This window comes from Streptomyces coeruleorubidus, from assembly GCF_008705135.1.
GTDB classification, from domain to species: domain Bacteria; phylum Actinomycetota; class Actinomycetes; order Streptomycetales; family Streptomycetaceae; genus Streptomyces; species Streptomyces coeruleofuscus.
The window spans coordinates 6,723,296-6,780,966 of the sequence record NZ_CP023694.1 but is presented as its reverse complement, the minus strand read 5'-3'; the positions used below and the strand labels follow the sequence as shown (position 1 = coordinate 6,780,966).

Sequence of the window (57,671 nt, the reverse complement as noted above, 5' to 3'; positions counted from 1 at the left end):
GTCTGCCGGAGGGCCTGCTGCCGTGCCCCGGCTTCCCGTGGGGTTCGAGCCGCAGGCGCAGTCCCCGGGGGCTCAGCCGCAGGAGCGGACCGAGGCGCCCGCGGCGGACCCGGCCTCTCCTACGGCCGTGCCGAACATCCCCGTAGGCGGGTATCAGGCGCAGTGGGCGCCGGCCGCTCCGACGGATGCTCCGGCCACTCCCGATGCTTCGGCCGCTCCGGCCACGCCCCCGGCTGCTCCCGTTACCGATGACGCGGAGCCGGAGAACGGCGGCGATCTGGAGAGCGGCGCCACGATGCGGTTCTCCGCCGTTGCCCTGAAGCGGGAGATCGCGGAGCGTGCCGCCGAGGCCGAGGCCCGGCTGGAGTCGGCCGACGAGAACCAGGACGAAGACAAGGGCAGGGACGAAGACAGCGCGGTCGCTTCCGGCGCGGCTGACGGGGGCGAGCCGGGCGAGGAGTCCGGCGGTGACGTCGAGGGCGCTCCGACCGACGCCGAGGAGGACGTCTCCTCCGGCACGGCGGCCGCGGTCGATGTGGCTGACGTGTCCGGTGCGGACGGTCCTGCTTCCGGTGATGCCGACAGCGGGGACATGGATCCCGCTGTGACCGCACAGGAGGAGGAAGCCCCCGAGGACGCCGCTCCGGAGGCGGAGACGGAGGTGGAGACGGACGGGGCCGTGGCGCAGGATGCCGAGCCTGAGGACTCCGTGCCTGCGGACTCCGTGCCTGCGGATGTGGACTCGGTGGATGCCGTGCCCGTGGACGAGGTCGCGGCGGACGCGGTGACTGCCGATGAGGGCCCGGCCGACGCAGTGCCCGCGGACGAGGTCCCGGCCGCTCCCGAGCCGGCCGACGCACAGCCCGACGACGCTCCGCCCGCTGCCGCACAGCCTGCCGACGCCCCGCCTGCCGATGCCCGGCCCGTGGGCTCCGAGCCCGCCGACGCGGTGCCCGCCGACGCCGCTCCCGAGGACAGCGTTCCGCAGGACGCCGCCGTGCCGGATGGGTCCGCCGCACAGCCCGCCTGGACTCCCCCGGTCCCGCAGGCCATGCCGCCGCTGCCGCCGTCGTATCAGCCGGCCGCCCCCGCTCCGGCCAGTCAGTGGCCCGCGCAGCCGCAGGCCCAGCCTCAGCCGCAGGCCCAGCCCACGGACCCGAACGCGCCCGCCCAGCCGCAGCCGACGGCCGCGCAGGAGCAGCCGCCTGTGCCGCCGCAGCCCTCGGTTCCGGCTCAGCAGCCGCCGTTCCAGCCGCAGGCGCCGCAGCCCGCGCCCGCCGCCTGGAACCCGCCGGCCGCGCCGACGCCGCCGAACCAGCCGCCCGCCCAGCCCGGACCGCAGCCCGGCGCCTACGGCTTCCCGCACCCGGGAGCTCCCGCCCCGGCCGCACCCGACGCCCAGGGCGGATACGGCTTCCCCCACCCCGGCGTGCCGCCGCAGGCCCAGGCCCAGCCGCAGCCCGAAGTGCAGCAGCCCAACACCCCGCCCGTCCCCGCCCCGAACCCGCAGGACGGCTACGGATTCCCGCAGCCCGGCCCCGGCAACCCGTCAGCCGCCGCACCCGACGCGCAAGGCGGCTACGGTTTCCCCCACCCCGGCGCCCAGGCCCCAGCCCCGGGTCCGGCCCCGGCCGCCCAGCAACCCCCGGCCCAGCACCCCGACACCCCGCCCGCCCCCGCGCCCAACCCGCAGGACGGCTACGGATTCCCGCACCCCGGCGCGCCCGCCCCGGCCGCTCCCAACCCCCAGGCCGGATACGGCTTCCCCCAGCCCGGCGTGCCCCCGCAGGCCCAGGCCCAGCCGCAGCCCGAAGTGCAGCAGCCCGCGCAGCCCGTGGACCCGCGGACCGGGGCCGCCTGGCCGCAGCCCATGCAGCACGACCAGCGGCAGCCGACCAACCCGGGGGCCGCGCCGCTCGGTTACACCGCTGCCGTGGAGTTGTCGTCCGACCGGCTGCTCAACAGCAAGAAGCAGAAGGCGAAGAGCAGCCGCCCGGTGGCCGGCGGCGGTCGGTTCAAGATCGGTGGGAAGAAGGAGGAGGCCGAGCGGCAGCGGAAGCTGGAGCTGATCCGCACGCCCGTGCTCTCCTGCTACCGGATCGCCGTGATCAGCCTCAAGGGCGGTGTCGGCAAGACGACCACGACCACCGCGCTCGGCTCCACGCTCGCCACCGAGCGGCAGGACAAGATCCTCGCGATCGACGCCAACCCGGACGCGGGAACCCTCGGACGCCGTGTGCGCCGCGAGACCGGGGCCACCATCCGTGACCTCGTCCAGGCGATCCCGCACCTCAACTCGTACATGGACATCCGGCGGTTCACGTCCCAGGCGCCGTCCGGCCTGGAGATCATCGCCAACGACGTCGACCCGGCCGTGTCCACGACGTTCAACGACGAGGACTACCGGCGCGCGATCGACGTGCTGGGCAAGCAGTACCCGGTCATCCTCACCGACTCCGGTACCGGTCTGCTCTACAGCGCCATGCGCGGTGTGCTGGACCTCGCCGACCAGCTCATCATCATCTCGACGCCGTCGGTGGACGGTGCGAGCAGCGCGAGTACGACGCTGGACTGGCTGTCGGCGCACGGGTACGCCGACCTCGTCGCCCGGTCCATCACCGTCATCTCCGGTGTGCGCGAGACCGGCAAGATGATCAAGGTCGACGACATCGTGTCGCACTTCGAGACGCGCTGCCGTGGCGTCATCGTCGTGCCGTTCGACGAGCATCTCGCCGCCGGTGCCGAGGTCGACCTCGACATGATGCGGCCGAAGGTGCGGGAGGCGTACTTCAACCTCGCGGCGATGGTCGCCGAGGACTTCACCCGACACCAGCAGGCGCACGGTCTGTGGACCTCCGACGGCAACCCGCCGCCGGTGGCCGCCCCGCCTCTGCCCGGCCAGCAGGTCCCGGGCCAGCCCCAGCCTCCGTATCCCGGCCAGCAGCCGGTTCCCGGCCAGCAGGTCCCGGGCCAGCCGGGCCCGTACCCCCAGCAGCCGCAGCCCGGACAGCAGTATCCCCAGCCCGGGCAGCCGTACCCCCATCCCGGGCAGCCGTACCCCCAGCCGGGCCAGCCCCCGGCCCAGCCGGGGCAGCCGTACCCGCAGGCCGCAGGTCAGCCGCCCTACCCGCAACCCGGGCAGCCGGGACAGCCGGCCGCGCAGCCCGGACAGCCGTACCCCCAGCCCGGACAGCCCCCGGCAGCGCCCCCGCAGCCGGGCTACGGTTACCCGCAGCACGGTCAGCCAGGCCAGCCCGGATACGGCTACCCGCAGCCCGGGCAGCCGGGTCACCCGGCGCAGCCCGACGGGCAGACCCCGCCGCCTCCGCCGCCGTCGCAGTAATCTCCTCACCCGATCGGCCCCTTTCGAGGGGCCGATCGGCTTCGTGGCCCGCGCCGTTCCCACTCGGCGCGGGCCACGGTGCGTTCCGGGGCGAAATCCGTTGCCAGGCCCTGGCCAGGGGCGCGTCAGTGGTCTCGACCAATGGCCGTGAAAAGCTCGCCAATTCGTTATTTCCGCAGGCCACAAGGGGTGAACGTGCCGTTGACGGGTGGAGACGGCCGCTGATACACACTCAGCATCCACTGACAGCTGATCAACCCGTCCTTCCCGTCCGAGCGATGACGCGAGGTCCGACCATGGGCACGAAAGATCAGACACGCAGCCTCCCGCGCGGCCTCAGGCTCGTCGCCATGGCCGGAGCGGCGGCGCTCACCCTCACCGCCGGTCTCGCCACCCCGCTCGATCCGGCGCCCCGGCAGGCCCGGGCGGCCGACGACGGCAAGAAGGTGCTGACCGTGGCGGTGGCGCAGAGCGTGGACTCGCTCAGCCCGTTCCTGGCGGTCCGGCTGCTCAGTACGAGCATTCACCGGCTCATGTACGAGTACCTGACGAACTACGACCCCAAGGACAACCACGCCATCGCAGGCCTGGCCACCAAGTGGGAGCCGTCGCCGGACAAGCTGACCTGGACGTACACGATCCGCTCGAACTCCAAGTGGTCGGACGGCAAGCAGGCCACGGCCGAGGACGCGGCGTGGACGTTCAACAAGATGATGACCGACTCCGGCGCGGCCACGGCGAACGGCAGTTACGTCGGCAACTTCCGGAAGGTGACGGCGCCCAGCCCGACCAAGCTGGTCATCGAGCTGAAGAAGCCGCAGGCCACGATGACCGCGCTCGATGTGCCGATCGTGCCGAAGCACGTGTGGGAGAAGGTCTCGGACTTCTCCGAGTTCAACAACGACAAGAGCTTCCCGGTGGTGGGCAACGGGCCGTTCGTGCTGACCGGGTACAAGGCCGACAGCTACGTCCGGCTCAAGGCCAACAAGAGCTTCTGGCGCGGATCGCCGAAGTTCGACGAGCTGGTCTTCCGCTACTACAAGGACCAGGACGCGGCGGTGTCGGCGCTGCGCAAGGGTGAGGTGTCGTTCGTCGCCGGCTCGCCGTCCCTGACGCCCGCTCAGGCGGCGTCCCTGGAGGGCGCGGAGAACATCAAGGTCAACGACGCCCCCGGCCGTCGTTTCTACGCCCTCGCCACCAACCCGGGCGCGAAGGCGAAGAACGGCAGGAAGTTCGGTGACGGCCACCCGTCCCTGCTGGACCAGCGGGTACGGAACGCGCTGTTCAAGGCCGTCGACCGCAAGGCCGTCATCGACAAGGTGTTCCAGGGACACGCCGTCGAGGGCGAGGGCTACATCCCGCCGCGCTTCTCGCAGTACTTCTGGAAGCCGTCGAGCGACCGGAAGCTGACGTACGACCCGGCCGAGGCGGCCCGGATGCTCGACCAGGCGGGTTACAAGAAGAACGGCGACGGCAAGCGCGTCGGCAAGGACGGCAAGCCCATCACCTACCGCGTCCTGTGCCACGCCACCGACCCGAACGACAAGGCGGTCGGCAAGTACCTCCAGGAGTGGTGGGGCGAGCTCGGCATCGGCGTCCAGCTCAACTGCCTGGACAACGTGACCGACCCCTGGCTCGCCGGCAAGTACGACCTGGCCTTCGACGGCTGGTCGGTCAACCCGGACCCGGACTTCGTGCTGTCCATCCACACCTGCGGGGCGCTCCCGGCCACCCCGGAGGAGACGGGCGCCACCGACAACTTCATCTGCGACAAGAAGTACGACGAGCTCTACGCCCGGCAGCTCACCGAGTACGACCCCGCCAAACGGGCGGACATCGTCAAGCAGATGGAGTCGCGGCTGTACGACCTCGGGTACATGAACGTCATGGCGTATCCGAACGCGGTCGAGGCCTACCGGACGGACCAGATCGAGTCCATCACGACCATGCCGGCGAAGGCGGGGAACATCTACGGCCAGGACGGCTACTGGAGCTGGTGGTCGGCGGTCCCGGCGGAGTCGAGCGGCTCGTCGGACAACGCGTCGTCGACGGGGGTCGTGGCCGGGATCGTCGGAGGCGTCGTGGTCCTCGCCGGACTCGGCGTCTTCGCGGCGATGCGGCGGCGCTCCACCGCCGAGGACCGCGAGTAGAGCGGGTGAACGGACACTCATGACCGCTGACGCGACACCCGCGCTGGTCGAGGACAAACACACGGCGGCCGGGCCGCGGGTACGCAAGAGCTCCGCGTATCCGCGGTACCTCGCGAGCAAGGTGGCGGGCGCCGCCGTATCGCTGCTGGCCGTGCTCGTCACCAGCTTCTTCCTCTTCCGGCTGATCCCCGGCGACCCGGTGAAGACCATGACGGGCGGCCGCCAGGTCTCGGCCGAGCAACTGGCCGCCTATCGCGAGGAGTTCGGGCTCGACCTGCCGCTGTGGCGGCAGTTCACGGACTACTGCGGCAAGGCGCTCACCGGCGACTTCGGGACGTCGTACCAGTTCCGTGCCCCGGTCGCCGACAAGATCACCGAGGCGCTGCCGAACACCCTGCTGCTGACCGGGACCGCCTTCGTCCTCTACACCGCGCTGGGCATCTTCCTCGGCACCCGCTCGGCGTGGCGGCGCGGCGGGCTCGGCGACCGGATCAACACCGGCCTGGCGCTCACGCTGTACTCCATCCCGTCCTTCTGGCTCGGGCTGCTGCTGATCATCGTGCTGGCGGTGGGCGTCGGCCCGGTCCCGGGCATGTTCCCGACCGGCGGCATGGAGTCGGGCGGCGAGGAGGGCTTCGCGTACGTCCTCGACGTGGCGCACCATCTGGTACTGCCGGTGGTGACGCTGGTGGCCGTGGAGTACGGGCAGACGCTGCTGGTCACCCGGTCGGCGCTGCTGGACGAGATGGGCAGTGACTATCTGACGACCGCGCGGGCCAAGGGGCTGCGCGACGACCTGGTGCGGCGCCGGCACGCCGTGCCGAACGCCCTGCTGCCGACCGTGACGCTGATCTTCATCAACCTCGGCCGGACGGTGGCGGGCGTGATCCTCGTGGAGACGGTGTTCTCCTGGCCGGGCCTCGGCGGGCTGTTCTACCAGGCGCTGAGCGTGCCCGACCTGCCGCTGGTGCAGGGGCTGTTCTTCGTGTTCGCCGCCGCGGTGATCGTGATGAACACCCTCGCCGACCTGGTCTATCCACTGCTGGACCCCCGGGTGGCCCGATGACGACGACGACCGGCACCGGCACGAGCCCGCGCGCCCTGGCCCGGCAGCGGCGCCGGGCCTCCGTCGCGCGCTTCTGGCGGCAGTACCGCGCCGAGCGGGCGGGGCTGTACGGCCTGGCCGCGCTCGCCCTGTGCGCGCTGCTGGCGCTGTTCGCACCGCTGTTCGTCGGCTCCGACGTGAGCAGTGTGACCACCGCGCCGGGGCGCCCGATGCAGAGCCCGAGCGCCGAGTTCCCGCTCGGCACGGACCAGTTCGGGCGGGACCTGCTGGGCCTGGTGGTCTGGGGCTCGCGGGTGTCGCTGCTGGTCGGGCTGCTCGCGGCGGTGCTGTCGGTGGCGATCGGCACCCTGATCGGGGTCACGGCGGGCCACTTCAAGGGCTGGTACGCGACGGTGATGATGCGGGTCACCGACTGGTTCCTGGTCATGCCGACGCTGGTGCTGGCGATCGCCCTGGCCACCGTGATGTCCCGCTCGATGACCACGACCGTGGTCGCGATCGGCGTCACCACCTGGCCGACCACGGCCCGGCTGGTGCGTGCGCAGACCCTCGCCGTGGAGACGCGGCCGTACATCGAGCGGGCGAAGGCGCTCGGCGGCGGGCACTGGCACATCATGTCCCGGCACGTACTGCCCAACGTGATGCCGCTGGTGCTGGCGCAGACGACTCTGATCATCTCCACCGCCATCCTCGCCGAGGCGACGCTGGCCTTCCTCGGTCTCGGTGACCCGACGGTCGTGTCGTGGGGCGGGCTGCTCCAGGACGCGCGCGAGGCGGGTGCGGTCAGTGCCGGGGACTGGTGGTACCTGGTGCCGCCGGGCATCGCCATCGCCGTGGTGGCGCTGGCGTTCACGCTGTGCGGGCGGGCCGTGGAGTCCGTCCTCAACCCCAGGCTGGGGGTGTCGCGGTGACCCTGCTCGAGGTCAGGGACCTGACGGTGACGTACACGGGCGGGGCGGCCGCCGTGCGCGGGGTGGACCTGCCCCTGGACGCCGGCCAGAAGCTCGGCCTCGCCGGGGAGTCCGGCTGCGGCAAGTCCACGCTGGCGCTGGCCCTGCTGCGGCTGCTGCCCGCCGGGACCCGCGTCACGGGTGAGGTCCTGCTCGACGGCGAGGACGTGCTGACGATGAAGTGGGGCCGGGTGCGGGCGGTCCGCTGGGCCGGGGCCTCGGTCGTGTTCCAGGGCGCGATGCACTCCCTGAACGCCGTGCACCGCATCGGCGACCAGATCGCCGAGCCGATCCTGCTGCACAAGAAGGCGACCCCGGCCGGGGCGAAGAAGAAGACCGGGGAGCTGCTGGAGCACGTCGGCCTGCCGGCCGCCCGCGCGGACGCCTATCCGCACGAGCTGTCCGGCGGGCAGCGGCAGCGCGTCATGATCGCCATGGCGCTGGCCTGCGATCCACGGCTGATCATCGCCGACGAGCCGACCACCGCGCTCGACGTGATGATCCAGGCGCAGATCCTCCGGCTCATCGAACAACTGGTCGCGGACCAGGACCTGGGCCTGATCATGATCAGCCATGACCTGGCGGTCCTCGCCGACACCTGCGACCGGCTCGCGGTGATGTACGCGGGCCGGGTGGTCGAGGAGGGCCCGGCCCGGCAGGTCTACGAGGACGCCCGGCACCCGTATGCCAGGGCCCTGTCGGCCGCGTTCCCGCGCATCGGCGACCCGGCCTCCCGGTTCGCGCCGCAGGGGCTGGCGGGCGACCCGCCCGACCCGGCGGCGCTGCCGTCCGGCTGTACGTTCCATCCGCGCTGCCCGGTGGCGCTGGAGTCCTGCCCCGAGCAGGACCCGGTGCTGCGCGAGGCGGGGCCGGAGCGGCGGGCGGCGTGCGTCCTGGTCGGGCCGCCGCCGGAGGAGCCCCGCGCGGAGCCTCAGGATCCGGAAGCCCTGGAGGAAGCGAGGCCCAGCACGCCATGACCACGTCCCCCACGGCCCCCGAGGTCACCACGGCACCTCTGCTGAGCGCCCAGGACCTGCACGTCACCTTCCCCGGCCGGCACGGCGGCCCCCGGGCCCGGGCGGTGGACGGGGTCGACCTCGACATCCGGCCCGGCGAGATCGTCGCGCTGGTCGGCGAGTCCGGCTGCGGCAAGACGACCCTGGCCCGCTGTCTGCTGGGCCTGGTCGAGCCGACCTCGGGCCGGGTCACCTTCGACGGCCGCCCGCTGGAGTACTCCGGCCGGTCCCTCAAGGCGTACCGCAAGCGCGTCCAGCTGGTCCTCCAGGACCCGAGCGGCTCGCTCAACCCGCGGCACACGGTGTACGACGCGGTCGCCGAGGGCCTGCGCATCCACGGCTACGGCGGTGACGAACGGACGGCGGTCGCCGAGGCCCTGTCCCGGGCCGGGCTGCGGCCCCCGGAGCGCTTCTTCCTGCGCTATCCGCACGAACTGTCGGGCGGGCAGCGCCAGCGGGTCGTCATCGCGGGCGCGCTCGTCCTGGAACCCGAACTCCTCGTCGCCGACGAGCCGGTGGCGTCCCTCGACGCCTCCGTGCGCGGTGAGATCCTCGCCCTGCTGCTGCGGCTGCGCACCGGGCTTGGCCTGTCCGCGCTGGTCGTCACGCACGACCTGGGACTGGCCTGGAACATCGCCGACCGGGTCGCCGTGATGTATCTGGGCCGGATCGTGGAGACGGGCGCGGTGGAGCAGGTCCTGACCGCGCCCCGCCACCCGTACACCCAGGCCCTGCTGTCGGTGCTCCCCGAGGCACCCGGCGACCCGGTGGTCCTCACCGGCGAGCCCCCGGACCCGTCGCGGGTGCCGTCCGGCTGCCGCTTCCACGCCCGCTGCCAGATCCTCGCGAGCGGTGAGGCGGAACGGGCGGGTGTCGCGGACGCGTGCCGCAGCCAGGACCCTGAGATCCTCGACGGGAGCGGCACGGCCCAGGTGGCATGCCACTGGGCTGCGCGCTGAGGGCGAGGCCGGGACCGTCTGCTCACCGCGTCGCCCGGCTAGCTGCGAGACCCCTCGGCGTGGGCGAGGGCGCTGGGTGTCCGGCAGCCGACGATCGCCGGGGCCTCCTGGACGAGCGTGTCGTCGGTGAGCGCTGCCACCATGAACAGCGCGAAGTCCACGCGGCGCGTCAGGTTGCCGGCCAGTACCGGGTCGCCCACGTGCCGGCTCCACACGGGCATGCCCTGGCTCTCGCCCTCCTCCAGGGAGCTGCCGCGCACCACGGTCCACCGGGTGTCGCTGGCGAACACCCGCCGGCAGGCCTCGACCTGGTCGTCGAGTTCGACGGCGCGGACGAGCTTGGCCAGCACGGTGGCGATCCGGACGCCCAGGAGGAACAGCCGTGAGTACGTGTCCTTGCCGTCGCGTGTGATGTGCCAGCCGCAGGAGAAGACCAGGCGCGCGCCCGGCCGTGCGTGGTCGAGCACCGCCTGCGCCGTGCCCGACGCGTACTGCCGCACACCCCACGGCACCAGCACCGTCAGCACGCCGTCGCACCCGGCGACCGCCCGCCGGATCACCTCCGGGTCGTTCGTGTCTCCGGGGACGACGGTCATCCGGCCTTCGAATGCGGCCAGCTTCGGCACGCTGCGCTCCCGGCACACCCCGACCACCTCGTAGCCGCGCTCCAGCGCGTGCCCGACCATGTACTGCCCGAGCTTCCCCGAGGCCCCGATGATGCAGACCCTCTTCACGCGATCCGTGTCCATGGCGCGGCCCCTTTCACCGGGATGCCTACCTTATGTTGTAAGGCAAGCTAGCCTTATGCTGTAAGGCGGTCAAGGGAGCGCACGAGGAAGTCAGAAGGAGGGCCCTGGGTGGGCGGCGGAAACAAGGGCAGGCGGGGGGCGTCGGCGCGCACGCCGCTCAGTCGCGAGCGTGTGATCCGCACGGCGATGGCAGTGGCGGACGAGAAGGGAGCGGCCGCGCTCACCATGCGGGCCATCGCCGAACCGCTGGGCGTCGAGGCGATGTCGCTCTACCACCACGTCGCGGGCCGGGAGGACATCCTCGACGGCATGGTGGACGCGGTGTTCGGCGAGATCGACCTACCGCCGCGCGAGATGGACTGGAAGAGCGCCCTGCGCCACCGCGCGGACTCCGCCCGTGCCGTCCTGCTGCGCCACCCCTGGGCCGTCGGCCTCATGGACTCCCGCTCCCAGCCCGGCCCGGCGACCCTGCGCCATCACGACGCCGTCATCGGAACGCTGCGCGCCGGAGGATTCTCCGTCCCCATGGCCGCGCACGCCGTCTCGCTGATCGACAGCTACCTGTACGGGTTCGTGCTCCAGGAGCTGAGCTTGCCGTTCAGGGGCGCGGCGGAACTGGACGAGGTCGCGGGCGCCGTCCTGCGCGACATGCCCGCCGACACCTACCCCCACCTCACCGAACTGGCCACCGAGCACGTCCTCAAGCCCGGCTACGACTACGCCGGCGAGTTCGCCTTCGGCCTCGCCCTCATCCTCGACGCCCTCCACCCGGACGAGGCCGCAAGCGCATGACGAGTGCGCGGGGTGTGTCCGGACGCTAGGCGGACCGCTCGGCCGCCGCCACCAGTTCCCGGCAGCGCTTGACGTCCTCGGCGATCTGCACCAGCAGCGCGTCCAGCGTGTCGAACCTGGCCTGCCCCCGTACGAACGCCAGGAAGTCGACGGCGACATGGAGGCCGTACAGGTCGAGGCCCACGCGGTCGATGGCGTACGCCTCCACCGTGCGCTCGGTGCCGTCGAACTGCGGGTTCGTGCCGACGGAGATCGCGGCCGGCATCGCCTCGCCCTGGGCGTGCAGCCAGCCGGCGTAGACACCGTCGGCGGGGATGGCGGTGTGCGGCAGGGTCTCGACGTTGGCGGTCGGGAAGCCCATCTCGCGGCCGCGCTGGGCGCCCCGGACGACGACGCCCTCCACCCGGTGCGGGCGGCCCAGGATCTCGGCGGCGCCCTCGACGTCGCCCTCGGCGACCAGACGCCGGGTCAGCGTCGAGGAGAACGGCTCGCCGCCGCCCGCCTCGCCGGTGACGTACAGGTCGACGACCTCGACCTCGAAGTCGTAGGTCTTGCCCTGCGTGGCCAGGAACTCCACGTTGCCGGCGGCCTTGTGGCCGAAGCGGAAGTTGGGGCCCTCGACGACGGCCTTGGCGTGCAGCTTGTCGACGAGGACCTTGACGACGAAGTCAGCCGGGGACAGCTTCGAGAACTCGGTCGTGAAGGGCAGGATGAGCACCGCGTCCACGCCCAGGTCGGCCATGAGTTCGGCGCGGCGGTGGTGCGGGGCGAGCAGCGGCGGGTGGCTGCCGGGGCGGACGACCTCGCTGGGATGCGGGTCGAAGGTGACGACGACGGCTGGGACGCCCAGTTCGCGGGCGCGGTTCACGGCATGCCGGATGATCAGCTGGTGTCCGCGGTGGACTCCGTCGTAGGAGCCGATGGTGACGACGCTGCGCCCCCAGTCCTGGGGGATGTCCTCCAAGCCACGCCAGCGCTGCACTGTGCCTGCTCCTTGTCGAAAGCTCGTCGAACCCGTGTCCGTGGTTGTAGCTGGTTGCCTCGTACGCAGGTCTAAGGGTGCCATGCCGGGTGTCTCCGGCCCGCATCGGCATGGGGGCTGTGACGGGGCGCACGACGCTGCGTCCTCTCCGGCCTGCGCGGGATCCCCCTCATACGGGCACGCTCACACCCGCCAGGTTCTCGATCGTCCGGTGGGCGCTCGGCCCGACCAGCACCGCCCAGTCCCCGGGCGCGTCGGCCAGCCAGCGGACCATGCGCGCGGCGAAGCCCGGCACGTGCCGGCCGAGGTCGACCAGGGCCCGGTCGAAGCGGGCCGCGCCCTCCGGGGTCCGCACGAGGAGCAGTCCGACGCGGCGGATGAGGTCGCGCAGTTCGTCACCGCCGTTCCGGGCGGCGGCGTGCAGCAGAGCGTCCAGGACGTCGGTGTCGTGCTCGCGGGCCAGGAGAACGTCGCGCAGCTCGCGGCGCAGCGGGCGGGAGGCGGGGATGCCGGGCGGGGCGAGGACCGCGGCCAGGGCACACCGCAGCCGCACCGGGCCGCCCTCCAGCAGGCAGGTGACCAGCGGCAGGAGCACGGCCCGGGCGGCAGCACCCCGGTCGAGCCGCTGGTCCACGTACGCGGCCACGTGCCCGGCGAGTTCCGGCCGCTGCTCCGCCGCCCGCCCCACCAGCGCGGCGACCCGCCGGGCCAGGCCGGGCGGGGTGGCGTCGGCGAGCGCCCGCAGCGCCTCCTCCGGATCCGGCCGCTCCAGCCGCACCGCGAAGGCGGCGAGGACCGGCTCGGGGTGGGCCGGGAGAGCGGCGGCGGGGGCGTCCGGCGGGAGGTGCGGGTCGCCCGCCGCGAAGTGCTCCAGCGCCCGCGGGAGATACCGGGCCCGGGTGTGCGAATCCTGGACGAGGAGGGCCAGCGCGCCGCCGTGCAGGGCCCGGTCGGCGGGGCGGGCGAGCAGGGTGAGGGCCGCGTAGCGCAGGAGGGCGCGGTCGCCTCCGGTGCGCACGTGCGGCGCGACGCGCAGGCCGTGCGCCATCGCGGCGCTCCGTCGCGCCGGCCGCTCGTCGCGCGCCCACCGGTCCACGGCCCGGCACACCGCCGACGGTTCCTCCTCGGCCAGCACGGCGAGCAGCTCGTCGGCCCGGCGGTGCGCGCGGCCGACGAGCACGTCCGCCAGGTCGTCCGGCGCGCCGTGCCGGTGGGTGTGCAGCAGTGCCTGCGCGGCCGTGGCCACGGTCGCGTGCGGGGTGGCGGGCAGCGGCTGGTCGTCGTCGAACCAGCGGGCCAGCAGCGGCTGTACGGCGGTGGGATCGGCGGCCAGCAGGCGGGCGACGGTGTCCAGGAACCGGGGACCGGCCTCGCACGGCGGGCCGTCGGCGTGCACCAGCCGCCTCAGCAGCGCGAAGCGCTCGTCCTCCGGCAGCCGTACGGCGGCCCAGAAGGCGGGCCCGACCTCCTCCGGTACGGGCCTCTCCTGCCGCCGCCAGGCCACGATCCGGTCGGCGAGCAGCCGCAGCACCTCCGTGTACGGCGTCGCCTCGGGTACCGCCGACAGGGTCCCGGCGAGCAGCCGGGCGGCCCACCAGGAGCGTGGATCGGCGTCCAGGGCGTGCACCAGGTCCGCCAGGCGGGAGGCCAGTCTGCCGGTGCCGTGGTGGCGGGCGAGGAACAGCAGGGCCTGGACGACGGGCCCGATGCGGTGGTGCGGGACGGGGTCGGAGTGGGCGTCCGGCCGGCGGTGGACGAGGGCGTCCAGGGCCTCGTCGAGGTCGAGGTGCAGGCCCTGGAGCCAGTCGGCGAACTCCTCGTGGGCGAAGCGGTAGCCGGCTCCGGCGGGCACGAGCAGGCCCTCGGCGAGGACGGCCGACGCCCAGCCGGTGCCGCCGCCGAGCCGCGCAGGGGCGGGCCCCCACGGGAACACCGCCTCGAACGCCTCCCGGTCCAGATCCCCCGGCCCGGGCCCCAGGCTGCGCCGGGCGGCTTCGTGCACCTGCCCGGCGACCTTGGCGGCCAGCCGGCGTACGGCCGTACCGCACAGGCCGTTCCCGGCGGCCAGCCGCACGGCGACGCGCAGGGACATCAGGTCGAGGTAGGCCGCGAAGACGTCGTCGCGGTCGACGGTGGCGCCGGGGCCGCCGGGGCCGCCGGGACCGCCGGGACCGGCGGGTGCGCCGGCGCTTTCCGGGCCGTCGACGACACCCCCTAGGGCGTCACGGATCTCGGCGAGCAGCCGCAGGGTGAGGGGGTGCCGGGCGTCGGCGTCGACGAGGGCGCTCTCCGGGACGCCGTGGCGCAGCCGGGCCTCCCGGGCCTCCTCCTCGGTGAGATCGCCGAGGCGCACGGCCGCGGGCCGCTCCGCGGCACCGGCCGGCCGGTACAGGACCTCCGCCGGGAACCCCGCCCTCTCCCAGTACTCCGGCCGGCACGCCACGACCAGCCGCACACCCGTCTCCCGCAGCCACCGCACCGTCCCCTCCGTCCAGTCGGCCAGGCGGCGAGCCCGCGCCGGGGGCATCTCCTCCGGGCCGTCGAGGAGCAGCAGCAGGGGCCGTCCGAGGGCACCGGCGAGGCGGGCGAGGCGCTCGGGCGTGGTGTCACCCAGGTCGGCCGGCAGGAAACGGGACCGGGACGCGGCCACGGCAGGGGCGGCCCGCATCAGCGCCCGGCGTGCGGCGTCGGCCACCGAGGCGTCGTCGTCCCGCACTTCGCAGCCGGGCAGCCACAGCGTGGGATGCCCGCTGCGGGCGCGGCGTGCGGCGAGCGCCGCGAGTTCCGTCGTACGACCGCTGCCGGGCGCCCCGACGAGGCCGAGCACGGCCGCCGGGCCTGCCTGGAACGCGCTGAACTCGGCCGCCACGGCCGCCCGTTCGACCGGTTCCGGGAGACCAGTGCCGCCGGGCGGGCCGTCCAGCCCCACCGCGGTGCCGGTCAGCTCCAGTACCCCGGCCAGGTTGAGATCGGCGCCGTACGCGGGGACCGTCGCCGCGTTCTCGGCGAGCAGCTCGGCGAGCGGGCCCGCCGCGATGGAAGCCCGGGAACGCAGCGGTACGGCGAACCCGACGTCGCTGTGGCCGGAGCGGAGCGCGGTGCCGAGGACCCCGACGACGGCGCCGGTCGCGGCGTCGAGCACCGGGCCTCCGGCCGCCCCGCCACCCAGCCGCAGCGCGTCCCGCCCTGCCGTGCCGACCGCCAGCTCCAGCGCGTCGTCGAGGCGGTGGAGGCGGTCCGTGGCCGTGTACGTCACGGCGGTCGAGCCCAGCACCCTGGCCTCGCGCCAGCCGCCGGCGGCGATCCGCACATAGGCGCCCGTCCCGGCCCCGCCCCGCACGGTGACGGGCAGCGGCGGCACGCCGAGGCCCTCGGTCCGTACGAGGGCCAGGTCGAGCGCGGGCAGCGGGGTCACCGCGTCGGCGGACACCACCCGGCGGCGGTCCCCGGCCCCGTGCAGGACCAGCCGGGGCAGGCCGTCGACCGCCTCGTGGCTGGTGACGAGCGTGCCGTGGTGGTCGGCCAGGAAGCCGGTGCCCCGGGGGCGGCCGGCGGGGTCGTGGATCCGGACGAGGGCCGGGCCGGCTGTCCCGCCGTCGGTTCCCTCGGTCGTGCGCTGTGCTGTTCCGGGGCGGTCCTGGGATGCTGGTGCGCTGTCCTGTGTCTCCCCGGACCGGTTCCGCGACGTCATCGTCGAGCCTCCCCGCCGTACACCCGTGCCCTTGCGTGCGACGGTAGGGGCGAGATGATCAGCGGAACAGATCGCTCGTCGAAAGCGCCCCCTTCCGCTCCCCCGGTTCACTCCGAGCGCCTGCACGGACGGGTGAACGAACCGAGGCGGCTGGATACACCCTAGGGGTGGGGGAACCGAGGGGGGGACCGTGGAGCGGCGGCAGTGGAGGTACCCCGTGGTCGCCGCTCCACGGGCGGGCTGTCAGCCGAAGACGGCCAGGCTCTTGGCCTTGCCCCGCTGCTCCTCGACGAGGGCGAGGAAGCGGCCCTCCGGGTCGAAGACGGCGACGGTGCCGGCGCCCGCGTACTCGTCGGGCATGTCCAGCCGTACGCCGTTGGTGAGCAGCCGGGCGCGCCGGGCGTCGACGTCCCAGCGGCGGAACGCGGCCGCTGCGGCCTCGGCGACCGGCATCACGGTCAGCTCCTGCTGGAGTTGGTCGAGGGTGCGGGCCGCGTCCAGCTTGTAGGGGCCGACGCGGGTGCGGCGCAGGGCGGTGAGATGCCCGCCCACGCCGAGGTCGGCGCCCAGGTCGCGGGCGAGGGCCCGGATGTACGTGCCGGAGGAGCAGACGACCGAGACGACCAGGTCGAGTACGGCCGTGCCGTCCTCGGCGACGGCCTCCCGGACGTCGTACACGCCGAAGGAGGAGACCGTGACGGGCCGGGCCGGGATGTCGAACTCCTCGCCGTCCCTGGCCCGCTTGTAGGACCGCACACCGTTGATCTTGATGGCGCTGACCTTGGACGGCACCTGCATGATGTCGCCGGTCAGCTTGGCGACACCGGCGTCGATGGCGTCGCGGGTGACCCCGGAGGCGTCCGTGGAGGAGGTGATCTCCCCCTCGGCGTCGTCCGTGAGGGTGTTCTGCCCGAGCCGGATCGTGCCCAGGTACTCCTTCTCGGTCAGTGCGAGGTGGCCGAGGAGTTTGGTGGCCTTCTCGATGCCGAGGACGAGGACGCCCGTCGCCATCGGGTCGAGGGTGCCGGCGTGGCCGACGCGTCGTGTCCTGGCGATGCCGCGCATCTTGGCGACGACGTCGTGCGAAGTGAAGCCCGACGGCTTGTCGACGATGACGAGGCCGTCGGGCGTGGTGTGCTTCTGGGTCATTCGGCGGTGTCGTCCGTCTCGTCGTCCTCGTCCGGCTTGCGGTACGGGTCGGCGTCGCCGGCGTACTTCGCGCCCGCGGACGCCTCCCGCACCTTCTCGTCGGACTGGCGCGCCTTGTCGAGGAGGTCCTCGATGGCGCGCGCGGTGTCCGGGAGGGCGTCCATGACGAAGGTCAGGGTCGGCGTGAACTTCACGCCGGCGGCCCGGCCGACCTCGGAGCGCAGGATGCCCTTGGCGCTCTCCAGGCCGGCCGCGGCCGCGTTCCGCTCCTCGTCGTCCCCGTACACCGTGTAGAAGACGGTCGCCTCCCGCAGGTCACCCGTGACCCGCGTGTCCGTGATGGTGACGTGCGAGCCGAGCCGCGGGTCCTTGATCCCGCGTTGCAGCTTCTGGGCCACCACTTCCCGGATGAGGTCCGCCAGCCTCTTGGCCCGCGCGTTGTCGGCCACTGGTCCGTCTCCCGTTCTTTCCTGTCTGGGTCGTTCTCGGTTCGTCAGTCGTCTTCGCCGTGGAAGCGCCGCCTGACGGACAGCAGCTCCACCTCGGGGCGGGCGGCGACCAGCCGTTCGCACCGGTCGAGTATGTCGCTCACGTGCGCCGCGTCGCCGGACACCAGCGCGAGGCCGATGAGGGCCCTGCGGTGGAGATCCATGTGATCCACCTCGGCCGCGCTCACCGCGTACTTGCGCTGGAGCTCGGCGACGATGGGGCGGACGACGGAGCGCTTCTCCTTCAGCGACCGTACGTCGCCGAGGAGCAGGTCGAAGGACAGCGTCCCCACGTACATGTGTATCCGGATGACCCGCCGGTACGGGATCGATGGCCCTGCGGTTGGGGCAGGGACATCAAGAACGGTACCGCGTACCTGCCGGTGGCTCGACGGGGTTTTCCTTTGCCCGCCCACCCGCCCGACACGGTTGGCCAGGAGGCCAGGCCCTCTGGGGCTCCGCCCCGGACCCCGGCGGGGACTGCGTCCCCTGCACCCCTTTTAACGGCCAGCCGGCCGACGGGGCGAGGCCCCGTCGGCCGGTCTGGGAACCGTGGGTTACACCCGCGGCTTCTCGCGCATCTCGTACGTCGCGATGACGTCGTCGATCTTGATGTCGTTGAAGTTGCCGAGGTTGATACCGCCCTCGAACCCTTCGCGGATCTCGGTGACGTCGTCCTTGAAGCGACGCAGACCCTCGATGTTGAGGTTCTCCGCGATGACCTTGCCGTCGCGCAGGAGTCGCGCCTTGGTGTTGCGCCTGACCTCGCCGGAGCGGATGAGCACACCCGCGATGTTGCCCAGCTTGGACGAGCGGAAGACCTCGCGGATCTCCGCCGTGCCCAGCTCGACCTCTTCGTACTCCGGCTTGAGCATGCCCTTGAGGGCCGCCTCGATCTCCTCGATCGCCTGGTAGATGACCGAGTAGTACCGGACGTCCACGCCCTCGCGCTCGGCCATCTGCTGCGCACGCCCGGCGGCGCGCACGTTGAAGCCGATCACGATGGCGTCCGAGCCCATCGCCAGGTCGATGTCGGACTCCGTGACCGCACCGACGCCGCGGTGCAGGACGCGGATGTCGACCTCTTCGCCGACGTCCAGCTGGAGCAGGGAGGACTCGAGTGCCTCGACGGAACCGGAAGCGTCACCCTTGATGATCAGGTTCAGCTGCTGGACCTCGCCGGCCTTCAGCACCTTGTCCAGGTCCTCGAGCGACACACGGCGCGTGCGCTTCGCGAAGGCCGCGTTGCGCTCGCGCGCCGCACGCTTCTCCGCGATCTGACGGGCCGTACGGTCCTCGTCGACGACGAGGAAGTTGTCGCCCGCACCCGGGACGTTGGTGAGGCCCAGGACCTGCACCGGCGTCGACGGGCCCGCCTCGGTGACGAGGTTGCCGTTGTCGTCGTGCATCGCCCGGACTCGGCCGTACGCGTCGCCGACCACCATGGTGTCGCCGACCCGCAGCGTGCCGCGCTGGACGAGGACCGTCGACACGGCACCACGGCCGCGGTCGAGACGGGACTCGATCGCGATGCCCTGCGCGTCCTGGTGGGGGTTGGCCCGCAGGTCGAGCGAGGCGTCGGCCGTGAGGATCACGGCCTCCAGCAGAGAGTCGATGTTCAGACCCTGCTTGGCGGAGATGTCGACGAACATCGTGTCGCCGCCGTACTCCTCGGCCACCAGCCCGTACTCGGTGAGCTGACCGCGCACCTTGGTCGGGTCGGCGCCCTCGACGTCGATCTTGTTGACCGCGACGACGATCGGGACGTCGGCCGCCTTGGCGTGGTTGAGCGCCTCGACCGTCTGCGGCATGACGCCGTCGTTGGCCGCGACGACCAGGATCGCGATGTCGGTCGACCGCGCACCACGGGCACGCATGGCGGTGAACGCCTCGTGACCCGGGGTGTCGATGAAGGTGATCTTGCGGTCTTCCTCGTTGACCTCGGTCGCGACCTGGTAGGCACCGATGTGCTGGGTGATGCCGCCGGCCTCGCCCGCGATGACGTTCGTCTTGCGGATGGCGTCGAGGAGCCGGGTCTTACCGTGGTCGACGTGACCCATGACGGTGACGACCGGCGGGCGGACCACCAGGTCCTCCTCGTCGCCCTCGTCCTCGCCGAACTCGATGTCGAAGGACTCCAGGAGCTCGCGGTCCTCCTCCTCGGGGCTGACGATCTGAACCGTGTAGTTCATCTCGTCGGCGAGGAGCTGGAGCGTCTCGTCGGAGACGGACTGCGTGGCAGTGACCATCTCGCCGAGGTTCATCATGACCGCGACGAGCGACGCCGGGTTGGCGTTGATCTTCTCCGCGAAGTCGGTGAGCGACGCACCGCGCGACAGGCGAACGGTCTCGCCGTTGCCGCGAGGCAGCATCACGCCGCCGACCGACGGGGCCTGCATGGCCTCGTACTCCTGGCGCCTCTGCCGCTTCGACTTGCGGCCACGACGCGCGGGACCGCCGGGACGGCCGAAGGCGCCCTGCGTGCCACCACGGCCACCGGGACCGCCGGGACGGCCACCGAAGCCGGGACGGCCACCGCCGCCGGGACCACCGGGACGACCGGCGAAACCGCCGCCACCGCCACCGGGACCACCGGGACGACCGGCGAAACCGCCGCCACCGCCACCCGGACGGCCGGCGAAGCCGCCGCCACCCGGACGACCGCCGCCGCCACCACCGGGACGGCCACCGCCACCGGGACCGCGGCCACCGGGGCCACCGCCACCGGGACGCGGACCGGCAGCCGGACGCTGCGGCATCATGCCGGGGTTCGGACGCGGACCGCCGGGACCGCCGCCGGGACGCGGACCGCCGCCCTGCGGACGGGGCATACCGCCCGGGGTCGGACGCGCGCCGCCCGGAGCCTGCGGACGAGGACCGCCGCCGGCACCCTGCGGACGGTTACCGCCCTGGCCCTGGCCCTGCGGACGCGGGGCGCCGCCGGGGGCACCGGGGCCGCCCGGACGCGGGGCACCGCCCGGACGGGGCGCCTGCGGGCGCGCCATGCCGGTGGAGCCACCAGAGGTGAACGGGTTGTTGCCCGGACGGGGACCCGCCGGACGGGCACCGGGACGCGGAGCGCCGCCACCCGGACGCGAGGCGCCGGGACGGTCGCCACGGTCACCACGACCCTGGCCACCCTGGCCGGAACCACCCGGGCGCGGAGCACCCGGACGCGGCGACTGGCCGGCCGGACGCGGGGCGCCCGGACGCGGGCCGGAGCCCTGCGAGGAGCCCTGCGAGGAGGCCGGCGCGGCGGGAGCCGACGGGGGTGCCGTGAACTCGGGCGTGGTCGGAGCCGGGGACGCCGGGGCGGGCCGCGGCGCGGGCTTCGGGCCCGGGGTGGGACGGGGGCCGGGAGAGGCCGGTGCGGCCGGAGCCGCGGGCTTCTCGTCGGCTGCTGCCGGCTTGGGGGCCGGCGGGCGCGGGGCGGCCGGACGGGCAGCCTGCGCCGGGGAGGGGGCGCCCGGCTTCGCCGGGGCAGCCTTGCGGGCGGGGGCGGGCTTGCCGCCACCGTTGCCCTGCTGGAGGGCGTCCGTCAGTTTGCGTACAACGGGCGCTTCGATGGTCGAAGACGCCGAACGGACGAATTCACCGAGCTCCTGGAGCTTGGCCATGACGACCTTGCTCTCGACACCGAACTCCTTGGCGAGTTCGTAGACCCGGACCTTAGCCACTTCGCTCCTTTGAGGTCCGGGTGAAGCCGGACCGTCGCTAGTTCATGGGCGTACTCATCGCGTACTCATCGAGTGCTCATCGCAATCTCGACCTGCTTTCGACTCGCGAGGTACCTAAGACCGCACGGGGGGTTCCGTGCGGCGCGTTCTTACCGTGTTGCCTGATCGGCAACTGTTGCCTGCTCGACGTATCGACGCAACGCCTTTGTGTCGAGCGCTCCCGGGGCGCGCAGTGCCCTCGTGAACGCCCGGCGGCGAACCGCCTGGTCAAGACAGACCGGTGTGGGATGCACATACGCACCCCGGCCGGGCAGCGTACCGCGTGGATCAGGGGCACATGCACCCTCGATCAACACGACCCGCAAAAGATCGGCCTTGGCCGCTCGCTCCCGACACCCCACACAGGTGCGTTCAGGGCATGCGCGGGTGCGCGTCCGGCCAGACACCGTTAAGTCTACCTCCCCGTAGGCGCCTCACCCCTTTGGGGCAGGATTCGAACAGTTGCCGCGCCCGAACCTGTCGTGATCTGAACGACCCGCGGCTTGGATCTATTCCCCGGCCCGGTCGTCCCCGGCCGGTTCGGTGTCCGGCCGGATGTCGATCCGCCAGCCGGTCAGCCTGGCCGCGAGGCGGGCGTTCTGCCCTTCCTTGCCGATGGCCAAGGACAGCTGGTAGTCGGGCACGGTCACCCTGGCCGACCTGGTCGCCATGTCCACGATCTCCACCTTGGAGACGCGGGCCGGCGACAGCGCGTTCGCCACCATCTCGGCCGGGTCGTCCGACCAGTCGACGATGTCGATCTTCTCGCCGTTCAGCTCGCCCATCACGTTGCGCACGCGGCCGCCCATGGGGCCGATGCAGGCGCCCTTGGCGTTCAGGCCGGACCGCGTGGACCGTACGGCGATCTTCGTGCGGTGACCGGCCTCACGGGCGATCGCGGAGATCTCCACGGACCCGTCGGCGATCTCCGGCACCTCCAGGGCGAAGAGCTTCTTCACCAGATTGGGGTGCGTCCGGGACAGCGTCACGGACGGTCCGCGGACGCCCTTCGCCACCCGGACGACGTAACTGCGCAGCCGCATGCCGTGCGGGTAGGTCTCGCCGGGCACCTGCTCCTGGACCGGCAGGATGGCCTCGAGCTTGCCGATGTCGACGAGCACGTTCTTCGGGTCGCGGCCCTGCTGGACCACGCCGGTGACGATGTCGCCCTCGCGGCCGGCGTACTCGCCGAGCGTCGCGTCGTCCTCGGCGTCGCGCAGGCGCTGCAGGATGACCTGCTTGGCCGTGGTGGCGGCGATACGGCCGAAGCCGGACGGGGTGTCGTCGAACTCGCGGGGCTCCTGGCCCTCCTCGAGGTCGTCGGGGTCCTCCTTCGCCCACACGGTCACATGGCCGGTCTGCTTGTTGAGCTCCACGCGCGCGTGGCGGCGGCTTCCCTCGGTGCGGTGGTAGGCGATGAGGAGGGCCGATTCGATCGCCTCGACCAGCAGGTCGAAGGAGATCTCCTTCTCCCGAACCAAGCCCCGCAGGGCACTCATGTCGATGTCCACGGCTACGCCTCCTCTTCCTTCTTGTTGTCCTTGCGGCTGAACTCGACCTGGACGCGCGCCCGGACGATGTCGTCGAAGGCGAGTCTGCGCGTGGTGGCCTTGCGGCCCTTGACCCCGGGCACCTCGGTGTCGATGCCCTCGTCGTCGACCTTCAGGATCCTGGCGACCAGCTCGCCGCCCTCGGCCAGCTGGAACTTCGCCAGCCGGTCCGTGGCGCGGACGTAGTGCCGGTGTTCCGTGAGGGGGCGCTCCGCGCCCGGGGTGCCGACTTCGAGGGTGTACTCCCCCGCGCCCATCGCGTCCGTCTCGTCGAGCTTCGCCGAGAGCGCGCGGCTCACATCGGCGATCTGGTCCAGGTCCGCGCCCGTGTCCGAGTCGACGACGACGCGCAGCACACGCTTGCGACCGACGGAGTCCACTTCGATCTCTTCGAGATCCAGGCCCTGGGATGTGACGAGCGGTTCCAGCAGTTCTCGCAGCCTCTCGCTCTGGGTGGTGCTCATCCGGGTGACTCCTCGGCCGCGTGTGCTGTTGTGGGATGGGTCGCGTGTCTGATCAAAGGGTATCCGGTCGCGGGGTGTGTTGCCGTCCACCCGGTGACGAACGGTGCCGCTGAGTGGTCCCGGGCGGGGGCCCGGGTACCGTGATCACGGGCGTTCAGCCCTGAGAGCCGCTTCTTTCTCGTTCGAGCCCCCCGAGGACGTCTGACGTGCCGTTCCCCTCATCGCCGCGCGCCCGCTCGGGACCGCGCAGAAGGAGTCTGCTCGCCGTCGGTCCGGCGGCCCTCGCCCTGGCCGGCTGCACCGCCGGCGGTGACGGCCCGGGCGACCCGGAGGACGGCCCGTCGGCGGCCGACCGCCGGGCACGCGCGCGTGCGGCGCGGGACAGCGAGGGAATGGTGGAGCGGTACGACGCCGTGATCGCCGCCCACCCGGGGCTCGCGGAGCGGCTGCGGCCGCTGCGGGCGGAGGCCGTACGGCACGCGCAGGCGTTCGGAGGGGGTCCTGGCCGGAAGGCGTCCCCTTCCCCCTCCCCTTCTTCCTCTTCCGCCGCCCCCTCGGCCGCCGCCGTGCCGGCCGACGAAAAGGACGCACTCGTCTCGCTCGCCGTCGCGGAGCGGGAGCTCGCCGACCGGCGGGCGCAGGCGCTGCTCGACATGCCGGGCGAGCTGGCGCGACTGCTGGCCTCGGTGGCGGCGGCCGGGGCGGCGCACGTGTATCTGCTGATGGAGGGTGGCGCGTGAGCGAGGCGAAGGACAGAGAGCTGCGGGCCCTCCAGGCAGCGCTGGCGGCCGAGCACGCGGCGGTCTACGGGTACGGCGTCGTCGGCGGGCGGATCGGCGAGGGGCAGCGCGCCGACGCGCGGACGGCGTACGACGCGCACCGGGCGCGCCGCGACGCGCTGGTGCGCGAGGTGAAGGACCTGGGCGGCAGGCCCGTGGCCGCGGCCGCCGGGTACGCCCTGCCGTTCCCGGTGCCGGACGCGCCGGCGGCCGTGCGGCTCGCCGCCGAGCTGGAGGACCGGGTGGCCGGGGTGTACTCGGACCTGGTGCGCGCGGCGGGCGGCGGGCGGCGGGCCCTGGCCGCCGAGGCGCTGCGGGAGGCGGCGGTGCGGGCGGTGCGCTGGCGCGGCGAGAGCGTAGCCTTCCCTGGGCTCGCCGAGCGGGCCGGCACGGCCCCGCCCTTGGCGGCGCCGACGGCGTGACCCGCGCAGGGCACGCTCCGCGGACAGCACGAAGGGAACGACTCGCGCATGGTTTTCGAACCGCCGAAGCGTCTGGTCAGGGCGCTCGGTGAGACGGCACCGGACGGTGACGACTGGCTGGAGAAGCTGCCCGAGGCGGCGCAGCAGGCCGTCGCGCTACGCGAGTTGACCGTGGAGCGGGTGCAGGTGCCCGGTGGGCGCAGCAGCCTGGTCGTGCTGGTGCGGACGGCCGACGGGACGCCCGCGGTGCTGAAGCTGGCGCCGGGCCGGGCCCGCCCGGAGGCGGAGCGGGCCGCGCTCGCGCACTGGGGCGGACGGGGTGCCGTACAGCTGCTGGAACCCTTCACTGCTGAGGGCGTGCTGTTGCTGGAGCGGCTGCATCCGGACGTGTCGGTGCGGTCGCTGCCGGAGGCGAAGGCGCTGCTGGAGGCGGCGGGGACGCTGCGGCGGCTGTGGGTGGAGCCGCCTGCCGACTTCCCCTTCGAGACGGTGGCCGAGCGGACGGGACGGCAGGCCGAGGCGATGCGGGCCCGGGCGCAGGCCGATCCCGAGGTGGCCCCGTTGGTCGGCCTGGCGCTCGCGGCGCGCGAGGAGTTGCTGGCCGCGCCGCCCGAACACCGGCTGCTGCACGGCACGTTCCGGCAGAGCAAGGTGCTCTCCGGGGAGCGGATGCCGTGGCTGGCCGTGGGGCCCGACCCGGTGGTCGGCGAGTGCGCGTTCGATCTGGCCCGGCTGGTCCGCGACCGGGTGGAGGACCTGATCGCGCAGGCGTCGGGTGCGGCGACGACCCGTCGGCGGGTGAAGCGGCTGGCCGAGTCCCTGGACGTGGACCAGGAGCGGCTGCGGGGCTGGACGCTGTTCCGGGCCGTGGAGTCGGGTGTGCGGGCCGGGCGGGTGGGGCGGCCCCGGGACGCGGAACTGCTGCTGGAGTTCGCGGGCTGGCTGTGAGCGCTCCGGCGGGCCGGAGCGCTCACAGAGCACGGGGACTCAGGCCGTGAGCCGGGCGACGGCCTCCTCGACCGTCAGCTCCTCGCGCTCGCCGGTGCGGCGGTCCTTCAGCTCCACCACGCCGTCGGCCGCGCGCCGCCCGGCCACCAGGATCTGCGGTACGCCGATCAGCTCGGAGTCGGTGAACTTGACGCCCGGGGAGACGCCGGGGCGGTCGTCGACCAGGACGCGGACACCGGCGGCGGCCAGCTTCCCGGAGATGTCGAGGGCCAGTTCCGTCTGGAGGGCCTTGCCGGCGGCGACCACGTGGACGTCGGCCGGGGCGACCTCCTTGGGCCAGCACAGGCCCTTGTCGTCGGCGGTCTGCTCGGCCAGGGCGGCCACCGCGCGGGAGACGCCGACGCCGTAGGAGCCCATGGTGACGCGGACGGGCTTGCCGTTCTGGCCGAGGACGTCGAGCTTGAGGGCGTCGGTGTACTTGCGGCCCAGCTGGAAGATGTGGCCGATCTCGATGGCCCGGTCGAGCACGAGGCCCGTGCCGCACTTCGGGCAGGGGTCGCCCTCCTGCACGACCACGACGTCGACGTGACGGTCGACCTCGAAGTCGCGGCCCGCGACGACGTTCTTCGTGTGCGTACCGGGCTTGTTGGCGCCGGTGATCCAGGACGTGCCGGGGGCCACGCGCGGGTCGGCGATGTACGTGACCTTGTCCAGGCCCTGCGGTCCGACGTAGCCGCGGACCAGGTCGGGACGGGTCGCGAAGTCGGCCTCGGTGACCAGCTCCACGACGGCCGGGGCGAAGTGCGCCTCGACCTTGTCCAGGTCGACCTCGCGGTCGCCGGGGACGCCGACGGCGACGATCTCGCCGTCGACCTTGACGAGGAGGTTCTTCAGCGTGGCCGAGGCCGGGACGCCGAGGGAGGCGGCGAGGGTCTCGATGGTCGGGGTGTCGGGGGTCGGGATGTCCTCGGCGGCCGGGACGTCCGTGGCGTCGACGGGCTTCAGCGCGTACGTGATCGCCTCGGTGTTGGCGGCGAAGTCGCAGTTCGGGCAGTCGGCGAAGGTGTCCTCGCCGGCCTCGGCCGGGGCGAGGAACTCCTCGGACTTGGAGCCGCCCATCGCGCCGGCGGTCGCGGCGCAGATGCGGTAGTCGAGGCCGAGACGCGCGAAGATCTTCCGGTAGGCCTCGCGGTGCAGGGCGTAGGACCGGGCGAGGCCCTCGTCCTCGGTGTCGAAGGAGTAGGAGTCCTTCATCAGGAACTCGCGGCCGCGCAGGATGCCCGCGCGGGGCCGGGCCTCGTCACGGTACTTGTGCTGGATCTGGTAGAGGATCACCGGCAGGTCCTTGTAGGAGGACGCCTGGTCCTTCACCAGCAGGGTGAAGATCTCCTCGTGGGTGGGGCCGAGGAGGTAGTCGCCGCCCTTGCGGTCCTGGAGGCGGAAGAGCTCCTGGCCGTACTCGTCCCAGCGGGCGGTCGCCTCGTAGGGCTCACGCGGCAGCAGGGCGGGGAGCAGCACCTCCTGGGCGCCGATGGCGTCCATCTCCTCGCGGACGATGCGCTCCACGTTGGCCAGGACGCGCTTGCCGAGCGGCAGCCAGCTCCAGATCCCTGCGGCGGTGCGGCGCACGTACCCGGCGCGGACCAGGAGCTTGTGGCTGAGGACCTCGGCGTCCGCCGGGTCGTCGCGCAACGTCTTCGCCATCAACTGGGACATGCGCTGGACCGGTACGTTCGCCATGGCTTCTCTGCTCCTGCTGCTGGGGGTCCCCCCGCTCGAGCGGAGCCGAGAGTGGGGGAAGGTGATGGCAGGAGGTTATCCGGGGGGTACCGGGCGGTGGAAATCGGTCAGCGGCGCAGGAGCGGGAGCGGGGCGCCCATCACCGCGTACGGCTTGGGGGCGCTCGGGAAGAGGACCTGGCGGGCCAGGTCCCGGTAGCCGAGCGAGCGGTAGAGCGCGCGGGCCGGGCTCTCGGTGTCGATCGCCGAGAGGATCGAGCGGGGTTCGGCGGCGCCGTCGGTGATCGTGGTGATCAGGGAGCGTCCGATGCCGCGGTTCTGGTGGGCGGGGTGGACGTGCAGTTCGGTGATCACGAAGGCGTCGTCGAGCCAGTGGTCGTGGTGGTTCGCCCTGAGGTACGGCTCCACGACCGTGGACCACCAGTGGGTGCGGTCGTTGGGCATGCCGTAGACGAAGCCGACGAGGTTCCGGCCGGCTGTCGCGCCGAGGGCCCTGGCCCCCGGGTAGGTCATGTGGCGCAGGACGATCTGGCGGCGGACTGCGACCTCGTCGGGGCCGAGGCCGAAGGCCACGGCTTGGACTGCCAGGGCCTCGTCGACGTGGGCGGAGAGGTCGAGGGGGCCGATCACCAGGTCCATGGCGGGGAGCCTACAGGGGGGTGCCCGTTGTCAGAACAGCACGCTCATGAAGGCGCCGACCTCTTGGAAGCCCACCCTCTGGTACGTCCTGCGGGCCGCCGTGTTGAAGTCGTTCACGTAGAGGCTGACGACCGGGGCGACGTCGGCCAGGGCGTAGCGCAGGACCGCTGCCATGCCGGGGGCCGCCAAGCCGGTCCCCCGGTATTCGGGGGCCACCCACACGCCCTGGATCTGGCAGGCGCGGTCGGTCGCGGCGCCGATCTCGGCCTTGAAGACGACCTTGCCGTCCGCGTCGAAGCGGGCGAAGGCGCGGCCGGAGCCGACGAGTTCGGCGACGCGGGCCTGGTACAGCAGGCCGCCGTCGCCGGCCAGCGGGGAGACGCCGACCTCCTCGGTGAACATCGCCACACATGCCGGCATGATCTTCTCCATCTCGTCCTTGCGGACGCGACGGACGTAGGGGTCCGGGGCGATGCCGTCCGGGAGGCGGTCGGTGACCATGAGCGGCTGGTGGCGGCGGACGTCCCGGGCCGGGCCCCACTGGGGTTCCAGCAGCCGCCACAGGTCGGCGGTGGAGCCGGCGGGGCCGACGATGGAGGAACAGCGGCGGCCGGCCCGGCGGGCGCGGTCGGCGAAGGCGCGGACGGCGCGCGGGGTGGCGCAGATCGGGACGAGGTTGGCGCCCGCGTAGCACAGGGACGTCAGCATGCCGTCCTCGTACCAGCCCCACATCTCTCCGCCGAGGCGCCACGGGTCGAGGCCGGCGATCTGCACGCGGGAGGTCACGAAGGCGTTCGCGACGGGCTCGCGGTCGAGTATGGCGAGCGCGGCGTCCAGGTCGCTCGGTTCGAGGACCCGGGAGGTCGTCTGCGTCAACACGGGCGGGGCCTCACACACTCGGGTCTGCTTGGTCTCCGCACTATAGCTGCGCCGCTTGGGCGGGGCGCCTTGGAGCTCGGGACTTGCTGTTTGGCGGGCGGCTGCGGGTTTTCCGTGGCTGTTCGCGCAGTTCCCCGCGCCGCTGAACGACAGGGCGCGGGGCAACCGCCGGTCCTGGAAGGCTCAGCCCGCTACCGCCACCGACGGCTCGCCCGAGGCGACGCCGGCCTGTTCCATCTGCTCGGCGAGCTTCATCGCCTCTTCGATCAGCGTCTCGACGATCTTGGACTCGGGGACGGTCTTGATGACCTCGCCCTTGACGAAGATCTGGCCCTTGCCGTTGCCGGAGGCGACGCCGAGGTCGGCCTCGCGGGCCTCGCCGGGGCCGTTGACGACGCAGCCCATGACGGCGACGCGGAGCGGGACCTCCATGCCGGTGAGGCCGGCCGTGACCTCTTCGGCCAGCTTGTAGACGTCGACCTGGGCGCGGCCGCAGGACGGGCAGGAGACGATCTCCAGGCCGCGCTCCTTGAGGTTCAGCGACTCCAGGATCTGGATGCCGACCTTCACTTCCTCGGCCGGGGGCGCGCTCAGCGAGACGCGGATCGTGTCGCCGATGCCCTGGCTGAGCAGGGCGCCGAAGGCGACCGCCGACTTGATCGTGCCCTGGAAGGCCGGACCGGCCTCCGTCACACCGAGGTGCAGCGGGTAGTCGCACTGCTCGGCGAGCTGCTTGTACGCCTCGATCATCACGACCGGGTCGTTGTGCTTGACGGAGATCTTGATGTCCCGGAAGTCGTGCTCCTCGAAGAGGGACGCCTCCCACAGGGCCGACTCGACCAGGGCCTCGGGGGTCGCCTTGCCGTACTTCTGGAGGAGACGCCTGTCGAGGGAGCCCGCGTTGACGCCGATGCGGATCGGGGTGCCGTGGTCCCGGGCCGCCTTGGCGATCTCCTTGACCTTGTCGTCGAACTGCTTGATGTTGCCGGGGTTGACGCGGACCGCCGCGCAGCCCGCCTCGATCGCGGCGAAGACGTACTTCGGCTGGAAGTGGATGTCGGCGATGACCGGGATCTGCGACTTGCGGGCGATGGTGGCGAGCGCGTCGGCGTCGTCCTGGGTCGGGCAGGCGACCCGGACGATCTGGCAGCCGGAGGCGGTGAGTTCGGCGATCTGCTGGAGGGTCGCGCCGATGTCGGACGTACGCGTCGTCGTCATCGACTGGACCGAGACGGGGGCGTCTCCGCCGACGGCCACGGATCCGACCTGGATCTGGCGGCTCTTCCGGCGCTCGGCGAGCTTGGTCGGAACGGACGGCATGCCGAGAGAAATCGCAGTCATCTGCTGTGCAACCCCAAGTCGTGGATCAAGGTCCGGTCCCGTGAGCAGCGGGCTCCGAGCTTCGAGATTACGGCACATGCCTTGGCGCGGGCACATCCCAGTCGCATTGCCACTCAATGGGAGGCGGCCCGGCACAAAGTGTGCCGGGCCGCCTCGAACGCCGTATGACTAGGAGATTCTCACCGGGTTAACCACATCCGCGATCAGGACCAGGATCGTGAAGCAGATGAAGATCCCGGCGACCACGTAGGCGACGGGCATGAGCTTCGCCACGTCGAAGGGGCCCGGGTCCGGCCGGCGCAGGAGCCTGGCCGTGTTGCGGCGCAGCGACTCCCACAGGGCGCCCGCGATGTGGCCGCCGTCGAGCGGCAGCAGCGGAAGCATGTTGAACAGGAACAGGGAGAGGTTGAAGCCGGCGACCAGCATGAGGGCCATGGCCAGCTGCTGGGTGGGCGGGATGTCGAGGGTGAAGATCTCGCCGCCGACGCGGGCCGCGCCGACCACGCCCATCGGGGAGTCGGCCTCGCGCGGGGCGCCGTCGAAGGCCGCGTTCCACAGGGCCGGGATCTTGCTGGGCAGGGCGGCGAGGGAGTCGACGGCCTCGCCGATCCGGTCGCCCATCCAGGTCACGGACTCGCCGAAGTCCTGTTTGACCACGCCGGTGGCGGCGCTGAAGCCGAGGAATCCGGCCTGGACGTACTGGCCCTCGACGATCTGTCCGCCGGAGTCCTTCTTGGCGACCTGGTTGGTGGCGATCTTCGCGTGCAGGGTGACGTCCTGGCCCTTGCGGTCGACGACGATCGGCACTTCCTTGCCGGGATTGGCGCGGATCAGGTCGGACAGCTTGTTCCAGTCGTCGGTCGGCACGCCGTTGAAGGAGACGATCTTGTCGCCCGCCTTGAGGCCCGCGGCGGCGGCCGGGGCGGCCGGGTCGCCCTTCTCGCACTTGTCGCGGTTCTCGCTCTGCGCGATGACGCACTGGGAGACGGAGCTGACCGTGGTGGTCTGCTGGGTGATGCCGAAGCCCATCAGGATGCTGAGGAACAGCGCCACGGCCAGGACCAGGTTCATGAAGGGGCCCGCGAACATCACGATCACGCGCTTCCAGGGCGCGCGCGTGTAGAACATGCGGTTCTCGTCGCCCGGCCTGAGCTCCTCGTACGCGGCCGAGCGGGCGTCCTCGATCATGCCGCGCCACGGGGAGGTGGAGCGGACCTCCAGCCGGCCGTCGGGGCCGGGCGGGAACATGCCGATCATGCGGATGTAGCCGCCGAAGGGGATGGCCTTGAGCCCGTACTCGGTCTCGCCCTTCTTCCGCGACCAGATCGTCGGGCCGAAACCGACCATGTACTGCGGCACGCGGATGCCGAACAGCTTGGCGGTGGACAGGTGCCCCAGCTCGTGCCACGCGATCGAGAACAGCAGGCCGACCACGAAGAGGCCTATGCCGAGGATGAACATCAGGGTCGTCATGCACGGGCCTCCGCCGTCTGTGCCGCCAGTTCCCGGGCCCGGGTCCGCGCCCAGGTCTCCGCTTCGAGGACGTCCGACACGGTGAGTGAGGTTCCCGTACGCGGGGTGCCGTGCTCCTCGACGACCCGGGTGACGGTCTCCATGATCCCGTTGAAGGGCAGTGCGCCCTGACGGAACGCCTCCACGCACTCCTCGTTGGCCGCATTGAACACCGCCGGGGCGGTGCCCGCGAGCTCGCCGACGTGCCGGGCGAGGTTCACCGACGGGAAGGCCTCGTTGTCGAGCGGGAAGAACTCCCAGGTCGAGGCCTTGCTCCAGTCGAAGGTGGGCGCGGCGTCGGGGACCCGCTCGGGCCAGCCGATGCCGATGGCGATGGGCCCGCGCATGTCGGGCGGGGTCGCCTGGGCCAGTGTCGATCCATCCGTGAACTCAACCATCGAGTGGACATACGACTGGGGATGCACGACCACCTCAATGCGGTCGAAGGGAATGTCGTAGAGGAGGTGCGCCTCGATGACCTCCAGGCCCTTGTTGACCAGGGTCGCGGAGTTGATCGTGATGACCGGGCCCATGGCCCAGGTGGGGTGCGCGAGGGCGTCCTCGACGGTGACGTGGGCCAGCTCCGCCTTCGTACGACCGCGGAAGGGACCGCCGGAGGCGGTGACGACCAGCTTGCGGACGTCGGCGCGGGTGCCGGCGGCCAGGGCCTGGAAGAGGGCGGCGTGCTCGGAGTCGACCGGGATGATCTGCCCGGGCTTGGCGAGGGCCTTGACCAGCGGGCCGCCCACGATGAGCGACTCCTTGTTGGCGAGCGCGAGGGTGCGGCCCGCCTCCAGGGCGGCCAGGGTCGGGGCGAGGCCGATGGAGCCGGTGATGCCGTTCAGGACGGTGTGGCAGTCGGACGCGGCGAGCTGCGTGGCCGCGTCCGGGCCGGCGAGGATCTCGGGGAGCGGCTCGCCCGTGCCGTACTGCGCGGTGAGCGCCTCGCGCAGGGCCGGTACGACGTCCTCGCGGGCGACCGCGACCGTGCGCGCCCGCAGCCGGTACGCCTGCTCGGCGAGGAGGGCGACCCGGCCGCCGTTGGCGGACAGGCCGGTGACCCGGAACCGGCCGGGGTTGCGCAGCACGAGGTCGATGGCCTGCGTGCCGATGGACCCGGTGGAGCCGAGGATCACCACGTCCTTCGGGCCGTCGCCCGCTACGGGGTCGTAGACCAGATGGGGATCGGCGAGGGGGGCTGGACTGTCGCTCATTGCTCCATTGTTGCCGTAAGCGTGGTGTGTGAGGACAGCGCATCCCCCTCGCGGGGGCGCGTGCCGTGCGTGCACGCGCCCCTGGGGGCCGGTCAGCGGATCGGCCGGTGCAGGTTCTCCTTCCGGGACGGTCCCGGTGTCGCGTCCGCGATCCACGGTCCCTCGCCCGACGGGTCGACGATGCCGCGCTCCAGCCACTCGTACGTGCCCGACAGGACGCCCTTGACGACCTTGCGGTCGAGGTCGTCGGTGTTGGTCCACAGGCGGTTGAAGAGCTCCTCGATCCGGATCCGGGACTGACGGCAGAAGACGTCGGCGAGCTGGTAGGCCTCGCGGCCGTGGTCGCCCTGGCTGCGCAGGAGTTCGGCTCGTACGCAGGTCGCGCTCATGGCGAACAGTTCGGCGCCGATGTCGACGATCCGGCCGAGGAAGCCCTGCTTGGACTCCATCCGGCCCTGCCAGCGGGACATGGCGTAGAAGGTGGAGCGGGCGAGCTTGCGGGAGGTGCGCTCGACGTAGCGCAGGTGCCCGGAGAGGTCCACCTCGTGCTTGAACTCGCCGTAGGAGGTGGGGAGCCGGCCCGGGCCCGCGACCAGCTTCGGGAGCCACTTGGCGTAGAAGACGCCCGCGTTCGCTCCCGCCCTGGCCTTGTCGCCGAGGGACTTCTCGGGGTCGATGAGGTCGCCGGCGACCGAGAGGTGGGCGTCGACGGCCTCGCGGGCGATGAGGAGGTGCATGATCTCCGTCGAGCCCTCGAAGATGCGGTTGATGCGCAGGTCGCGCAGCACCTGCTCGGCGGGGACGCCGCGCTCGCCGCGGGCCCGGAGGGACTCGGCCGTCTCGAATCCGCGGCCGCCGCGGATCTGGACGAGTTCGTCGGCCATCGTCCAGGCCATCTCGGAGGCGTAGAGCTTGGCGAGGGCGCCTTCGATGCGGATGTCGTTGCGGTCCTCGTCGGCCATCTGCGAGGCCAGGTCCGTCACGGCCTCCAGTGCGAAGGTGGTGGCCGCGATGAAGGAGATCTTGGAGCCGACCGCCTCGTGGTGCGCGACGGGCTTGCCCCACTGCTCGCGGGCCGCCGACCACTCCCGGGCGATCTTCAGGCACCACTTGCCGGCCGCGACGCAGGAGGCGGGCAGGGAGAGCCGTCCGGTGTTGAGCGTGGTCAGGGCGATCTTCAGGCCCTGGCCCTCCGCGCCGACGCGATTGGCCGCGGGGACGCGGACCTGGTGGAAGCGGGTGACGCCGTTCTCGATGCCGCGCAGGCCCATGAAGGCGTTGCGGTTCTCGACGGTGACGCCGGGCGAGTTGGTCTCCACGACGAAGGCCGTGATGCCGCCCTTGTGGCCCTCGCTCTTCGGGACCCGGGCCATGACGACCAGCAGGTCGGCGACGACGCCGTTGGTCGTCCACAGCTTCACGCCGTCGAGGACGTAGTCGTCCCCGTCGGGCACGGCGGTGGCGGCGAGGCGGGCCGGGTCGGAGCCGACGTCGGGCTCGGTGAGCAGGAAGGCGCTGATGTCCGTGCGGGCGCAACGCGGCAGGAAGCGCTCCTTCTGTTCCTGCGTGCCGAACAGTTTCAGCGGCTGCGGCACGCCGATCGACTGGTGCGCGGAGAGCAGCACGCCGATGGCGGGACTGGCGGAGCCGGCCAGGGAGAGCGCCTTGTTGTAATACACCTGTGTGAGGCCCAGTCCGCCGTACTTGGTGTCGATCTTCATGCCGAAGGCGCCGAGCTCCTTCAGCCCGTCGATCACCTCGTCGGGGATGCGGGCGTCGCGCTCGATGAGGGCCGCGTCGACCTTCGTCTCGACGAAGTCGCGGAGCTTGGCGAGGAACTCCTCGCCGCGCTGGGCCGCCTCGTCGGCCGGAAGGGGGTGGGGGTGGATGAGGTCGAGCCGGAAGCGGCCGAGGAACAGCTCCTTGGCGAAGCTGGGCTTGCGCCAGTGCTGCTCCCGGGCGGCCTCCGCCACCTCACGGGCTTCCCGCTCGGTGACGGCGGGACGGGAGGAGGGGGTAGTGGAAGCGGACATGAGGGTCACCTCGCCGCATATAGGGCTGTTGAGGACCGTACGTTACCGATCAGTGCTACTGGATCGTTGGTACCCGAAACCGGACGCTCCCACCAGTCCTCGCGCGTCCGTTCAGCCGAAGGGGGCGGAACGCCCCCGGACTTGTCGGGGGCCTGACGACGGTGTTGCATCGGGGTGCCGGCCAGGAGTCGGGCCTCCTCCTGAGAAATAGGTATCGAAGCGCTTCGACAACCTATGGACACGTACTCCCGCTGGAGCTACTGTCGAACCACCCTCACCCACCCATATCAGCAACGCGCATCGTCGAAGCGCTTCACAAAGCTTGGAGAGCTGGATGGTCACCCTCGCCGAGGTCGCCCAGCACGCCGGAGTCTCGGCGAGCACGGTGAGCTATGTCCTCAGCGGCAAGCGGTCCATCTCCGCGAACACCCGGCAGCGGGTCGAGCGGAGCATCCGCGAGCTCGGGTACCACCCGAACGCCGGGGCCCGCGCCCTGGCCAGCAGCAAGTCGAACATCATCGCGCTGATGGTCCCGCTGCGCACGGACATGTACGTGCCCGTGATGATGGAGATCGCCATCGCGGTGGCGACCGCCGCGCGGACGCACGGGTACGACGTGCTGCTGCTCACCGGTGAGGAGGGCCCGGACGCGGTGCGCCGGGTCGCCGGCAGCGGGCTCGCCGACGGGATGATCCTGATGGACGTCGAGCTCGACGACGAGCGGCTGCCGTTGCTGCGCGCGACGGACCAGCCCTCCGTGCTGATCGGGCTGCCCGCCGACACCAACGGGCTGACCTGCGTCGATCTGGACTTCCGGGCGACGGGCGCGCTGTGCGTGGAGCATCTGGCGAAGCAGGGCCACCAGGACATCGCTGTCATCGGCGAGGCCCCGGCCGTCTACGAGCGGCACACCGGCTTCGCCGAGCGCACTCTCGACGGGCTCCGGTCACGTTCCCGGGAGCTGGGCGTGCGGCTGCTGCACCGGCCGTGCGACGGCGGGTACGACGCGATGGCCGTGACGCTCGCCCGGATCCTCGACGAACGCCCCGGGACCACGGGGATCATCGTGCAGAACGAATCGGCGGTCGAGCCGCTGCTCGCGCTGCTGCGGCAGCAGGGCCGGGCCGTGCCCGAGGACGTGTCGGTGGTCGCGATCTGCCCCGACCAGGTCGCGACGCAGGCCTCGGTGCGGCTCACGTCGGTCGCCATCCCCGCGCAGGAGATGGGCCGGCACGCCGTGGAACACCTGGTCGCCAAGTTCGAGGGGCGCGGCAGCGACGAGGTCGTGCTGATCGCTCCCGAGCTGACGGTCCGGGGCAGCACGGGGCCGGCGCCCACCCGGCCGTAGGCACATCCGGGTACACCGCTTCTCCCGCCCACCGAACCACCTCCCAGGGCACCGCCATGTCCGCGCACCTCTGTCCGAACACCCCTGCCTGAACACCTCTGTCTGCACTCCCCCAGGAGCACAGGAGACCGCCACGTGAATCAGCCTGCTGAAACCCAGCCCCAGGTGAGCCTGGCGCAGTCCTCCCCCACCGTCGGCACGTTCCGTGAGCGGGACGGCGCGCTGGAGTGGAGCGGCCGTCAGGAGACCGTACGGATCGAGCCGTGGGGTCCGGACGCGGTCCGGGTGCGGGCCCGGCTCGGCGGCCCGGTGCTCGAAGGGCTCCCGGGCGCGCTCCTCGACGAGGCCCCCGCTTCGCCGTCCACCGTGAAGATCGAGGACGGGCACGGGCAGCTCACCGTCGGCGCGCTCACCGTCGAGGTGAACGCCGAGGGCCTGGTCCGCTTCCTGCGGACGGAGGACTCCGCCGAGCTGCTCGCCGAGGACCGCGCCCACTTCTGGTGGCCCGGCTCCCGCCTCTACACGGCCGTCGGCAACGGACACCACCGTTTGGAGCAGCGCTTCGCCGCGTACAACGACGAGAAGCTGTACGGCCTCGGCCAGCACCAGCACGGGCGCCTCGACCAGAAGGGCCTGGTCCTCGACCTGGTCCAGCGCAACGCCGAGGTCGGCATCCCGGTGCTGACCTCCAGCCGCGGCTACACCCTGCTGTGGAACAACCCGGCGATCGGCCGCGTGGAGCTCGCGCACAACGGCACGCGGTGGGTCGCCGACTCCGCCCGGCAGATCGACTACTGGATCACGGCGGGCGACCCGGCCGCCGCCCAGCGGAGCTACAGCGCGGTGACCGGCCGGACGCCGATGCTGCCGGAGTGGGCGGCGGGCTTCTGGCAGTGCAAGCTGCGCTACCGCACCCAGGACGAACTCATGGCGGTGGCACGGGAGTACAAGCGCCGGGGCCTGCCGATCTCCGCGATCGTGTGCGACTTCTTCCACTGGACGCACCTCGGCGAGTGGAAGTTCGACCCCGAGGAGTGGCCGGACCCGGCGGCGATGGTGCGCGAGCTGGAGGAGCTCGGCATCAAGCTGGTGGTGAGTGTCTGGCCCTCGGTGTCGCCGCTGAGCGAGAACCACCCGGTCATGGAGCAGCGCGGCTTCTTCATCGGCACCCAGTACGGCCCGATGGCCCACGCCGACTGGCCCGACAAGGAGGTCGCCTCCACGGTCCAGGTGGCCTTCTACGACGCCACCAACCCGGACGCCCGGGAGTTCGTGTGGTCGAAGGTGAAGGAGAACTACCTCGACCCGTACGGCATCACGGCGTTCTGGCTGGACGCCTGCGAGCCGGAGCTGAAGCCGGGCTTCCAGGAGAACCTGCGCTACTGGGCGGGCCCCGGCCTGGAGGTCGGCAACATCTACCCGGCCGAGAACGCCCGCACGTTCTACGAGGGGCTCGTCGCCACCGGCGAGGAGGAGGTCGTCAGCCTCAACCGCTCGGCCTGGGCGGGCAGTCAGCGCTACGGCGCCGCCCTGTGGTCCGGGGACATCGGCACCGACTTCCCGACCCTGCGCCGCCAGATCGCGGCCGGCCTCAACACCGCGCTGTCGGGCATCCCGTGGTGGAACACCGACATCGGCGGTTTCCACGGCGGCGACCCGGACGACCCGGCGTACCGGGAGGTGATGGTCCGCTGGTTCCAGTTCGGCGCGCTGTCCCCGCTGATGCGCCTGCACGGCTTCCGCGACCCGGGCATGCCGCTGGGCCCGGAGATGACCGGCGGCCCGAACGAGGTGTGGTCGTACGGCGAGGAAGCGCTGGCCGTCCTGGAGAAGTACCTGCGGCTGCGCGAGCGCCTGAAGCCGTACGTGCTGCGTGTCATGCGGGAGGCGCACGAGGAGGGCCTGCCGGTGATGCGGCCGCTGTTCCTGGAGTTCCCGGACGACCAGGCCGCCTGGTCGGTCGACGACTCCTACCTCTTCGGCCCGGACCTGCTGGTCGCCCCGGTGCTCACCGCCGGCGCCACCGCCCGTACGGCGTACCTGCCGGCGGGGGCCACATGGACGGACGCGTGGACGGGTGAGACGTACGAGGGCGGCCGCTCCGTGACGGTCGACGCCCCACTGGACCGCATCCCGCTGTTCCTGCGGGACGGGGCACGGCTGCCTGTAGCGGAGTAGCCGTGTCGTCAGGGGTGGCCGGAGCGATGGAGGTCTTCCGGCCACCCCTTTCGCTGTTCGTCCAACTTCCTTCCACCACAGGCGTGTTCGAGAGGATAGGTTGCCCTGCGTGTCCACGTCTCCGCTCCCCCTCACGCTGGCGAATCTGTTGCTGCGACCGGGCTTCGGCTCCCGCCGGGCCCCGGACCGGATCTTCGACCGCATCGTGGTGGAGGCCGGTGAGGCGCCGGGAGACCGGGAGTTCGTCGACGGCTTCCGGTCGCTGCTGGGGTGGTGGGCGAAGGCCGAGAACCTCACCCCGGTCGGCTGGCAGTCGGCGCAGGTCCACGTGCGCCGGCATCTCGCCAACCGGGCCCGGGTGCGGCGGCTGATCGCCGAGCATCCGGAGATCGAGCGGGAGCCGATCGAGAAGCCGGTGTTCGTCGTGGGGCTGCCGCGCACCGCCACCACGGTCACCCACTCCGTGCTGTCGATCTCCGACGAGCACCGGTGTCCCCTGCTGTGGGAACTGCTCGGGCCCGACCTGGAGTTGCCGCCCCGGCAGCGGCGCAAGGCGATCACGGCCGGGCGCCGGCTGGTGCAGGGCACGGACCTCTTCGCGCCGCGCTTCCGCGACATCCACGCGATGGCCGCCGAGGGGCCCGAGGAGTGCACGTTCGCGCTCCCGCACGCCCTGATGCCGTTCTCCCAGGCCCGTATCCCGGAGTACCTGGCCTGGCACTGCGAGCGGGACTTCGTCGCCGACTACCGGTACCTCAAGCAGGTCTACCAGGTGCTCCAGTACGGCCGTCCGCGGCGGCGCTGGGTGCTGAAGTCCCCGATGCACCTGGAGAACCTGGACGCGCTGCGCATGGTCTTCCCCGACGCCACGATCGTGTGGTGCCACCGCGACCCGGTCACCGTCGTGGCGTCCTTCTGCTCGCTGATCGAGCACGGCATGGCCGTCAGCACCCGCCCGCTCGACCTGGCCGGCATCGGCGCTACCTGGCTGGGCCTGCTGAGCCGTGCCATGACGCGCGGCCTCGCGGCCCGGGCCGCCATCCCGGCGGAGCAGCTGGTGGACGCCCCGTACTCCTGGCTCGGCTCCGACCCCGCGACCGGCGCTCCGAAGCTCTACGCGGCCGTCGGCGCCCCCTGGACCGAGGCCGACGCGGCCCGTCTCCCCGCGGCCGTCGCCCGCCCCAAGGGCACCCGCAAGCACACCTACGACCTGTCCCGCTACGGCCTGACCCGCGCCGAGGTCGAGTCGTCCTTCGCGGACTACAACGCGCTGCGGGCCGAGGTCGACCGCGCCTGAAGCTCGGCGCGGCCGACCCCGGCCCCGGGAGGCGTCAGCTGCTGCTGACCGTCAGGTTGTTCGTGGTGAAGTTGAGTCCGCCGGACGACGAGGTGACCTCGTAGCCGAACTGGACGTCACCGATGGTCTCGTTGCCCATCCAGCGCTTGGTGTCCTTGATCCACTTCAGGATCGGCAGGATGTTGACGGTGCCGGAGTTGGAGTCGGACGTCCGCAGGAACGAGAAGACCTCGTTGCTGCCGTTGCTGCCCTTGTAGACGTTCCAGGTGTGGCCGCCGAGGCTGACGGAGCCCTGGGAGGTGCCGATCGGGCCGACCGCTCCGTTGTAGTTCACCCAGAGCATGATCTCGTAGTCGTAATCCGTGTCCCAGACGTCGTACGACGAGTTGTACGCGCCGGACGACGGGACGGAGACGTTGTAGCTGCTGGAGAGGGAGCGCAGCGAGTCGATCGACTTGTTGATCACCTTCTTGGAGTTCGGGTACGACTTGATGCCGCCGGTGTTGGGGTGGTCGGCCCAGACACCCCAGTTGGTCCCGGAGTTGGCCCACGTGCACTGACTGCCGGCGCCGGAACCCCAGATGTTGTTGTAGAGCGTGTAGCCGTTCAGGCTCGTGTTGCCCCACTGGTCGCAGGAGTTCCAGACGGCGGCGGAGGCGGGGGCGGAGGCGAGGCCTATGGTGGCGCCGAGCGCCAGGGCGGGGGCGAGCAGGGCTTTGGTGACCCTGCTCAGGGTGCGTGATGCCATGGTGTCCCTTCCATGGGTGGGGGGATGGGGGGAGCTACCACTCCCTCAGGGTGAGGGCGTGGTCTTCTCCGGCGACCAGGTGGAGGGATTGCGTGCCGGAGGAAGTCCGCAGTTCGACGCGGTGGGTGCGGCCCGGCCGGATGACGGCGGCCGCGCCGTCCGGGGACCAGGTGAGGTCGATCTCGGCCCCGAACCGGGTGCGCACACCGCGTAGTGCGCCGCTGGGGCACGCCGTCGGCAGCGCGGGCAGCAGGACCAGCCGGTCCGGGGTCGACTGCACGAGCATTTCGATCAGCACGGCGGGCAGGGTGTGCGCGGCGTCGGCGTTGTAGACGTTCCGGTTCGGGTAGTGGGCGCTCATCAGGGACGCGTGGAAGAAGTCGCCGTCCAGGACCTGGCCGAGGGCGTGGGCGACGCGGTCGCCGTCCCTGAGCCGGGCCGCGATGAGCGCGTGGTGCAGGTGGCCGTGCGCGGAGTCGTTCTCGGCGCCGCGCAGTTCGAGGGCGCGGTGCGCGGCGGCCGCGAGCTCGGGGGTGTCGTAGGGGGTGATCTCGTCGAGCGGCCAGACGCCGTAGAGGTGGCTGAGATGGCGGTGGTCGTAGGAGTCCTCCAGGCCCGGCCAGGCCCATTCCGCCAGAGCTCCGTCCGCGTTGATCCGGTGCGGTGGGAGACGGTCGGCCAGGGCCTGCCAGCGGTCGGCGTCGGGGCCCGGGTGGCAGGCGGCGGCCGTGCGCAGGGCGTGGCGGGCCGCGGAGAGGTCCATGGCCGCGTTGAGGGTGCCCCAGCTCGCGTTGGCGGGGCGGTTCTCGGGCGAGTAGGAGGGGACGACGACGAGCCGGCCGTCCTCGTCCGTGCGGGTGAGGAAGTCCTCGTAGAACAGGGCGACTTCGGCGAGCACGGCGGCGGTGCGCGGGTCGCGGGTGCCGTTGGTCTCGTCGTGGTCGACGAGCGGCTTGAGCAGCCAGTCGGCGCCGGCGGTCCACAGGTGCAGCGGGTACTCGCGGCTGAAGTGGTACGAGTGGCCGGACTCGCCGTCGGTATGGGCAGGGGCGACGGCGCCTCGGGTGCCGAAGACCGCGCGGGCGTTGTCGCGCCAGTCGGGGAGCTGGCGCTGGATCAGTGAGGCGTGGGCCTCGGTGACCTCGGGGAGGGCGGCGGCAGCGGCCGACGCGGTCTGGAGGTTGAGGTTGGCGTCGTTGGTGAACGCTCCCGACCAGGCCGTGTTCCAGTCTCCGGTCCACAGTCCGGTCAGGCGGGGCGGGAAGAGGCCGCTGGCGGACAGCAGGTGGTAGCGGCCGGCCGCGAACAGGCGCTCCAGCAGGGCGGCGCTGCGGGGCCGTTTCAGCAACTCCGAGCCCGGCAACGCCCGTTCGGCCGGGTCGGCGGCCAGGTCGAGGGTGACGCGCTCGTAGGCGCTGCGGTGCAGGGCGGCGTGGCGGGCGAGGAGCTCGTCGTACCCGGTGGGCAGGTCGCGCAGGGCACGGCCCTCGGCGACCACGTCCAGCTCGCCGGTGTGCCGGTGCACCCGGGTGAGGAGCAGCACGGAGCGTGCTCCCTCGACGTGTGCGCCGGGGGGCGTGAGGGTCGTCGTGCCGCCGGTGGCGGCGAGCAGGGTGACGCCGGTGCAGGCCAGGTCGCTGTCCGGGTAGCGGGCGCGCAGGCTCAGCAGGGCGCCCTCGGGGGTGAGGACGGCTCCGTGGCCGACACCCAGTCCGGCGGGGGCGCCGGGCAGCCGGTGGTCCAGGTCGATGTCGAGGGTGAGGCCGGGCCCGGTGACCTGCTGGACGATCACGTCGTCGGCGCGGGAGACGAAGAGGCGGCCGGCCCAGCCGGCACAGGTCGTGCTCACCACGCCCGTGGTGAAGTCGACGTCGCGCCGGTAGCCGGGGCAGTCGCCCGGCGGCCGGCGCAGCCGGATCTGGAAGGCGGGGTGGAAGGGCTGCACCCACTGGAGCGGCCGGCCGTCGGTGAAGCTCTCGGCCGCGGTCGTGTCGCCCGCCAGGAGGCGGTCCTGGAGGGCGGGGAGGTCTGCGGCCAGTTGCGGAGGCCGGGGGTCCCTGCCGTTGGGCCGCACCAGGGTGTGGTGCGTGACGACGACCCGCTCGTCGTTCGGGTCGCCGAACACGAGGGCACCGTGGTGGCCGTTGCCGCTCAGGAAGCCGTCCTCCCAGCGCGCTGCCGGGTGGGGCTCCCACGTGCCGTGGACGGGTGCGGAGTCGGTCATGGCCGGAGCACCGCCGCCCCGTAGCGGCCGAGGGTGACCCGGTCGGTGACGGCCGTCCCCGTCAGCAGGTCCTGGTGCGTGCCGGGGACCTCGACGGTCACCGGCTCGCGGCCGTGGTTGAGCACGAACAGCACCTCGCCCCTCAGGACGGCCTCGACCTGCTCGGGGAGGCCGTCGAGCACCGGCCGGACGCCCGCGTCGCCGGCGATCCGGGCCAGCAGCTCGCGCAGGGCCTCGGGCTCCGGGAGCGTGGAGACGTACCAGGCCCGGCCCTTGCGCAGTACGGCGGGCATGCCGTCCAGTTCGCCGCCCTTGTAGCAGGCCGTGTGGTCGGGGTCGGCGGGCTCGATCTCCTCGGACCACAGCGTGCCGTGGAAGCCCTCGCAGGCGACGGTCTCCCCCGCGTCCAGCGGCCACCACTCGTGCAGCGTGCGGATGCCGAACAGCTCCCTCAGCCGGGCATCCATGCCGCCGGGGCGTACCCGGTCGTCCTCGTCGGCGACGCCGGTCAGGAAGCCGCAGACGAGGGTGCCGCCGCCGCGGGCGAAGGCCAGGAGGTTGTCGATCGCCGCGTCGGTGAGCGCGTAGAGCTGGGGCACGACGACCACCGAGTACGGCGTCAGATCGTGCTCGGGGTGGGCGAAGTCGCAGGTCAGGTGCGCCTGCCAGAGGGCCTGGTGCCAGGCGCGCAGGACGTCCGGGTACTCCACCCGGCTGGACGGGCGGCCGTCCTGGGCGCCGGCCCACCAGGCGTTCCAGTCGTGCAGGACGGCGACGTTCGCGGTGATGTGCCGGCCGGTCACCTGGGGTGCGATCCTCGCCAGGTCCGCGCCGAGCTGCTTGACCTCCTGGTACGTACGGCCCTCCGCCCCGGCGTGGCTGACCATGCCGGAGTGGAACTTCTCCGCGCCCTGCCGGGACTGCCGCCACTGGAAGTAGCAGACGGCGTCGGCGCCCCGGGCCACGGCCTGGAGGGACCACAGCCGGTTGAGGCCGCGCGGCTTGGGGTGGTTCACGCCCCGCCAGTTGACCGGCCCGGCCGCCTGCTCCATGAGCATCCACGGTCCGCGTGCCTGGGAGCGGGTCATGTCCTGGACGAGCGCGCCGTTCTGGGCGCCGAGCGGGTCGCGCGGGTCGGGGTAGATGTCGACCGAGACGACGTCCTCCTCCTCGGCCCAGCGCCAGGCGTCCTGGCCGACCCACAGCGGCATGAAGTTGCTGGTCACCGGGGTGTGCGGGGTGTGACGCCGGACGATGTCCCGCTCGGCGGTGTAACACTCCAGGAGCATGTCGGAGGTGAAGCGCCGGAAGTCCAGGACCTGGCCGGGGTTGCGCATGTAGTGGGGCAGGCGGGGCGGCAGGATGCCGTCCCAGCAGTCGTAGCCCTGGCTCCAGAAGGCGGTGCCCCAGGCCTGGTTGAGTGCGTCGAGCGTGCCGTACTTCTCGCGCAGCCAGCGGCGGAAGGCTGCCGCGGCCTCGTCGCCGTAGTCGAAGGTGCAGTACTCGTTGTTGATGTGCCACATCGTCAGGGCCGGGTGGCCGCCGTAGCGGGCGGCCAGGTCCTCGGTGATGGCGGCGGCGTAGCGCCGGTAGGTGGCGCTGGAGTGCGAGAAGTGCTGCCGGCCGCCCCACCACTCGGTGCGGCCGTCCTCGGTGACGGGCAGGGTGTCGGGGTGCAGCCGGCCCATCCAGGGCGGGGGCGAGGAGGTGGGAGTGGCGAGGACGACACCGATGCCGTTCTCGTGCATGAGGTCCATCAGCGTGTCCAGCCAGCCGAACTCCCGTGCGCCCGGCTCCGGTTCCAGCTTCGACCAGGAGAACACCCCGAGGGTCACGGAGTTGACGCCGGCGTCCTTCATCAGCCGGACGTCCTCGTGCCAGACCTCCTCCGGCCACTGCTCCGGGTTGTAGTCGCCGCCGAAGAGGAGCCGCCCCCGGGTGGCATCGCTCAGCGCGGGCTGTTTCCTCCCGGTCATCGGGCAGGCTCCCCGTACTGCACTCCGCGCCCGTTGGTGGCGATGTACACGCGGCCGTAGACGCGCGGGTCCCCGCTGATGGCCGCGCCGATCCAGCCCCACTGGTGCTGGTCGTCGTTGATCCGGGTCCAGCTCTTCGCCTCGTCGTCGGAGCGGTACACGGCGGTGATGCTCTCGGTGGAGCCGACCATGTAGAGCGCCGGGTAGGAGGCGCCCTCGGCGGCCTTGCCGAAGCCGAGGGTGTACGACGCCCAGCAGCTCCCGACCTTGGTGAAGGTCGCACCGCCGTCGGTGGAGCGGTACAGCCCGTTCCACTTCAGGCTCAGCCACAGGTCGCCGGAGCGGCCCGGAGCCACGGCCAACTGGAACTCGGTGTCGCCCGAGTTCAGGCCGGTGGCCCGCGCGGTGAAGGTCCGGCCGCTGTCGGTGCTGGCGTGGAGCGTGCCGGTGGTGGTGTCGAAGGCGTAGAAGCGGATGGGGTCGATCGGGTCCGCGACGGGGACCGCCCCCTTCGGGAAGGAGGCCACCTCGGACCAGCTTTTCCCGTTGTCCGCCGAGCGGAAGCCCGGGTTGCCCGTGCCGAAGGACCACAGCAGCACGCTGCCGTCGGCGTTGGTGGTGATCGGTCCCGGCGCGGACTTGGCCATGGACGGCTGTGACTCGAAGGGGGCCCAGGTCTTGCCGCCGTCGTTCGACCAGGCGCCGTTGCCGTTGTCGCCCCAGCCGGCCCGCACGACGTACGACGGCTTGGCCGCGGCGAGCGCGAGCCCGGTCGACGTGCCGAACACCGGGTTCGACGCCATGCCCCGCGAGGGGGACGCCGTGAGCCGCTCGTGGTACATCACGCCGATGTCCCCGGACCCGCTGATCAGGTGCGCCTCTCCGGCCGGAGGGGAGATCAGCTGACGGATGGACGCCTCCTCCACACCGCGGATCTGCGGGGCCCAGCGCTTGAGGTCGCGGGTGCCGTAGAGGGTGGCGCCGGTGCCGTAGACGATGTGCCGGGAGTCGTACGGGTCGAGGGCGACGGCCTGGATCCACCAGCCGAACTTGGGCTCGTCCCCGCCCCACTTGAGGTACGGCGTCTCGGACACGTCGAAGACGGCCTTGTCCTTCAGGGACGTCCAGGTGCGGCCGCCGTCGGTGGAGCGGAACACGGTGTCGATCTCGGCCCAGCGGTTGTTGGTGGAGACGACGAGCGTGCCCGGGCGGCGGGCGTCGACGGCGACCCCGCCGTAGCCGAAGGCGTCGGCGGAGCCGTCGGCCGTCGTGCCGCCCGGCTTCACGGGCGTGACCTCGGTCCACTTCCCGGTGGTCGTACGCAGCTTGTGCACACTGCCGTCGGACTGGCCGTTCGGACCCGGGGCGTTGGCGTACGTCACGTACAGCTCGCGGGTGTGCCGGTCGAACGCGGCCCGGATCGGGACTTTGGCGGCGGTGCCGGCGGGCTGCCCGGGGACGGCCTCCCAAGCGGTGCCGTCGGCGGTTCTGTAGAGGTTCGCGGAGGTGCCGTCGGAGTCGCCCCAGCCGGCGTAGACGGCACGACCCGCGGCGACGAGGAGCGTGATGCCCTGGCCGGTGGCGCTCGGGGTGGCCGGGAAGCTCACGGCCTTCCAGGTGGCGCCCCGGTCGGTCGACTTGAGCAGCCCGTCGTGCCGGGTGCCGAGCCACAGGGTGTCGCTGTCCCGCGGGTCGACGAGCAGCCGCTCCCCGCAGCCGCGCCCGTCCTCGTTGGCCCCGAGCTTCACGGTGAGGTCGGCGCGCTTCCAGGTGGCGCCGCGGTCCTCCGACCGCAGCACCGCCCCGTTGCCGGCCCACGACTGGGCGTACGTGCCGAGGGCGAGGTACAGCCGGTTCGGATGCGCCGGGTCGACGGCCATGGCCTCCACACCGAGCAGGTTCCAGTCGTCCCAGCCGAGGTGGTCGGTCAGCGGGGTCCAGCGGTCGGTCCGGTCGTCCCAGCGGTAGGCGCCGCCGATGTCGGTGCGCAGGTAGGCGAGCCCCTTGACGGAGGGGTGGAACAGCACACCGGTGATGAAACCGGTGCCGCCCTGGGCGGCGCCGCGCCAGCGGTACCCGTTCTTCGCGGGGGTGGCGGTGGCTTGTGCGCGTCCCTGGGCGAGCGGCAGGGAGACGGCTGCGGCGGCGACCGCGGTCCCGGCCAGCACGGAACGTCTGCTGAGGTGAAACGTGCTCATGACATACCTCGTTCTCGCAAGAGGGGGAAGTAGGTGCCCTCAGGGGCGCGGGGAACTGCGCGACAAGCCGCGAAGCAGCCCCGGACGACGAACAGCCGGCAGCCCTGAGGTCAGCCCTTCACGGCCCCTGTGAGCATGCCCTTCTTGAAGTGCCGCTGGACGAAGGGCGACAGCACGGCAACCGGCAACAGGGCCATCACCATGACCGCCATCTGCACCGCCAGCCCCGACAGCTGACCGGTCTTGATGGCCTGGCCCAGGCCGACCGGTGCTTCCTGCTTCTGCACGAGCTGGATCATGACGTTCTGCAACGGCATCATGTCCTGGTCGTTCAGGTAGAGCGACGCGTTGAACCAGGCACTCCAGTACCCGACGGCGTAGAACAGTGTGATCACCGCGAGGACGGCCCGTGACAGCGGCATGACGATCTGCCGGAGGATGCGGAAGTCTCCGGCACCGTCGATACGTGCGCTGTCGATGAGTTCCTGCGAGATCCCCATGAAGAAGCCGCGCAGTACGAGGATGTTGAAGACGCTGATCGCGCTCGGCAGGATCAGCGCAAGATAGCTGTCCATCAGGCCGAGGGACTGCACGAGCAGGTACGTGGGGATGAGGCCGGCGCTGAAGAACATGGTCGCCAGCAGCGTCATCAGGATCCAGCGGTGGCCCAGGGATCCGCTCCGGGAGAGGCCGTAGGCGCACAGCACGGACACCGCCATGGAGAACAGCGTGCCGACCAGGGTGACGAGGATGCTGATGATCGCGGCGCGGGTGACCTGGCCGCCGCTGAGCAGTTCCTGGTACGCGATGAGAGTGATGCCCTTGGGCACCAGCACCAGGCCCCCCGCCTCGTCGATGGTCTTCCGCGAGGACAGGCTGGTGACGATCACGATCCACAGCGGGAAGAGGATCGCCAGGCAGGCGAACGACAGGGCGATGCCCTTGCCCGCGAGGCCGGCCTTGGAAGGCTCCTCCTCCCACGCGGGGCGGGGCGGCGCGGCCCACGGGCGCGACTTGTTCGCCGGTTTCTCGATGACGGCGGTCACTTCTTGTACACCCCCTGCTCGCCCATGAGATGGGCCACCTTGTTCGCGGCGAGGACCAGGCCGATGCTGACCACGCCCTTGATGAGACCGGCGGCGGCCGCGTAGCTGAAGTCCTGGTTGCGCACGCCGTTCCACCACACGAAGGTGTCGAGGACCTCTCCCGCACCCGGTCCGACGGCGTCGCGTTGCAGCAGGATCTGTTCGAACCCGACAGTCAGGGCGTCGCCGACGCGCAACACGAGCAGGAGCGCGATGACCGGCCGCAGGGCGGGGAGGGTGACGTGCCACATGCGGCGCCAGCGTCCCGCGCCGTCCATCGCGGCGGCCTCGTACAGGTCCGGGCTGACCGACGCCAGGGCGGCGAGGAAGACGATGATCCCCCACCCGGCGTCCTTCCACACGCTCTCCGCGGTGAGCAGGAAGGGGAAAGTGTCCGGGTTGGTCATGATGTCGATGCCGTCGTACCCGTTCTGGCGCAGCAGCTGGGAGAGCATTCCCGCGCCGCCGAACATCTGCTGGAAGACGGCGATGACCAGCACCCACGAGAAGAAGTGCGGCAGGTAGAGCACCGCCTGCGCGACGGCCCGCACGCGAGGCCGGACCACGCTGTTGATGAGCAGAGCGAGCAGGATCGGGATCGGGAAGAACAGCAGGAGCTGGACGAAGAACAGCACCAACGTGTTCTCGACGGCGTTCCAGAAGGCCGAGTCCTCGAAGATCCGCTGGAAGTTCTCCACGCCCACGAAGGGGCTGTTCAGGATGGAGATGATGCCGTTGTCGCTGATGTAGGGGTCGTAGTCCTGGAAGGCGACGACATTGCCGAGGATGGGCAGGTAGTTGAAGACCAGCACCAGCAGGACGGCCGGCAGCGTCATGAGCACCAGGACGCGATCGCGTCGGAACCTGTGCCGGAGGCTCAGCTTGCCCGCAGGTGGCTTCTCCCGGAAACCGGTGGTGTCACCGGACGCCACCGGGACCTTCTCGGGCGTTCCGGCCTCGGTGCTGCTCCGAGGCACCGTGCTGTGGGACACGGCAATTCTCCTTGCCTCAGAGCCTGGTCAGCTCGCCGCCGAGCCGTTCTCGTCGAGAAGCTTCTGGTACCAGTCGCGCAGCTTGTCGCCGCCCTTGCTCTTCCAGTCGGATACGAACTGCTGCATGTCGCTGATCTTCTTCCGGCCGCGGACGATGTCGTCCTCGAGCTGCTCGGCGTCGTTCGAGAGGTTGGTGTACCGGGCGGGCTCGGTGATCTGCATGCCCCAGAAGGAGGACTTCTTGGCGAGGGCGCCCATGCGCTGCTGCCACTCGACCTGGCCCTTGGCGACCTCGGGGAAGTCAGGGTGCGCGAGGGTCGCGGCGGGGCTCGCGACCATGACGTAGGCGTTCATCACCTCGATGTTGCCCTTGTCGGACTTGACGGGGACGCCGTCCTTGACGGTGTAGTGGGTGCCTTCGACGCCGTAGTTGGTCATCATGTACTCCTTGGTGCCGTACGGCGCCGCGGTGACATTGGCGACGGCCAGCACGTCGCGGATGACCGACTCGGAGGCCTTCTTGCTGACGAAGGCGAAGATGCCGGCGGGCTGGTCGGCCCACAGGATGGGGTCGCCGCCGTCGTGGCCCCAGACGTCCATGCCCCAGATCTTGAAGTCCGGGTTCTGAGTGGCCTGTTCAGCGGTGCGGCCCCACCACTGGGAGATGTTGTTGGGGTAGATCAGGAACTCGCCCGCCGCGAACTTGGGGCCCGCATCGGGGGCGTTCTTGCCCATCTTGGAGTCGGGGTGGACGACCCCGGCGGCGAAGAGCTTCCGGGACCACTCCAGCGCCTCGAGGAACTCCTCGGTCTCGATGCGGTTGACGAGCTTGCCGTCGACGAGGTTCCAGCCGAGCGGCTTCTCGCTGCCCGAGAGCACACCGAAGGCCTGGAAGGCGGTCCACTTCATGTCCAGGCAGGCCCACCGCTTGGCCTTGGCGTTGGTGATCTCCTTGGCCAGGGCCATGAACTCGTCGCAGGACTTCGGGACTTCGTAGCCCTCCTTCTCGAAGATGTCCTGCCGGTACAGGGGCACCATGGAGGGGGCGGACGGCGCCGGCATGGGCAGGCCGCGCAGCTTGCCGCCGAAGATGGAGCGCTGCCAGGCGTCGGTCGGGATCGCCGCGAGGTTCGGGTACTCCTTGACCTTGTCCCCGGACAGGTAGGGGCCGAGGTCGGCGAACTTGCTGATGATGGCGCTGGGTATCTTGCCGCCCATGTTCCACCCGGGGACGACCACCACGTCCGGGACGTCGCTGGAGGCGAGGACCGCGCCGAGCTTCTGGTCGTAGGTGTTGCCGTCCTGGTTCTGCCAGACGACGTCGACGCCGATCAGGTCGTTCATCGCCTTGTAGTAGGCGTTGTTCTGCTTCGGCGGCGAGCCCCAGAACGGCGCCATGACGGTGACTTTGCCGCCCTTGCCGAGCTGTTTCGGGACCGAGGTCTTGAGGGTGGAGAGATCCAGCTTGCTGGTGAAGCCGATGGCCGAGCCGTTCTTGGCGGGGATGTCCGGCTTCACCACGTTGGTCGCCACGTACGCCGGCAGGATCTTCTTCGCGTCCTTCCCCGAAGTGGTGCCGTCCTGCCCCCCGCCGCCCGACCCGCCGCAGGCGGAGAGCAGCGGCATTCCCCCCGCCACCGCTGCGGTGGCGACCGCCGTGGAGGCGAGGAAACTTCTCCGGCTCGGTCCGGAGGAGGCGGAGGCGGCGTTCGGCGTCATTGCGTCAACCCTTCATGGCGCACCAGGACACCCGGCGGTGGGCCGTCGGCTGCGGTGTCTCGAGTGGAACTGGCTGAGCCGAAGCGAGCTTTCGACCCAGCAGGGGCTGTCGTAGTCGAAGCGCTTCGATGTTGCTGTGAGGTTAAGTGAACGCCCAGGGGTGCACAAGGGTCGTCCCCAAACTTCCTCGAAGGCACGAGAGGGGACCGTTCCTCTTGCACGGCTTGAAGGGACGGCACCGGTCTCTTGACACCCGACCCGTCGTCGACCCAGCATCGAAGCGCTTCGAAAGCGCCTGGCCGCTCCACCGCAAAGGGATCCCACGTGACCGCACACACGCCGCCCAGTCCGCCGTTCCGCGATCCGCGCCTGCCGTTCGCGAAGCGGATCGACGACCTCCTGTCGCGGCTCACGCCGGCGGAGAAGATCGCTTTCCTGCACCAGTTCGCGCCCGCCGTCGAACGGCTCGGCATCGCCGCCTTCCGCACCGGCCAGGAGGCCCTGCACGGCGTGGCGTGGATGGGCCCGGCGACGGTGTTCCCGCAGGCCGTCGGCCTGGGTGCCACCTGGAACCCGGAGCTGGTGCGGCGCGTCGGCGACGCGGTGTCCAAGGAGGTCCGCGCGATGCGCGCCAAGGACGACCGGGTCGGTCTCAACGTCTGGGCGCCGACCGTCAACCTGCTGCGTCACCCCCTGTGGGGCCGCAACGAGGAGGGCTACTCGGAGGACCCGAAGCTCACCTCGGCGATCGCCACCGCCTACACGCACGGCCTGCGCGGCGACCACCCGACCTACTGGCGCACAGCGCCCGTGCTGAAGCACTGGCTCGCCCACAACAACGAGACGGACAGGTCCACGACGTCGAGCTCGGTGCGCCCGCGGGTGCTGCACGAGTACGACATGCGTGCCTTCCGCGAGACCGTCGAGGCGGGTGCCGTGGCCGGGGTGATGCCGGCGTACAACCTGGTCAACGGCCGCCCCAACCACGTCTCCCCGTACCTGGGCGAGCATCTGCGCGCCTGGACCGACGAGGACCTGCTGGTCTGCTCGGACGCGGGCGCGCCGAGCAACCTGGTGGACTCCGAGCACTACTTCGACACGCACGAGGAGGCCACCGCGGCCTCCCTCGTGGCGGGCGTCGACAGCTTCACGGACCACGGCACGGACTCCTCGCAGATGATCGGCCGCCTGCGCGGCGCCGTGGATCGCGGACTGCTGACCGAGGCCGACGTCGACACGGCGGTGCGCCGCCAGCTCTCGGTCCGCTTCCGGCTCGGCGAGTTCGACCCGGAGTACGACCCGCACGACGCCACCAGCGAGTTCGACACCCCGGCGCACCGCGCCCTCGCGCAGGAGGCCGCCGAGCAGGCCGTCGTGCTGCTGAAGAACGACGGGCTGCTGCCGCTCGCCCCGGACACCCGGGTCGCGGTGGTCGGTCTGCTCGCCGACGAGTGCAAGCTCGACTGGTACAGCGGCACGCTCCTCCACCGCTCGACCCCGCTGGAGGCCCTGTACGAGCGGTTCGGGGCGGAGCGGGTGGAGTTCGCGGAGGGCGTGGACCGGGTCCGGCTGAAGACCTCGGCCGGGACCTTCCTGCACGTCCCCGACGCGGACGCCGACGACGAGGTGCGTGGCGCCGAGGGCGCCCTCGACCCGGCCCTGCTCGCGGGCCGCACCGACCTGCCCCCGCTCACCACCGACGCGACCGGCACCGAGCTGGCGCTGGTCGACTGGGGCGAGGGCGTGCTGACCCTGCGCGCGCCCGACGGCCGCTACCTCTCGGTCGCCGACGACGGCTTCGTCCGCGCCTCCGCCGACCAGCCGGGGGGCTGGATCGTCCAGGAGACGTTCCGTCTTGAACCGCACGGGAACGGGCACCTCCTGAAGCACCTGGGGACGGGTCGCCACGTGTGTGTCTCCGCCGACGGCGTGAAGGTTGCCGACGAAGATCCCGAGGTCTTCGAGGTGGTGGTCGCCGAGCGCGGCGAGGAGGCGGTGGCGCGTGCCGCCGCGCGGGCCGACGTGGTCGTGGTGGTGGCGGGCAACGACCCGCACATCAACGGCCGCGAGACCGAGGACCGGACGACCCTGCGGCTGCCCGGGCACCAGGAGCGGCTGCTGCGGGCCACCCGCGCGGCGAACCCGGCGACCGTGCTGGCACTGGTCTCCGCCTACCCGTACGCGGTCGACCCGGCGGACCTCCCGGCCGTGCTGTGGACCGCGCACGGCGGCCAGGCGGCCGGCACCGCCCTGGCCCGCGTGCTGGCCGGCGACGTCTCCCCCGCCGGCCGCCTCCCGCAGACCTGGTACGCCGACGACGCCGACCTGCCCGGCCTCCTCGACTACGACGTGATCGGGAGCCGGCAGACGTATCTGTACTTCGAGGGCACGCCCCTGTTCCCCTTCGGGCACGGCCTGTCGTACACGTCGTTCGCGTACGACGGCCTGTCGGCCCGGGTGGAGGACGGGTCGGTGCACGTCTCCTTCACGGTCACCAACACCGGCGACGTCACGGCCGACGAGGTCGCCCAGCTCTACACCCGGGCCGCCGACCCGTCCGTCCCGCGTCCGCGCCGCGAGCTGCTGGGCCACCGCCGCGTCGCCCTCGCCCCCGGGGCGACGGCGGAGCTGGCTTTCCAGGTCCCGCTGTCCGCCTTCGAGTTCTGGGACGTGGCCCAGGACCGGTGGCGCCTGGAGCCGGGCGCGTACGAGCTGCTGGCGGGGGCCTCCAGCGAGGACGTCCGGCTGCGGACGACCGTCACACTCGACGGCGAGCCGGCCCTGCCGCGCGCGGTCGTCGCGGGCGGTCTGGCCGCGGCCGGCTTCGACGAGCAGAGCGGCATCGAGATCGTCGACCGTACGAAGGTGTCGGGCGACGCGGTGACGCCGGCGGACGGGACGGCGGGCGAACTGGTCTACCGTGCTTGCGACTTCGGGCCCGGCATCTCCGGCGTGACGGTGGAGGTGGCCGGTGAGGGCACGGTCGAGCTGTCCCTCGACGGCGGCCCGGCGCTCGCGGTGCTGTCGACCGCCACGCCCACATCAGGCCCGTACGACTACGTCTCGCTCGGCGCGTCCGTCGCCGCCGCGGGCGTGCACGGCGTGCACGACGTGCACCTGAGACTGCGCGGCCCGCTGCGGCTCGCGCACGTCGGCTTCTCCGGTTGAGGGTCCGGAGCAGGCCGGCGCAGAGAAGGGGCCCGGCACCGGAAGGCATCGGTGCCGGGCCTCTTCGCCCAGCCTATATGAAAATGGTTCCCATGAGCTAGAGGCTGAGGCCGGTGAGCACCATCACGCGCTCGTACGTGTAGTCCTCCATCGCGAACCGCACGCCCTCGCGGCCCACGCCGGACTGCTTGACGCCGCCGTACGGCATCTGGTCGGCGCGGTAGGACGGGACGTCGCCGACGACGACTCCGCCGACCTCCAGGGCGCGGTGAGCCCGGAAGGCGGTCTGGAGGTCGTGGGTGAAGACGCCCGCCTGGAGGCCGTACTTGGAGTCGTTGACGGCGGCGAAGGCCTCGGCCTCGCCGTTCACCTTCTGCACGGTGAGGACCGGTCCGAAGACCTCCTCGCAGGAGAGGGTGACGCCGGCCGGTACGTCGGCCAGCACGGTCGGCGCGTACGAGGCGCCGTCGCGCTTGCCGCCGGTGAGCAGCGCGGCACCGGCGTCGACCGCCTCCCGGACCCACGTCTCGACGCGCTTGGCGGCATCCTCGCTGACCAGCGGCCCGACATCGGTCGCGTCGTCGCTCGGGTCGCCGGTGACCTGGGCCTCGACGGCGGCGACGATGCGCGGCAGCAGCCGGTCGTACACGGAGGCGTCCGCGATGACCCGCTGGACGGAGATGCAGGACTGGCCGCCCTGGTAGTTGGAGAAGGTGGCGATGCGGTTCGCCGCCCAGTCCAGGTCCTCGTCGCTCGCCCAGTCGGCGAGCACGACGGCCGCGCCGTTGCCGCCCAGCTCCAGGGTGCAGTGCTTGCGCGGCACCGAGTCCATGATCGCGTAGCCGACCTTCTCGGAGCCGGTGAAGGAGATCACGGGCAGGCGCTCGTCCTGCACCAGGGCGGGCATCTTGTCGTTGGCGACGGGCAGGATGCTCCAGGAACCCGCGGGCAGTTCGGTCTCGGCCAGCAGGTCGCCGATGATCAGGCCGGACAGCGGGGTGGCCGGGGCCGGCTTGAGGATGATCGGGGCGCCGGCGGCGATGGCCGGGGCGACCTTGTGGGCACAGAGGTTGAGCGGGAAGTTGAAGGGCGCGATACCGAGCACCACGCCCTTCGGGAAGCGGCGGGTGAGGGCGAGCCGGCCCTGGCCGCCGAGGTCGGTGTCGAGGCGCTGGGCCTCGCCGCCGTTGAACCGCCGGGCCTCCTCGGCCGCGAAGCGGAAGACGGACACGGCCCGGCCGACCTCACCGCGCGCCCACTTGAGGGGCTTGCCGTTCTCGGCGGAGATGAGCTGCGCGATCTCCTCGGTGCGCTCGACGAGGCGCCTGCTGACGTGGTCGAGGGCGGCGGCGCGGACGTGGGCCGGGGTGGCGGCGAACTCGTCCCGTACGGCGTACGCGGCGGCCACGGCCTCCTCGACCTGCGCGTCCGTCGGCACGCTCACCTTGCCGACGAGCCGCCCGTCCCACGGGGAGGTGACATCGAAGGTGTCCTCGCCGGTGGCCTCACGGCCGGCGAGCCAGAAGGCGTGGGTGGAAGTCATGTTGGTTCCGGCCCTTCGGCGTTGGGGGTGATCTGTGCTGCGGTTCCACGGTAGGGGCGGGGTGGCCGAAGGTCGTTTGTCCGGGGCGTAGCAATAAGGGGCGGGCACACTACGGTCTGGCTACTCGGAGCTGATCGCCTTCAGCGCGAGCCAGAGCTCCATCCGCGCGTCGGCGTCGTCCAGGGAGCGGCCGAGGATCTCCTCGACGCGCCGCATGCGGTAGCGGAGGGTGTGGCGGTGGACGCCGAGGTCGGCCGCCGCCGCGTCCCACTGGCCGTGCCGGGACAGCCAGGCGCGCAGGGAGGCGACCAGGTCGCCGCGGCCCGTGGCGTCGTGCTCGTACAGCGGCCGCAGCATCCCGTCGGCGAAGGCCCGTACCGCGTCGTCGGCCAGCAGCGGCAGCACGGATCCGGCCGCCATCTGCTCGTGCTCCACGAGGACGCGCCCGCGCCGCCGCGCCACCGACAGCGCCTGTTCGGCCTGCTTGTACGCGGCGGACGCGGCGATGGGCCCGGCCGGCGCCGACAGGCCCACGACCAGCTCGTCCTCCTCGCCCCCCGGCACCTTCTCGCGCACGCCGGCCCGGGCCGACTCCAGGGCGGCCGCGTACTCCCCGCAGGCCGCCGCGGCGGCACCGCCGTCCGCGGCCAGCACCACCAGCCGCTCCCCCTCCGGCACGACGAGGACGGCCTCGCCGGCCCGGGCCGCGGCGGACTCCATGACGTCGGCGAGTGCCGCGAGGGGGTCGCCGTTCGTGTCGGCCGCGGCGAGCGCCGCGGCGGAGGACCGGTCGGCGGCCGGGGTGCCCGTCCGGGCCTCGGCACGGGCCAGCGCGGCCGAGGCCGACACCGGCACCCGCTCCGCGACCAGCATCCGGAACGGCGCGTCCAGCAGCCCGCCGTACAGGTCCCCGGCGACCGCGCGCGCGTGGTCCGGCTCCCCGGCCAGCAGCATGCGCAGCACCGCAGCGCCGATCCGCTGCTCGGCCGCCTGGAGGGACCGGGAGCGTTCCGTGGTCAGGGTCAGCAGGGCGATGGCCGAGTGGAGGGCGTAGCGCTCGGCGGTGCCGAGGGCGGCGGCGGTGCCCACGGCGAGGGCCGCCCGGGGACGCCGGCCGGTGCCGATGGTGTGCAGTTCGACCCGGTCCTCGTTCTCCGGTCCGCCGACCACCGACGAGGCGGGCGCGGGCCGCTCCCGCAGCCGCTGCACGTCGCCGGTGAGCCGCGCGGCCCGCCGCCCCGCCCACTCGGGTGCCGTGGCGACGACGGCGCCCGAGGCGTCGTACAGCGCGGCCCATCCGTCGACCTGCGAGGCCAGCGCGGCCAGCAGCCCCTCGGGCCCGCCCGTCTGCGCCTGCCTGGTCAGCTCCCGCTGGGCGGCGAACCCGGCCGTGACGGCCCGGTACTGGTCGGCGGCGATCGCGGCGGACACGGCCTTGCTGATGGCGAGGAACGGCGTCCGGCGCGGCACCTCCAGCAGCGGCAGGCCCTCCTCCTCGGCCGCGTCGACGAGCGCCTTGGGGATCTCCTCGTAGTTGACGCCGACGGCGAAGCCGAGCCCGACCACCCCGGCTCCGGCCAGCCGCCGTACGTAACGGCGCATGGCCTCCGGGTCCTCGGCGTCCAGCTTGAGCGCGGTGATCAGCAGCAGTTCCCCGCCCTCCATGTAGGGCACGGGGTCGGCGAGCTCGCTGACGTGCGCCCAGCGGACCGGCACGTCGAGGCGGTCTCCGCCCGCCCGCACGGTGAGTTTCAGCGCGGAGTGGTGGACGAGCGAGGCGAGCGTCGGGGGCATGAGGCCTTCAGGTCTGCGTCAGGACGTGTGTGATCTTTGTGGGCTTTTGGCCGCCACGTATGAACGACCTGTGACGATTCTGCCTCACCGTACGATCCCCGCGTACCGGCACCGGCCGGAAGACGTCAGCCCCGAAGATCCACCAGCAGCGGTGGCGCGTGCTCGCCCTTCACATCCGTCAGCGACAGCACCGCGTGCCCGGCCGGCACCCCGTGCGCCAGCTCGGAGGCGGACCAGCGCTCCCGCTCGACCTGCCGCACGGTCACCGCCCGCGCGGTCGGGGCCTTGCCGGTGATCACCCGGCGGAGCATGTGCACGGCCTTGCCCGCGGGCGTCTCCGCGATGATCTGCCGGTCGGTGACGTCCCGGGCCTCGATCCACTCCTTGCCCCAGACCTCGGCGAAGTCCTGCCCGTCCCACGGGGTGAGCCCCGACAGGGCCATCCGGCAGCCGGTGGCCCCGAGCAGCGGCCCGCGCAGCGGCCGGGGCACGTCGTCCAGCGTCCGCAGGGTCAGCACGACCCCGGCGTTGCCGGACCGCAGCCGCTGGATGCCGCGCACGGCCTCGGGCGTCACCACCCCGGTCGCGTCGTCGAGCACCAGGCAGGCGAACAGCGACCGGTCCTCCCGTACGGCGACACTCGCCGTGAACTGCGCGAGCACCAGCCGCGCCAGCATCCGGGAGGCGTCGGCGTGCCCGCGCTCGGGCAGGTCGATCCGCACCCGCACGGGATGGTCGAGGGCCTTGAGGGTGAAGGGCCGGGTGCTCCCGGAGGTGTCGAAGAAGGAGGCGAAGGCGGGCCGGTCGAGCAGCGCGACCCGATCCGCGAG

The 57,671-nt window shown here is 72.1% G+C and carries 41 protein-coding genes (1 of these 41 cut by a window edge); 14 read left to right on the top strand and 27 right to left on the bottom strand.

What is annotated here, in order from left to right; all coding sequences use genetic code 11:
* Positions 1-295: 295 nt before the first annotated feature.
* From CP976_RS31460 to CP976_RS31435, 6 genes are all read left to right on the top strand, one after another.
* Entirely contained in the window at positions 296-3,343 is a 3,048-nt protein-coding gene (locus CP976_RS31460; RefSeq protein WP_150485579.1) for a nucleotide-binding protein, read from the top strand.
* A gap of 296 nt (positions 3,344-3,639) precedes the next feature.
* Positions 3,640-5,493: an ABC transporter substrate-binding protein gene (locus CP976_RS31455; RefSeq protein WP_150483342.1), complete on the top strand. Its 1,854-nt coding sequence runs from the start codon at positions 3,640-3,642 to the stop codon at positions 5,491-5,493.
* 19 nt (positions 5,494-5,512) lie between these two features.
* Positions 5,513-6,559: an ABC transporter permease gene (locus CP976_RS31450; RefSeq protein ID WP_150483341.1), complete on the top strand. Its 1,047-nt coding sequence runs from the start codon at positions 5,513-5,515 to the stop codon at positions 6,557-6,559.
* Positions 6,556-7,470 (top strand): ABC transporter permease, encoded by a 915-nt coding sequence (locus tag CP976_RS31445; protein ID WP_150483340.1) that lies wholly within the window; start codon positions 6,556-6,558, stop codon positions 7,468-7,470. Before CP976_RS31450 ends, CP976_RS31445 begins: the two co-directional genes overlap by 4 nt.
* Positions 7,467-8,486, top strand: a complete 1,020-nt coding sequence (locus tag CP976_RS31440) for an ABC transporter ATP-binding protein (RefSeq protein ID WP_150483339.1) — start codon at positions 7,467-7,469, stop codon at positions 8,484-8,486. Before CP976_RS31445 ends, CP976_RS31440 begins: the two co-directional genes overlap by 4 nt.
* Entirely contained in the window at positions 8,483-9,484 is a 1,002-nt protein-coding gene (locus CP976_RS31435; protein ID WP_150483338.1) for an oligopeptide/dipeptide ABC transporter ATP-binding protein, read from the top strand. Before CP976_RS31440 ends, CP976_RS31435 begins: the two co-directional genes overlap by 4 nt.
* Positions 9,485-9,522: 38 nt before the next feature.
* Here the strand turns inward: CP976_RS31435 and CP976_RS31430 are convergent, their stop codons facing one another.
* Positions 9,523-10,233 (bottom strand): NAD(P)-dependent oxidoreductase, encoded by a 711-nt coding sequence (locus CP976_RS31430; protein ID WP_150483337.1) that lies wholly within the window; start codon positions 10,231-10,233, stop codon positions 9,523-9,525.
* A 186-nt stretch (positions 10,234-10,419) separates the two neighbouring features.
* On the opposite strand from CP976_RS31430, the gene CP976_RS31425 reads away from it, so the two are divergent.
* Complete coding sequence (locus CP976_RS31425; RefSeq protein ID WP_150485578.1) at positions 10,420-11,025, top strand: TetR/AcrR family transcriptional regulator C-terminal domain-containing protein; 606 nt, start codon at positions 10,420-10,422, stop codon at positions 11,023-11,025.
* Positions 11,026-11,050: 25 nt separating this feature from the next.
* On the opposite strand, the gene CP976_RS31420 is transcribed toward CP976_RS31425, so the two are convergent.
* The 9 genes from CP976_RS31420 to rimP form a co-directional block, all read right to left on the bottom strand.
* Positions 11,051-12,007, bottom strand: a complete 957-nt coding sequence (locus CP976_RS31420) for a bifunctional riboflavin kinase/FAD synthetase (protein ID WP_150483336.1) — start codon at positions 12,005-12,007, stop codon at positions 11,051-11,053.
* Between the two features lie 169 nt (positions 12,008-12,176).
* Entirely contained in the window at positions 12,177-15,698 is a 3,522-nt protein-coding gene (locus CP976_RS31415) for a trypsin-like peptidase domain-containing protein (protein ID WP_150483335.1), read from the bottom strand.
* A gap of 243 nt (positions 15,699-15,941) precedes the next feature.
* Positions 15,942-16,847, bottom strand: coding sequence for a tRNA pseudouridine(55) synthase TruB (gene truB / locus CP976_RS31410; protein WP_150483334.1), 906 nt, complete (start codon positions 16,845-16,847; stop codon positions 15,942-15,944).
* Positions 16,844-17,296 carry a 30S ribosome-binding factor RbfA gene (rbfA, locus tag CP976_RS31405; protein ID WP_020269629.1) on the bottom strand — a complete coding sequence of 151 codons (453 nt, stop codon included), beginning with the start codon at positions 17,294-17,296 and terminating at the stop codon, positions 16,844-16,846. Before rbfA ends, truB begins: the two co-directional genes overlap by 4 nt.
* A gap of 44 nt (positions 17,297-17,340) precedes the next feature.
* Positions 17,341-17,634, bottom strand: a complete 294-nt coding sequence (locus tag CP976_RS31400) for a DUF503 domain-containing protein (RefSeq protein ID WP_150483333.1) — start codon at positions 17,632-17,634, stop codon at positions 17,341-17,343.
* A gap of 258 nt (positions 17,635-17,892) precedes the next feature.
* Entirely contained in the window at positions 17,893-21,012 is a 3,120-nt protein-coding gene (infB, locus tag CP976_RS31395) for a translation initiation factor IF-2 (RefSeq protein ID WP_150483332.1), read from the bottom strand.
* Between the two features lie 149 nt (positions 21,013-21,161).
* Entirely contained in the window at positions 21,162-21,458 is a 297-nt protein-coding gene (locus CP976_RS31390; RefSeq protein WP_086854357.1) for a YlxR family protein, read from the bottom strand.
* A gap of 102 nt (positions 21,459-21,560) precedes the next feature.
* A complete protein-coding gene (gene nusA / locus CP976_RS31385) occupies positions 21,561-22,562 on the bottom strand; it encodes a transcription termination factor NusA (RefSeq protein WP_086605958.1) in 1,002 nt (333 codons plus the stop codon).
* A gap of 2 nt (positions 22,563-22,564) precedes the next feature.
* Positions 22,565-23,065, bottom strand: coding sequence for a ribosome maturation factor RimP (rimP, locus tag CP976_RS31380; RefSeq protein ID WP_086854356.1), 501 nt, complete (start codon positions 23,063-23,065; stop codon positions 22,565-22,567).
* Positions 23,066-23,271: 206 nt separating this feature from the next.
* Here rimP and CP976_RS31370 point away from each other — a divergent pair, with 206 nt between their 5' ends.
* From CP976_RS31370 to CP976_RS31360, 3 genes are read left to right on the top strand one after another with little or no spacing between them, the layout of a single operon-like run.
* Positions 23,272-23,805: a hypothetical protein gene (locus CP976_RS31370; RefSeq protein WP_150483331.1), complete on the top strand. Its 534-nt coding sequence runs from the start codon at positions 23,272-23,274 to the stop codon at positions 23,803-23,805.
* Positions 23,802-24,266: a ferritin-like domain-containing protein gene (locus CP976_RS31365; protein WP_150483330.1), complete on the top strand. Its 465-nt coding sequence runs from the start codon at positions 23,802-23,804 to the stop codon at positions 24,264-24,266. The genes CP976_RS31370 and CP976_RS31365 overlap by 4 nt, the downstream gene beginning before the upstream one ends.
* 48 nt (positions 24,267-24,314) lie before the next feature.
* A complete protein-coding gene (locus CP976_RS31360) occupies positions 24,315-25,214 on the top strand; it encodes an aminoglycoside phosphotransferase family protein (protein WP_150483329.1) in 900 nt (299 codons plus the stop codon).
* 39 nt (positions 25,215-25,253) lie between these two features.
* Here the strand turns inward: CP976_RS31360 and CP976_RS31355 are convergent, their stop codons facing one another.
* From CP976_RS31355 to CP976_RS31325, 7 genes are all read right to left on the bottom strand, one after another.
* Positions 25,254-26,954: a proline--tRNA ligase gene (locus CP976_RS31355; RefSeq protein ID WP_150483328.1), complete on the bottom strand. Its 1,701-nt coding sequence runs from the start codon at positions 26,952-26,954 to the stop codon at positions 25,254-25,256.
* A gap of 107 nt (positions 26,955-27,061) precedes the next feature.
* Positions 27,062-27,592 carry a GNAT family N-acetyltransferase gene (locus CP976_RS31350; RefSeq protein WP_150483327.1) on the bottom strand — a complete coding sequence of 177 codons (531 nt, stop codon included), beginning with the start codon at positions 27,590-27,592 and terminating at the stop codon, positions 27,062-27,064.
* Positions 27,593-27,622: 30 nt separating this feature from the next.
* Entirely contained in the window at positions 27,623-28,471 is an 849-nt protein-coding gene (locus tag CP976_RS31345) for a GNAT family N-acetyltransferase (RefSeq protein WP_086847571.1), read from the bottom strand.
* Between the two features lie 183 nt (positions 28,472-28,654).
* Positions 28,655-29,812: a flavodoxin-dependent (E)-4-hydroxy-3-methylbut-2-enyl-diphosphate synthase gene (gene ispG / locus CP976_RS31340; protein WP_150483326.1), complete on the bottom strand. Its 1,158-nt coding sequence runs from the start codon at positions 29,810-29,812 to the stop codon at positions 28,655-28,657.
* A gap of 168 nt (positions 29,813-29,980) precedes the next feature.
* A complete protein-coding gene (locus tag CP976_RS31335; protein ID WP_150485577.1) occupies positions 29,981-31,273 on the bottom strand; it encodes a M50 family metallopeptidase in 1,293 nt (430 codons plus the stop codon).
* 8 nt (positions 31,274-31,281) lie between these two features.
* Positions 31,282-32,538, bottom strand: coding sequence for a 1-deoxy-D-xylulose-5-phosphate reductoisomerase (dxr, locus tag CP976_RS31330; protein WP_059419171.1), 1,257 nt, complete (start codon positions 32,536-32,538; stop codon positions 31,282-31,284).
* Positions 32,539-32,630: 92 nt separating this feature from the next.
* Complete coding sequence (locus tag CP976_RS31325) at positions 32,631-34,571, bottom strand: acyl-CoA dehydrogenase family protein (RefSeq protein ID WP_150483325.1); 1,941 nt, start codon at positions 34,569-34,571, stop codon at positions 32,631-32,633.
* A gap of 334 nt (positions 34,572-34,905) precedes the next feature.
* Between CP976_RS31325 and CP976_RS31320 the strand changes: the two genes are divergently transcribed.
* The 3 genes from CP976_RS31320 to CP976_RS31310 all read left to right on the top strand — a co-directional run bounded on the left by CP976_RS31320 (position 34,906) and on the right by CP976_RS31310 (position 39,394).
* A complete protein-coding gene (locus CP976_RS31320; RefSeq protein ID WP_086847563.1) occupies positions 34,906-35,919 on the top strand; it encodes a LacI family DNA-binding transcriptional regulator in 1,014 nt (337 codons plus the stop codon).
* 135 nt (positions 35,920-36,054) lie between these two features.
* A complete protein-coding gene (locus CP976_RS31315) occupies positions 36,055-38,097 on the top strand; it encodes a glycoside hydrolase family 31 protein (RefSeq protein ID WP_150483324.1) in 2,043 nt (680 codons plus the stop codon).
* A 109-nt stretch (positions 38,098-38,206) separates the two neighbouring features.
* Positions 38,207-39,394 (top strand): sulfotransferase family protein, encoded by a 1,188-nt coding sequence (locus CP976_RS31310; protein WP_150483323.1) that lies wholly within the window; start codon positions 38,207-38,209, stop codon positions 39,392-39,394.
* Positions 39,395-39,428: 34 nt separating this feature from the next.
* Here CP976_RS31310 and CP976_RS31305 read toward each other — a convergent pair whose 3' ends face one another.
* The 7 genes from CP976_RS31305 to CP976_RS31275 form a co-directional block, all read right to left on the bottom strand.
* Positions 39,429-40,142: a glycoside hydrolase family 12 protein gene (locus tag CP976_RS31305; protein ID WP_150483322.1), complete on the bottom strand. Its 714-nt coding sequence runs from the start codon at positions 40,140-40,142 to the stop codon at positions 39,429-39,431.
* Positions 40,143-40,176: 34 nt separating this feature from the next.
* Positions 40,177-42,366, bottom strand: coding sequence for a glycosyl hydrolase family 95 catalytic domain-containing protein (locus CP976_RS31300; RefSeq protein ID WP_150483321.1), 2,190 nt, complete (start codon positions 42,364-42,366; stop codon positions 40,177-40,179).
* On the bottom strand, positions 42,363-44,342 hold the full coding sequence (locus CP976_RS31295) for a beta-galactosidase (RefSeq protein WP_150483320.1): 1,980 nt from the start codon (positions 44,340-44,342) through the stop codon (positions 42,363-42,365). Before CP976_RS31295 ends, CP976_RS31300 begins: the two co-directional genes overlap by 4 nt.
* Positions 44,339-46,540 carry a sialidase family protein gene (locus CP976_RS31290; RefSeq protein WP_150483319.1) on the bottom strand — a complete coding sequence of 734 codons (2,202 nt, stop codon included), beginning with the start codon at positions 46,538-46,540 and terminating at the stop codon, positions 44,339-44,341. The genes CP976_RS31295 and CP976_RS31290 overlap by 4 nt, the downstream gene beginning before the upstream one ends.
* Before the next feature lie 110 nt (positions 46,541-46,650).
* A complete protein-coding gene (locus tag CP976_RS31285; protein WP_086850924.1) occupies positions 46,651-47,586 on the bottom strand; it encodes a carbohydrate ABC transporter permease in 936 nt (311 codons plus the stop codon).
* Complete coding sequence (locus tag CP976_RS31280) at positions 47,583-48,617, bottom strand: ABC transporter permease (RefSeq protein WP_086850922.1); 1,035 nt, start codon at positions 48,615-48,617, stop codon at positions 47,583-47,585. The genes CP976_RS31285 and CP976_RS31280 overlap by 4 nt, the downstream gene beginning before the upstream one ends.
* A gap of 27 nt (positions 48,618-48,644) precedes the next feature.
* Positions 48,645-50,336, bottom strand: a complete 1,692-nt coding sequence (locus CP976_RS31275) for an extracellular solute-binding protein (RefSeq protein ID WP_150483318.1) — start codon at positions 50,334-50,336, stop codon at positions 48,645-48,647.
* A 324-nt stretch (positions 50,337-50,660) separates the two neighbouring features.
* Between CP976_RS31275 and CP976_RS31265 the strand changes: the two genes are divergently transcribed.
* Entirely contained in the window at positions 50,661-53,504 is a 2,844-nt protein-coding gene (locus CP976_RS31265) for a glycoside hydrolase family 3 C-terminal domain-containing protein (protein ID WP_150483317.1), read from the top strand.
* Positions 53,505-53,601: 97 nt separating this feature from the next.
* Here the strand turns inward: CP976_RS31265 and CP976_RS31260 are convergent, their stop codons facing one another.
* The 3 genes from CP976_RS31260 to CP976_RS31250 form a co-directional block, all read right to left on the bottom strand.
* Positions 53,602-55,047 (bottom strand): aldehyde dehydrogenase family protein, encoded by a 1,446-nt coding sequence (locus CP976_RS31260; protein ID WP_150483316.1) that lies wholly within the window; start codon positions 55,045-55,047, stop codon positions 53,602-53,604.
* Between the two features lie 120 nt (positions 55,048-55,167).
* Positions 55,168-56,841 carry a PucR family transcriptional regulator gene (locus CP976_RS31255; RefSeq protein ID WP_150483315.1) on the bottom strand — a complete coding sequence of 558 codons (1,674 nt, stop codon included), beginning with the start codon at positions 56,839-56,841 and terminating at the stop codon, positions 55,168-55,170.
* A 125-nt stretch (positions 56,842-56,966) separates the two neighbouring features.
* Positions 56,967-57,671 carry the final stretch of an ATP-binding protein gene (locus CP976_RS31250; protein ID WP_150483314.1) on the bottom strand. It continues 1,491 nt past the right edge of the window, so the window shows 705 of its 2,196 coding nt (coding positions 1,492-2,196); the start codon falls outside the window, past its right edge — the gene reads right to left on this strand; its stop codon occupies positions 56,967-56,969.

Excerpts from the sequence above, each read along its gene's own strand:
- CP976_RS31460 (WP_150485579.1), top strand. The coding sequence starts at position 296 with ATGCGGTTCTCCGCCGTTGCCCTGAAGCGGGAGATCGCGGAGCGTGCC.
- CP976_RS31455 (WP_150483342.1), top strand. The coding sequence starts at position 3,640 with ATGGGCACGAAAGATCAGACACGCAGCCTCCCGCGCGGCCTCAGGCTC.
- CP976_RS31450 (WP_150483341.1), top strand. The coding sequence starts at position 5,513 with ATGACCGCTGACGCGACACCCGCGCTGGTCGAGGACAAACACACGGCG.
- CP976_RS31445 (WP_150483340.1), top strand. The coding sequence starts at position 6,556 with ATGACGACGACGACCGGCACCGGCACGAGCCCGCGCGCCCTGGCCCGG.
- CP976_RS31435 (WP_150483338.1), top strand. The coding sequence starts at position 8,483 with ATGACCACGTCCCCCACGGCCCCCGAGGTCACCACGGCACCTCTGCTG.
- CP976_RS31430 (WP_150483337.1), bottom strand. The coding sequence starts at position 10,233 with ATGGACACGGATCGCGTGAAGAGGGTCTGCATCATCGGGGCCTCGGGG.
- CP976_RS31425 (WP_150485578.1), top strand. The coding sequence starts at position 10,420 with ATGGCAGTGGCGGACGAGAAGGGAGCGGCCGCGCTCACCATGCGGGCC.
- CP976_RS31415 (WP_150483335.1), bottom strand. The coding sequence starts at position 15,698 with ATGACGTCGCGGAACCGGTCCGGGGAGACACAGGACAGCGCACCAGCA.
- truB (WP_150483334.1), bottom strand. The coding sequence starts at position 16,847 with ATGACCCAGAAGCACACCACGCCCGACGGCCTCGTCATCGTCGACAAG.
- CP976_RS31400 (WP_150483333.1), bottom strand. The coding sequence starts at position 17,634 with ATGTACGTGGGGACGCTGTCCTTCGACCTGCTCCTCGGCGACGTACGG.
- rimP (WP_086854356.1), bottom strand. The coding sequence starts at position 23,065 with ATGAGCACCACCCAGAGCGAGAGGCTGCGAGAACTGCTGGAACCGCTC.
- CP976_RS31360 (WP_150483329.1), top strand. The coding sequence starts at position 24,315 with ATGGTTTTCGAACCGCCGAAGCGTCTGGTCAGGGCGCTCGGTGAGACG.
- CP976_RS31355 (WP_150483328.1), bottom strand. The coding sequence starts at position 26,954 with ATGGCGAACGTACCGGTCCAGCGCATGTCCCAGTTGATGGCGAAGACG.
- CP976_RS31350 (WP_150483327.1), bottom strand. The coding sequence starts at position 27,592 with ATGGACCTGGTGATCGGCCCCCTCGACCTCTCCGCCCACGTCGACGAG.
- ispG (WP_150483326.1), bottom strand. The coding sequence starts at position 29,812 with ATGACTGCGATTTCTCTCGGCATGCCGTCCGTTCCGACCAAGCTCGCC.
- CP976_RS31335 (WP_150485577.1), bottom strand. The coding sequence starts at position 31,273 with ATGTTCATCCTCGGCATAGGCCTCTTCGTGGTCGGCCTGCTGTTCTCG.
- dxr (WP_059419171.1), bottom strand. The coding sequence starts at position 32,538 with ATGAGCGACAGTCCAGCCCCCCTCGCCGATCCCCATCTGGTCTACGAC.
- CP976_RS31325 (WP_150483325.1), bottom strand. The coding sequence starts at position 34,571 with ATGTCCGCTTCCACTACCCCCTCCTCCCGTCCCGCCGTCACCGAGCGG.
- CP976_RS31320 (WP_086847563.1), top strand. The coding sequence starts at position 34,906 with ATGGTCACCCTCGCCGAGGTCGCCCAGCACGCCGGAGTCTCGGCGAGC.
- CP976_RS31305 (WP_150483322.1), bottom strand. The coding sequence starts at position 40,142 with ATGGCATCACGCACCCTGAGCAGGGTCACCAAAGCCCTGCTCGCCCCC.
- CP976_RS31300 (WP_150483321.1), bottom strand. The coding sequence starts at position 42,366 with ATGACCGACTCCGCACCCGTCCACGGCACGTGGGAGCCCCACCCGGCA.
- CP976_RS31295 (WP_150483320.1), bottom strand. The coding sequence starts at position 44,342 with ATGACCGGGAGGAAACAGCCCGCGCTGAGCGATGCCACCCGGGGGCGG.
- CP976_RS31290 (WP_150483319.1), bottom strand. The coding sequence starts at position 46,540 with ATGAGCACGTTTCACCTCAGCAGACGTTCCGTGCTGGCCGGGACCGCG.
- CP976_RS31275 (WP_150483318.1), bottom strand. The coding sequence starts at position 50,336 with ATGACGCCGAACGCCGCCTCCGCCTCCTCCGGACCGAGCCGGAGAAGT.
- CP976_RS31260 (WP_150483316.1), bottom strand. The coding sequence starts at position 55,047 with ATGACTTCCACCCACGCCTTCTGGCTCGCCGGCCGTGAGGCCACCGGC.
- CP976_RS31255 (WP_150483315.1), bottom strand. The coding sequence starts at position 56,841 with ATGCCCCCGACGCTCGCCTCGCTCGTCCACCACTCCGCGCTGAAACTC.